Annotated in this window: 50 protein-coding genes; 18 read left to right on the top strand and 32 right to left on the bottom strand. The window is 70.4% G+C overall.

What is annotated here, in order from left to right; translation table 11 throughout:
• Positions 1 to 20: 20 nt before the first annotated feature.
• Positions 21 to 1,205, bottom strand: coding sequence for a hypothetical protein (locus ABD327_RS03030; protein WP_344448536.1), 1,185 nt, complete (start codon positions 1,203 to 1,205; stop codon positions 21 to 23).
• 318 nt (positions 1,206 to 1,523) lie between these two features.
• Between ABD327_RS03030 and ABD327_RS03025 the strand changes: the two genes are divergently transcribed.
• Both ABD327_RS03025 and ABD327_RS03020 read left to right on the top strand, forming a co-directional pair.
• On the top strand, positions 1,524 to 2,237 hold the full coding sequence (locus ABD327_RS03025; RefSeq protein ID WP_344448535.1) for a hypothetical protein: 714 nt from the start codon (positions 1,524 to 1,526) through the stop codon (positions 2,235 to 2,237).
• 80 nt (positions 2,238 to 2,317) lie between these two features.
• Positions 2,318 to 3,241 (top strand): Gfo/Idh/MocA family protein, encoded by a 924-nt coding sequence (locus ABD327_RS03020; protein WP_344448534.1) that lies wholly within the window; start codon positions 2,318 to 2,320, stop codon positions 3,239 to 3,241.
• On the opposite strand, the gene ABD327_RS03015 is transcribed toward ABD327_RS03020, so the two are convergent.
• Complete coding sequence (locus ABD327_RS03015; RefSeq protein ID WP_344448533.1) at positions 3,238 to 4,323, bottom strand: CapA family protein; 1,086 nt, start codon at positions 4,321 to 4,323, stop codon at positions 3,238 to 3,240. The genes ABD327_RS03020 and ABD327_RS03015 overlap by 4 nt on opposite strands.
• A 53-nt stretch (positions 4,324 to 4,376) precedes the next feature.
• Positions 4,377 to 5,411, bottom strand: a complete 1,035-nt coding sequence (locus tag ABD327_RS03010; RefSeq protein ID WP_344448532.1) for a CapA family protein — start codon at positions 5,409 to 5,411, stop codon at positions 4,377 to 4,379.
• 61 nt (positions 5,412 to 5,472) lie between these two features.
• On the opposite strand from ABD327_RS03010, the gene ABD327_RS03005 reads away from it, so the two are divergent.
• The gene (locus ABD327_RS03005) at positions 5,473 to 6,639 is read left to right on the top strand and encodes an aminotransferase class V-fold PLP-dependent enzyme (protein WP_344448531.1); all 1,167 of its coding nucleotides are present in this window, start codon (positions 5,473 to 5,475) and stop codon (positions 6,637 to 6,639) included.
• A gap of 205 nt (positions 6,640 to 6,844) precedes the next feature.
• On the opposite strand, the gene ABD327_RS03000 is transcribed toward ABD327_RS03005, so the two are convergent.
• The 3 genes from ABD327_RS03000 to ABD327_RS02990 all read right to left on the bottom strand — a co-directional run bounded on the left by ABD327_RS03000 (position 6,845) and on the right by ABD327_RS02990 (position 9,040).
• Positions 6,845 to 7,705, bottom strand: coding sequence for an alpha/beta hydrolase family protein (locus ABD327_RS03000; RefSeq protein ID WP_344448530.1), 861 nt, complete (start codon positions 7,703 to 7,705; stop codon positions 6,845 to 6,847).
• Between the two features lie 85 nt (positions 7,706 to 7,790).
• Positions 7,791 to 8,393: an LURP-one-related family protein gene (locus tag ABD327_RS02995; RefSeq protein ID WP_344448529.1), complete on the bottom strand. Its 603-nt coding sequence runs from the start codon at positions 8,391 to 8,393 to the stop codon at positions 7,791 to 7,793.
• A gap of 26 nt (positions 8,394 to 8,419) precedes the next feature.
• Positions 8,420 to 9,040, bottom strand: coding sequence for a TetR/AcrR family transcriptional regulator (locus tag ABD327_RS02990; RefSeq protein ID WP_344448528.1), 621 nt, complete (start codon positions 9,038 to 9,040; stop codon positions 8,420 to 8,422).
• A 166-nt stretch (positions 9,041 to 9,206) separates the two neighbouring features.
• Here ABD327_RS02990 and ABD327_RS02985 point away from each other — a divergent pair, with 166 nt between their 5' ends.
• Together ABD327_RS02985 and ABD327_RS02980 are read left to right on the top strand one after the other, a co-directional pair.
• Positions 9,207 to 9,635, top strand: a complete 429-nt coding sequence (locus ABD327_RS02985; RefSeq protein ID WP_344448526.1) for a Fur family transcriptional regulator — start codon at positions 9,207 to 9,209, stop codon at positions 9,633 to 9,635.
• Entirely contained in the window at positions 9,632 to 11,083 is a 1,452-nt protein-coding gene (locus tag ABD327_RS02980) for a catalase (RefSeq protein ID WP_344448525.1), read from the top strand. Before ABD327_RS02985 ends, ABD327_RS02980 begins: the two co-directional genes overlap by 4 nt.
• Before the next feature lie 71 nt (positions 11,084 to 11,154).
• Here ABD327_RS02980 and ABD327_RS02975 read toward each other — a convergent pair whose 3' ends face one another.
• The 5 genes from ABD327_RS02975 to ABD327_RS02955 form a co-directional block, all read right to left on the bottom strand.
• Positions 11,155 to 12,225, bottom strand: coding sequence for an alpha/beta hydrolase (locus ABD327_RS02975; protein WP_344448524.1), 1,071 nt, complete (start codon positions 12,223 to 12,225; stop codon positions 11,155 to 11,157).
• 299 nt (positions 12,226 to 12,524) lie between these two features.
• Positions 12,525 to 13,634 carry a CU044_5270 family protein gene (locus tag ABD327_RS02970; RefSeq protein WP_344448523.1) on the bottom strand — a complete coding sequence of 370 codons (1,110 nt, stop codon included), beginning with the start codon at positions 13,632 to 13,634 and terminating at the stop codon, positions 12,525 to 12,527.
• Positions 13,631 to 14,230, bottom strand: coding sequence for an RNA polymerase sigma factor (locus ABD327_RS02965; protein WP_344448522.1), 600 nt, complete (start codon positions 14,228 to 14,230; stop codon positions 13,631 to 13,633). Before ABD327_RS02965 ends, ABD327_RS02970 begins: the two co-directional genes overlap by 4 nt.
• A 40-nt stretch (positions 14,231 to 14,270) precedes the next feature.
• Positions 14,271 to 15,308, bottom strand: a complete 1,038-nt coding sequence (locus ABD327_RS02960) for an LCP family protein (RefSeq protein WP_344448521.1) — start codon at positions 15,306 to 15,308, stop codon at positions 14,271 to 14,273.
• A gap of 2 nt (positions 15,309 to 15,310) precedes the next feature.
• Entirely contained in the window at positions 15,311 to 15,886 is a 576-nt protein-coding gene (locus tag ABD327_RS02955) for an RNA polymerase sigma factor (RefSeq protein WP_344448520.1), read from the bottom strand.
• 69 nt (positions 15,887 to 15,955) lie between these two features.
• Between ABD327_RS02955 and ABD327_RS02950 the strand changes: the two genes are divergently transcribed.
• Together ABD327_RS02950 and ABD327_RS02945 are read left to right on the top strand one after the other, a co-directional pair.
• Positions 15,956 to 18,541: a TIGR00725 family protein gene (locus tag ABD327_RS02950; protein WP_344448519.1), complete on the top strand. Its 2,586-nt coding sequence runs from the start codon at positions 15,956 to 15,958 to the stop codon at positions 18,539 to 18,541.
• A 109-nt stretch (positions 18,542 to 18,650) separates the two neighbouring features.
• Positions 18,651 to 19,568, top strand: a complete 918-nt coding sequence (locus ABD327_RS02945) for a Rieske (2Fe-2S) protein (RefSeq protein WP_344448518.1) — start codon at positions 18,651 to 18,653, stop codon at positions 19,566 to 19,568.
• Positions 19,569 to 19,595: 27 nt separating this feature from the next.
• Here the strand turns inward: ABD327_RS02945 and ABD327_RS02940 are convergent, their stop codons facing one another.
• The 3 genes from ABD327_RS02940 to ABD327_RS02930 are packed head-to-tail and all read right to left on the bottom strand — an operon-like array spanning position 19,596 to position 21,448.
• A complete protein-coding gene (locus ABD327_RS02940; RefSeq protein WP_344448517.1) occupies positions 19,596 to 19,820 on the bottom strand; it encodes a hypothetical protein in 225 nt (74 codons plus the stop codon).
• Positions 19,821 to 19,855: 35 nt separating this feature from the next.
• Positions 19,856 to 20,611, bottom strand: coding sequence for a sulfite exporter TauE/SafE family protein (locus tag ABD327_RS02935; RefSeq protein WP_344448516.1), 756 nt, complete (start codon positions 20,609 to 20,611; stop codon positions 19,856 to 19,858).
• Positions 20,612 to 20,656: 45 nt separating this feature from the next.
• Entirely contained in the window at positions 20,657 to 21,448 is a 792-nt protein-coding gene (locus ABD327_RS02930; RefSeq protein ID WP_344448515.1) for an ABC transporter ATP-binding protein, read from the bottom strand.
• Between the two features lie 122 nt (positions 21,449 to 21,570).
• Here ABD327_RS02930 and ABD327_RS02925 point away from each other — a divergent pair, with 122 nt between their 5' ends.
• A complete protein-coding gene (locus ABD327_RS02925; protein ID WP_344448514.1) occupies positions 21,571 to 22,299 on the top strand; it encodes a hypothetical protein in 729 nt (242 codons plus the stop codon).
• 6 nt (positions 22,300 to 22,305) lie between these two features.
• On the opposite strand, the gene ABD327_RS02920 is transcribed toward ABD327_RS02925, so the two are convergent.
• The 5 genes from ABD327_RS02920 to ABD327_RS02900 form a co-directional block, all read right to left on the bottom strand.
• The gene (locus tag ABD327_RS02920; RefSeq protein WP_344448513.1) at positions 22,306 to 23,892 is read right to left on the bottom strand and encodes a protein kinase domain-containing protein; all 1,587 of its coding nucleotides are present in this window, start codon (positions 23,890 to 23,892) and stop codon (positions 22,306 to 22,308) included.
• Between the two features lie 67 nt (positions 23,893 to 23,959).
• Positions 23,960 to 24,664, bottom strand: a complete 705-nt coding sequence (locus ABD327_RS02915; protein WP_344448512.1) for an RDD family protein — start codon at positions 24,662 to 24,664, stop codon at positions 23,960 to 23,962.
• Positions 24,665 to 24,719: 55 nt separating this feature from the next.
• Positions 24,720 to 25,100 carry a DUF2752 domain-containing protein gene (locus ABD327_RS02910; protein ID WP_344448511.1) on the bottom strand — a complete coding sequence of 127 codons (381 nt, stop codon included), beginning with the start codon at positions 25,098 to 25,100 and terminating at the stop codon, positions 24,720 to 24,722.
• Positions 25,101 to 25,203: 103 nt separating this feature from the next.
• Positions 25,204 to 26,007: a PP2C family protein-serine/threonine phosphatase gene (locus ABD327_RS02905; protein ID WP_344448510.1), complete on the bottom strand. Its 804-nt coding sequence runs from the start codon at positions 26,005 to 26,007 to the stop codon at positions 25,204 to 25,206.
• Positions 26,008 to 26,266: 259 nt separating this feature from the next.
• Positions 26,267 to 26,452 (bottom strand): hypothetical protein, encoded by a 186-nt coding sequence (locus tag ABD327_RS02900; protein ID WP_344448509.1) that lies wholly within the window; start codon positions 26,450 to 26,452, stop codon positions 26,267 to 26,269.
• A 550-nt stretch (positions 26,453 to 27,002) separates the two neighbouring features.
• On the opposite strand from ABD327_RS02900, the gene serB reads away from it, so the two are divergent.
• Complete coding sequence (gene serB, locus ABD327_RS02895) at positions 27,003 to 28,196, top strand: phosphoserine phosphatase SerB (protein ID WP_344448508.1); 1,194 nt, start codon at positions 27,003 to 27,005, stop codon at positions 28,194 to 28,196.
• An 82-nt stretch (positions 28,197 to 28,278) separates the two neighbouring features.
• Here the strand turns inward: serB and ABD327_RS02890 are convergent, their stop codons facing one another.
• The 4 genes from ABD327_RS02890 to ABD327_RS02875 form a co-directional block, all read right to left on the bottom strand.
• Positions 28,279 to 28,749, bottom strand: a complete 471-nt coding sequence (locus tag ABD327_RS02890) for a SixA phosphatase family protein (RefSeq protein ID WP_344448507.1) — start codon at positions 28,747 to 28,749, stop codon at positions 28,279 to 28,281.
• Positions 28,750 to 28,914: 165 nt separating this feature from the next.
• Positions 28,915 to 31,188 carry a sodium-translocating pyrophosphatase gene (locus tag ABD327_RS02885; protein WP_344448506.1) on the bottom strand — a complete coding sequence of 758 codons (2,274 nt, stop codon included), beginning with the start codon at positions 31,186 to 31,188 and terminating at the stop codon, positions 28,915 to 28,917.
• 168 nt (positions 31,189 to 31,356) lie between these two features.
• Positions 31,357 to 31,725 carry an ATP-binding protein gene (locus ABD327_RS02880; RefSeq protein ID WP_344448505.1) on the bottom strand — a complete coding sequence of 123 codons (369 nt, stop codon included), beginning with the start codon at positions 31,723 to 31,725 and terminating at the stop codon, positions 31,357 to 31,359.
• Positions 31,726 to 31,731: 6 nt separating this feature from the next.
• Positions 31,732 to 32,085, bottom strand: coding sequence for an STAS domain-containing protein (locus ABD327_RS02875; RefSeq protein ID WP_106396935.1), 354 nt, complete (start codon positions 32,083 to 32,085; stop codon positions 31,732 to 31,734).
• Between the two features lie 169 nt (positions 32,086 to 32,254).
• Here ABD327_RS02875 and ABD327_RS02870 point away from each other — a divergent pair, with 169 nt between their 5' ends.
• A complete protein-coding gene (locus ABD327_RS02870; protein ID WP_344448504.1) occupies positions 32,255 to 34,528 on the top strand; it encodes a DEAD/DEAH box helicase in 2,274 nt (757 codons plus the stop codon).
• A gap of 384 nt (positions 34,529 to 34,912) precedes the next feature.
• Here ABD327_RS02870 and ABD327_RS02865 read toward each other — a convergent pair whose 3' ends face one another.
• Positions 34,913 to 36,484 carry a hypothetical protein gene (locus ABD327_RS02865; protein ID WP_344448503.1) on the bottom strand — a complete coding sequence of 524 codons (1,572 nt, stop codon included), beginning with the start codon at positions 36,482 to 36,484 and terminating at the stop codon, positions 34,913 to 34,915.
• A 275-nt stretch (positions 36,485 to 36,759) separates the two neighbouring features.
• Here ABD327_RS02865 and ssd point away from each other — a divergent pair, with 275 nt between their 5' ends.
• The 4 genes from ssd to ABD327_RS02845 all read left to right on the top strand — a co-directional run bounded on the left by ssd (position 36,760) and on the right by ABD327_RS02845 (position 41,413).
• The gene (ssd, locus tag ABD327_RS02860) at positions 36,760 to 37,752 is read left to right on the top strand and encodes a septum site-determining protein Ssd (RefSeq protein WP_344448502.1); all 993 of its coding nucleotides are present in this window, start codon (positions 36,760 to 36,762) and stop codon (positions 37,750 to 37,752) included.
• 668 nt (positions 37,753 to 38,420) lie between these two features.
• Complete coding sequence (locus ABD327_RS02855; protein ID WP_344448500.1) at positions 38,421 to 39,560, top strand: TadA family conjugal transfer-associated ATPase; 1,140 nt, start codon at positions 38,421 to 38,423, stop codon at positions 39,558 to 39,560.
• Positions 39,561 to 39,779: 219 nt separating this feature from the next.
• Positions 39,780 to 40,292 (top strand): type II secretion system F family protein, encoded by a 513-nt coding sequence (locus ABD327_RS02850; RefSeq protein WP_344448499.1) that lies wholly within the window; start codon positions 39,780 to 39,782, stop codon positions 40,290 to 40,292.
• Positions 40,293 to 40,654: 362 nt separating this feature from the next.
• The gene (locus ABD327_RS02845) at positions 40,655 to 41,413 is read left to right on the top strand and encodes a type II secretion system F family protein (protein WP_344448498.1); all 759 of its coding nucleotides are present in this window, start codon (positions 40,655 to 40,657) and stop codon (positions 41,411 to 41,413) included.
• A 452-nt stretch (positions 41,414 to 41,865) separates the two neighbouring features.
• On the opposite strand, the gene ABD327_RS02840 is transcribed toward ABD327_RS02845, so the two are convergent.
• The 5 genes from ABD327_RS02840 to ABD327_RS02820 form a co-directional block, all read right to left on the bottom strand.
• The gene (locus ABD327_RS02840) at positions 41,866 to 42,507 is read right to left on the bottom strand and encodes a LysE family translocator (RefSeq protein WP_344448497.1); all 642 of its coding nucleotides are present in this window, start codon (positions 42,505 to 42,507) and stop codon (positions 41,866 to 41,868) included.
• 508 nt (positions 42,508 to 43,015) lie between these two features.
• Positions 43,016 to 43,504 carry an Rv3654c family TadE-like protein gene (locus ABD327_RS02835; RefSeq protein WP_344448496.1) on the bottom strand — a complete coding sequence of 163 codons (489 nt, stop codon included), beginning with the start codon at positions 43,502 to 43,504 and terminating at the stop codon, positions 43,016 to 43,018.
• 173 nt (positions 43,505 to 43,677) lie between these two features.
• Positions 43,678 to 44,106 carry a TadE family type IV pilus minor pilin gene (locus tag ABD327_RS02830; protein WP_344448495.1) on the bottom strand — a complete coding sequence of 143 codons (429 nt, stop codon included), beginning with the start codon at positions 44,104 to 44,106 and terminating at the stop codon, positions 43,678 to 43,680.
• The gene (locus ABD327_RS02825; protein WP_344448493.1) at positions 44,103 to 44,276 is read right to left on the bottom strand and encodes a DUF4244 domain-containing protein; all 174 of its coding nucleotides are present in this window, start codon (positions 44,274 to 44,276) and stop codon (positions 44,103 to 44,105) included. Before ABD327_RS02825 ends, ABD327_RS02830 begins: the two co-directional genes overlap by 4 nt.
• A gap of 901 nt (positions 44,277 to 45,177) precedes the next feature.
• Complete coding sequence (locus ABD327_RS02820; protein ID WP_344448491.1) at positions 45,178 to 45,933, bottom strand: Fic family protein; 756 nt, start codon at positions 45,931 to 45,933, stop codon at positions 45,178 to 45,180.
• Between the two features lie 159 nt (positions 45,934 to 46,092).
• On the opposite strand from ABD327_RS02820, the gene acs reads away from it, so the two are divergent.
• The 4 genes from acs (at position 46,093) to ABD327_RS02800 (ending at position 50,003) form a co-directional block, all read left to right on the top strand.
• Positions 46,093 to 48,015: an acetate--CoA ligase gene (gene acs, locus ABD327_RS02815; protein WP_344448490.1), complete on the top strand. Its 1,923-nt coding sequence runs from the start codon at positions 46,093 to 46,095 to the stop codon at positions 48,013 to 48,015.
• Between the two features lie 299 nt (positions 48,016 to 48,314).
• Positions 48,315 to 48,713, top strand: a complete 399-nt coding sequence (locus tag ABD327_RS02810; protein ID WP_344448489.1) for a phage holin family protein — start codon at positions 48,315 to 48,317, stop codon at positions 48,711 to 48,713.
• Positions 48,703 to 49,575 (top strand): alpha/beta fold hydrolase, encoded by an 873-nt coding sequence (locus ABD327_RS02805; RefSeq protein ID WP_344448488.1) that lies wholly within the window; start codon positions 48,703 to 48,705, stop codon positions 49,573 to 49,575. The genes ABD327_RS02810 and ABD327_RS02805 overlap by 11 nt, the downstream gene beginning before the upstream one ends.
• A gap of 2 nt (positions 49,576 to 49,577) precedes the next feature.
• Complete coding sequence (locus tag ABD327_RS02800; RefSeq protein ID WP_344448487.1) at positions 49,578 to 50,003, top strand: DUF309 domain-containing protein; 426 nt, start codon at positions 49,578 to 49,580, stop codon at positions 50,001 to 50,003.
• A 3-nt stretch (positions 50,004 to 50,006) separates the two neighbouring features.
• Here ABD327_RS02800 and ABD327_RS02795 read toward each other — a convergent pair whose 3' ends face one another.
• The 3 genes from ABD327_RS02795 to nth form a co-directional block, all read right to left on the bottom strand.
• On the bottom strand, positions 50,007 to 51,203 hold the full coding sequence (locus ABD327_RS02795; protein ID WP_344448486.1) for a MarP family serine protease: 1,197 nt from the start codon (positions 51,201 to 51,203) through the stop codon (positions 50,007 to 50,009).
• Between the two features lie 85 nt (positions 51,204 to 51,288).
• On the bottom strand, positions 51,289 to 51,927 hold the full coding sequence (locus ABD327_RS02790) for an NUDIX hydrolase (protein WP_425547032.1): 639 nt from the start codon (positions 51,925 to 51,927) through the stop codon (positions 51,289 to 51,291).
• Positions 51,928 to 51,959: 32 nt separating this feature from the next.
• Positions 51,960 to 52,700, bottom strand: coding sequence for an endonuclease III (gene nth, locus ABD327_RS02785; protein ID WP_344448485.1), 741 nt, complete (start codon positions 52,698 to 52,700; stop codon positions 51,960 to 51,962).
• Between the last annotated feature and the right edge of the window lie 242 nt (positions 52,701 to 52,942).

The raw sequence follows: 52,942 nt of genomic DNA, 5'->3' as shown, positions 1-52,942 counted from the left end.
ACGGATTCACGGATGAAAGGTCAGACCGCGTACCCCTGGAGCAGGTCCGACACGTTCGCCGGCAGCTGCGGCAGGCCGGGCAGCCCGCCGAACAGACCCGGCTCCGTCCCCTTTTTCTTCTTCTTGTCCTTGTCCTTCTCCTCGAAGAGCGAGCTCTTCAGGCCGCTGTTCGTGCCGCTGCCCTTGAGCACTTCGAAGACGTCGTCGGCGTCGCTGTTGAGGACCTTGTTGCCGAGCAGCCTGGGCTCGGGCTCGGCCGCCATCGCCTGGCGTCCGCTCTTCGGAGCGGCCTTGCGGGGCTGAGCCTTGGGCGCGGTCTTGGACCCGGTCCTGGGCGCGGTCTTCGGACCGGCCTGGGGGCCGACCTGGGGGCCCGCCTGAGGACCGGCCTTCGGGCCGCCTGGCCCGCCGGGCATGGACGGGGTCGCCGCCTCCCCGATCTTCTCGCCGAGCTCGTCGGCCACCTCCAGGGTGACCGGGCTCTTGCGGGACAGATACTTGTCGAGCTTCTTGTCGGTCTCGAGCAGCCCGCCGATCAGGTCGCCCAGCAGGTTCCCGACCGCGTCGGTGCCCAGGCCGGGGTCGGCGGGCGCGGCCTGCTCCGCCGTGCCGTTCGGCACCCGGCGCTGGGCGGCCATCGCCTTCTTGGGGGTGACGCAGCGGGTCTTCGCCAGGTCGGTGGTCTTGCCCTTCTTGTCCACGAACTGGGTGCCGATGACGGTGTAGCCCTCGGCGGTGCGCACCTGCTTGTTGAGGACGGCGTAGGCGCCGTCCCGCAGCGGGACCTGCTGGTTGAGGGTGGGGTACTCGGGCAGCTTGGTGCCCTGGAGCCTGCCCTCCTCGATGATGGTGCCGCCCTTGGACTTGCCCTTGGCCGGGGTGACGCACTTGCTGGCGATGCCCTCGGCCTTGAGGCCGTACTTCTCGCTGGAGGTCGGGCCGAGCAGCGCGGTGGCCTCGTGCGAGCCGTCGCGGCGGTTCTCGATCCGCGAGGCGCCCGCGCTCTTCACCGTGTCCAGGGCCAGATAGGGAAAGGGCCCCAGGGCGGGGCGGGCCAGATCCGAGGACGTGCCCTTCGTGCCGTCCCGCTCCATCAGCGCCGCCAGCGGGCCGTCGTCGGCCGCCGCCGCGGGCGCCCCGGCGAGCAGGGCGACCACCGGAGCGACCGCCATGGCGCAGATCAGATTCCTGGTGGTGCTCTTCATTTCTCATCCCCCCGGACGGCTCTTTTCTCCGCCCCTTCGGCAGCACCGTCGTCGAGGGACGTTAGTACAGGTCATCCGGCCCGTTAAGGAGACTCGCGAATTCATTATGAGCAACTGAATCGAGCAAGAGAAATACACAGCCACCAATTTTCCGGACATTGTTCTCAACAATTATTCGACATCAACCCCCAAACCCGCCCAGGTTTTCGGGGGTCAGGGGGTGGCGCGGAGGGGTCCGAGCAGTCCAATCTCTTACCTACGCTTTACCGGGGCCATGTTTGGCTGTGCCCCCTGAACGACTCCCGGAGGACCTGAGCAGTGGCGACCAAGAGCAAGGGCGGCGGCGCCTCGAAGGCGAGCGCCAAAGATCGCGTGGCCGCCATGCGCGCGGCGGAGAAGCGGCGGGAGCGCGTCCGCTGGATGATCACCTTCGCGGTGGTGATCGTGATCATCGGCGCGCTGGGCGGCGGAGCGTACTGGGCGATCCAGAAGAACGAGCAGGAACAGGTCGAGAAGGACGCCAAGGCCAACCAGGTCAGGCTCGAGGCCGGTCCGCCCTGGACGCTGCCCGCCGACCCGGTCAAGGTCGCCAAGAAGCTCGGCCTCGAGGTGAAGCAGGGCATGGAGGGCGACGCCAAGCACGAGCACGCCCACCTCAGCCTCTTCGTCAACGGCGAGCAGCAGCCGATCCCCGCCAACCTGGGCATCGACCCGGCCAGCAACATCGCCGAGCTCCACACCCACGACGCCCGCGGCGTCCTGCACGTGGAGTCCTACAGCGCGGACAAGGTCTTCACCCTCGACCAGGTCTTCAAGATCTGGGAGGTTCCGCTGAGCAAGACGCAGATCGGCCAGTTCAAGACCGACGCCGAGCGCGTCCTGAAGTTCTACGTGGACGGCAAGGAGGTGCAGGACGACCCGAGCAAGATCGAGCTCAGCCACCACCGCGAGATCGGCATCGTCTTCGGCACCGAGGAGCAGAACGCCAAGGTGAAGGTCCCGGCCTCCTTCCAGTTCGCGGACGGCGAGTGATCTGACGCCTCCCGAAGGCCCGGAACCCCAGGGGTTCCGGGCCTTCGTCGCGCGATCCCGGCGGCCGGTAGGTTCTGGGGATGCGCATCGGACTCATCGGGCTCGGCGACATAGCGGAGAAGGCCTACCTTCCGCTGGTGGCCGGGCATGCCAGGACCGAGCTGGTGGGGGTGTCCAGCCGGTCGGCCACCGCCGTCGACTCCGTCCTGTCGCGATACCGGATCCCCTTCGGCACCACCGACCACCGGGAGCTGCTGGAGCGCGACCTGGACCTGGTCATGGTCCACGCGGCGACCGAGGCGCACTTCGAGCTCGTCGGGGAGTGCCTGCGGCGCGGGATCCCGACCTACGTCGACAAGCCGCTGTCGGCGGACCTCTCCGAGGCCGAGGCCCTCGCCGGGCTGGCCGACGAGCGGGGGGTGCTGCTCGCGGTCGGTTTCAACCGCCGTTTCGCCCCCGCCCTCCGGACCGCCCGGTACTGGATCTCCGGCTCCCCGCGGTGGTTCTCCCTGGAGAAGCACCGCCCCTCGCTCCAGGACGCCCCGGCCCGGCACACCGTCTACGACGACGCCATCCACCTGCTGGACCTGGCCGTGTGGCTCCTCGGCGAGGAGTCCGACCGGCTCGAACAGGAGAACCTGCTGCTGCGCACCGACGCGCACGGCCGCATGCTGACCTGCGCCGCCCTGCTCGGCAAGGCGGGCGTGAGCGGCTCGCTGGCCATGCACCGCAGGTCCGGCGCCGACCTGGAGCGGCTGGAACTGCACGGCGACGGGCGTTCGGCGGCCGTCACCGACCTGGAGCGGCTGGAGCTGCGCCGCGACGGACGGATCCAGCTTCCGCCCGCCCCGTCCTGGGAGTCCGTCGCCCACCGCAAGGGGTTCGCCGCCCTGCTGGAGCACGTGCTGGACAGCCTCGCTTCACCCGAGTCCTGCGAGGTCGCCGCCTCCCGCGTCCTGCCCGCCCACCGGCTGGCCGAACGCCTGTTGACCGGCGCCGGCTAGGACGAGCCCTTCCGCGCCTCCAGACCGGTGCACTCGCGCAGGCCCTGCCAGCGCTTCAGCTCGGCCTTGGCCGCCGCGCCCTTGAGCGGGACGGGCAGCCCGCCGGAGAGCCGGGCGGGCTTCCACACCGCCTTGGTGATCTTCCCTTCCGCCGCCTTGAGCAGCAGGACGCCGGAGTTCGCCGTCTGCCCGCTGGCGGAGTAGAAGACGAAGTTGCTCATGCCGTAGTGGATGTAGCTGTCGTCCATGTAACCGCCGCCGAGCGGGATGTGGGCGTGCCCGCCGACCACGGCGTCCGCGCCCGCGTCGACCAGCTGCCGCGCCAGCTCCTTCTGCCGGGGCAGCGGGCAGGGGTTGAGCTCCTCGCCCCAGTGCAGGTGGACGATCACCAGGTCGGAGTTCTTCCGCGCCTGCTTCACCGCCTGGACCATGCGCGGGACGTCCTTGGCCGAAGCCAGCCCGCCCTTGGTGTCGGTGGCCGTCCAGGCCGGGATGAGGTGGTCGTCCAGCACCTGGGTGGCGCCCAGGATCGCGATCCTGTTGCCCTTCACCGTCGTCCGGTAGGGGGCGTAGGCGGCCTTGGCGTTGCGGCCGATGCCCACGGTCGGGAAACCGGTCTTCTTGATCGCCTTCAGGGAGTCGGCGAGACCCGTCTCCATGTAGTCCATGCCGTGGTTGTTGGCCATGCTCACCACGTCCACCCCCGCCGCCTTCAACGCGGTGAAGGCCGTCGCGGGGGCGCGGAAGGTGAACTCCTTGCCGGGGGCGGGGGTGCCTCCGGTCGTGATGGCCGTCTCCAGGTTGACCATGGACAGGTCCGCCTTGCGCAGGATCGAGGCGACCGGGCCGAACGCCGTCTTGGGGCTGCCCAGCCTGGCCCGCAGCTGGCCCTCGAAGTGCACGTCGCCGCCGAAGGCCAGGATGATCGGCTCCTTGGCGGGCTGCTCCTCGACGGGCTCGGCGGACTTCGTGACCGGAGGCGCGGTGGCGCCCTCCGCCTCCGCGTTGTCCTCGCCGCTGCTGCAGGCGGACGCCGCCAGCACACCGGCCAGCGCCGCGGCCAGCATCACCTTCGCGCGCATACCGTCCTCCTCGCCCCTGGGTCTGCGGAACAGGATGGCAGAACCCCGCCTCGTCACTGGGAGAGACCCGCGCAGCCGTTCAGCGCGGCCCACCCGACGTAGGCGCTCTGCGCCTCGGCTCCGGCCAGCGGCCTGGGCAGGCCGGGGGCCTCCAGGGTGGCGGGATCCCAGTTGGCCTTCTGCACGTCGTGGCCCTTGAACGTCAGGGTGAGGACGCCGCTCTGGCTGGTCGGGGTGCCCGGGGTGAAGCTGTAGAAGACGAAGTTGCCCAGGCCGTAGTGCACGTACTTGTTCTTCTTGGCGGCGTGGAAGCCACCCGCCTGGAGGACGTGCGCGTGGCTTCCGACGACGGCGTCCGCGCCCGCCTCGACGAGCTGGTCGGCGAGCGTCTTCTGGTCCTCCGACGGGCAGCTCTGCTTCTCCACGCCCCAGTGCAGGTCGACGATGACGGTGTCGTACCGGTCCCTGGCCTTCTTGACCGCCTCGACGAGCCGCGCCGGCTCCTTCGCCGAGGCGAGGCCGGCCTGGGAGTCCGTGGCCGTCCAGGCCGAGGCCAGGTTGTCGTCCAGCACCTGGGTCGCGCCGAAGACCGCGACCTTGGTCCCCTTGACGTCCGCGACGTGCGGCGTGAACGCCTCGGCCGCGTTCGCGCCGATGCCCACGACGGGGAACCCCTTCTCCTTCGCCGCGGCCAGGGAGTCCTGGAGCCCTTCGGCCCCGTAGTCCATGCCGTGGTTGTTGGCCATCGAGGCCACGTCCACCCCGGCGGCCTTCAGCGCGTCCAGCGCGGTGGAGGGCGCGCGGAAGGTGAACTGCTTGGCGGCCGGGGTGCCGCCCTCGGTGATCGCCGTCTCCAGGTTGACCACCGCGAGGTCGGCCGCGCTGAGCTGCGCGGACACGGGGCCCAGCGCGCTTCCCGGGTCGGACAGGCGGTCCCGCAGCCCGCCCTCGAAGTTGACGTCGCCGCCGAAGGCCACCGTGATGGGGGGCAGGTCCTTCGCGTCGGCATCCTCGTCTCCCCCGCACCCCGCGAGCCCGCAGCCGACGAGGGCGAGGGCGGTTCCGGCGGCGATCAGTCTGCGCATCATGCCCCCTAGGATGCCGGGCTCCTTATGCTGGTTCGTACCGAGCTCCAGCGAAGGGATCAGCGTGGACGTCGAACGGATCAGGAAAGAGACCCCCGGCACCAGGCACGCCGTCCACCTGAACGCCGCGGGAGCCGCCCTGCTCGCGCGTCCCGTCCTCGACACGGTGGTCTCGCACCTGGAGCTGGAGGCCGAGATCGGCGGCTACGAGGCCGCAGATCGGGCGCACGACCGGCTGGAGGAGGGGTACGCCGTCGTGGCCCGGCTGGTCGGCGCCGCCCCCGACGAGATCGCCTTCACCGACAGCGCCACCCGCTCCTGGGACCAGGCCTTCTACTCGATCCCCTTCCGGCCCGGTGACAGGATTCTCACCACGACCAGCGAGTACTCCAGCAACGCGCTGGCCTACGTGCAGGCCGCCCGCAGGCATCGGGTCTCCGTCGAGGTCGTCCCCGACGACGAGCACGGCACCATCGACCTGGAGGCGCTGGCGCGGTCCCTCGGCCGGGGCGGGGTGCGGCTGGTGTCCCTCAACCACGTGCCCACCCACGACGGGCTGATCAACCCGGTCGCCGAGGTCGGCGCGCTGGCCCGCGCGCATGACGCGCTGTTCCTCCTGGACGCCTGCCAGTCCGCCGGCCAGCTCCCCCTCGACGTGGACGCGCTGAACGTGGACCTCCTGTCGGCCACCGGCCGCAAGTTCCTGCGCGGCCCCCGGGGCACCGGCTTCCTCTACGTCCGCCGCTCCGTCATGGACCGGCTTGACCCGCCGGTCGTCGACCTGCACTCCGCCGACCTGACCGGCCCCGACGCCTTCGCCTTCCGGCCGGACGCCCGCCGCTTCGAGACCTGGGAACGTTCCGTCGCCAACCAGCTCGGCCTGGCCAGGGCCGTCGAGTACGCCCTGGACCTGGGCCTGGACGCGATCGCCGGACGGGTCCTGGCGCTGGCCGCCCGGCTGCGGGCCCAGCTGGCCGAGCTGCCCGGCGTCACCGTCCACGACCGGGGGGTCCGCAAGAGCGGGATCGTCACCTTCACCCACGCCGAGCACGGCGCCGAGGCCCTGGTGCCGAAGCTGACCGCAGCGGGGATCGTCACCCGCCTCTCCGAGCAGACCTACCGGTACGACGAGGGCGCGGCCCCGCGCGCCCGCGTCCGGGCCTCGGTGCACTACTACAACACCGAGCAGGAGGTGGACCGGGCGGTGCACGCCCTGGCCGCGCTCCTGTGACCAGACGACCGCAGCGCAGCGAGGATCGGCTGGTCACCTCGCGGGGGTCTGGGGGTCGCCCCCCAGAATGAACAGACGACCGCAGCGCAGCGAGGATCGGCTGGTCACCTCACGGGGGCCTGGGGGTCGCTCCCCAGAACGACCAGACGACCACAGCGCAGCGAGGATCGGCTGGTCAGGGGCGAGCTCGCCCGGGTCGGGGGCCTCAGCCGAGGTTGATCGCCAGCGGCCTGGTCGTCTTGGGGGTGTGCGTGCTGAGGTGGCGGCGGAACCAGTCGGTCAGGGCGGCGTCGACGCTGACCGCGGCGGTGAGCGGCGGCTTGGGCTCGATGCCGGGCTCGGCGGCCAGCGCGTGGCCCATGCGGAAGGTCGCCGCCTCGGCGGAGGTGATCCCGGCCTCGCTGAGCAGCCCGCGCAGCTCCTCGACCTGCCCGGCGGGGATGAGGAGGTCGTTGGCGCCGGCGACCAGCAGCAGCCGCGGGTCGGCCCGGGCGATCTCGGCGGCCCGCGCGGTGAGGTCGAGCCGTTCGGCGACCGCCCGGGTCTCGGGCGTCCAGGAGTAGGCGCCGAAGCGGCGCTCCCTGGCCTCGATCACCAGGGAGGGCCGGGACACCGGGGCGATGAGCGCCGCGGCCGACACCGGGACCTCCTGCTCGGCCAGGGCCAGCAGCACGGCCAGCGCGCCCTCGCCGTGCCCGGCCAGCCCGATCGCCCCGTCGCCCTGCCCGAGCAGCTCGCGCAGGCCCTCCACGGCCTCGGGCAGTTCGGCGACGGCGCGTTCCACGGTGCTCCCGAGCAGCTGGAGGTAGTCGCGGTCGGCGGGGTCGGGCAGCCGCAGCCCCAGGTAGACCCGCCAGACGGGCACGCCCGTCATGGGCAGCGCCGCGGCCATCGCGGCCTCGGTGCGGGGCGGGTCGAAGGCGTGCCAGCAGACGATGAGGCCGTCCCGCGCGGGCGCGTCCACCGAGGTGGGGGGCAGCGCGACGAAGGGGACTCCGCCGATGGTTCCGCTGCGCGGCCACGCCGGTTCTTCCGCCGACCCCTGTGCCAGTTCGTCACCGGTCATATCCCCATGGTGACATTCACCACGCCGGGACGCCTTACCAACGAAGTAATGTCCGCGAATGTGGCTCTTTTTACAGTGAGGTGCGCTATCGGCTCTGCAAGGCGTCCAGCGCGACCGCTTGGGCGAGGACCAGCCTGCGGTCGATCCTCGGGTCGTGGATCTCCACCACGTACTTGTCCCGCAGGCCGAACTTCTTGATCACGGAGAAGACCGGGTGGGCGCCCCCCGCGGTGAAGTCGAAGTGGTACGGCCAGGCGAACGGCAGGTCGCCCAGGAAGGGGATGAAGCCCCAGACCCGGCGCAGGATGGCCACCGTCTGGTTGCGCTCGGTGCCCGTCGTCACCCCCAGGCCCGGCTGCTCCAGGTGCCAGGTCGAACTGGTCAGGGAGCGCTTGAAGTCCTTGCGGAAGCTGCCGATCGGCCGGCCCTCGTGGTCGGTGATGTCGTAGGTGGCCCCGAGGTCGATGCGCTGGCGGGCCTTGAAGGAGGCCAGCGCGTACTGCTTGGTCTGGTCGGTGTAGAGCGTCACCTGCTCCTTGAACGCCATCCGCTTCTGCTGGGCGAAGGCGACGAGGTGCTGCTCGCTCCCGTCCGGGCCCGGCGTGTGCACCTCGTACTTGTTCACCATGAGGGTGAAGCGCTGGCGGACGAGGAATCGGTTCTGCGCCTGGAGCCAGTTGAAGTCCATTTCAGGAACTTATAGACCCCTCTTGGCTATCTGTCCAGATAGGTGGAGAGATAGTTCTGAATCAGCTCCTTGGCCTCGTCGATCACCTGGTCGTCGCCGTCGGGTTCGCGGCGGAAGGCCATCTTGATCAGCGCGTCCGCCGACTCCACCGCGATGGAGAAGGCCCGCTCCAGGCGCGGGGTGTCGGCCACCCCGGTGGACTGGACGATCAGCTCCCGCAGCCGCTGCGCCACCACGGCGTTGTTGTCCGCGGAGTCGTCCAGCAGGTGCAGGTCGGCCACGTCGCCGAAGCGCAGGATCCGGAAGCCGGGCACCGTCCGGTGCATCTCGACGAAGATGTCGATCGCCCGTCCGACGGTCGCCGACCAGCGGTCCATCGAGCCGGCCGCCAGCAGCTCGCCGATGCGCTCGCCGAACTGCTCCAGGTTGCGCAGCGCCAGTGCCTGGGCGACCGCCCGCTTGTCGGGGAAGAACTGGTAGACCGAGCCGATCGCGACGCCCGCGCGCTGGGCGATCCGGGTGGTGGACAGCCCCTCGTAGCCCGACTCGTCAAGGATCTCGGCGCAGGCGTCCAGCATCCGCTGGACCCGTTCGGCGGAGCGTCGCTGGGCCGGCCTTCTCCGTAGCGGAGTCCCTGTTTCGGTCACCCGCACATCATCCCCCGGTCACCCTCCGGGTGCGCAATCCGGCAGGGGACCCGAGACCGATTCGTACCTTGACGGCGTTACCGGGATCATCGATACCAGAGGGACAACTAGAGTTGATCATCTCGTTTTCTTGACTCAATCGTGTTTATGGGGTTCAATGATGGACATGACCGAGAAGGCATCTTCCGCCGAGCAGCTGCGCGGGGCCGGACTCCGCGTGACGTCCGCCCGGGTCGCGATCCTGGAGTGCCTGCGCTTCGAACGGCACCTCACGGCCGAGGAAGTGGCCGAGAAGGTGCGGGAGCGTGTCGGTCACGTCTCCACTCAAGCCATCTACGAGGCGCTCAACGCGCTCACCGGCACGGGGATCCTTCGCCGGATCGAGCCCGCCGGGAGCCCGGCCCGGTACGAGTCCCGGGTCGGGGACAACCACCACCACCTCGTATGCCGTCAGTGCGGCGCGGTGGCCGACGTCGACTGCGCGGTGGGGCACGCGCCCTGCCTGGAACCGGCGGCCAACGCCGGATTCAAGGTCGATGAGGCCGACGTCATCTATTGGGGCCTGTGCCCCTCTTGTCAGGGAGGACACCCATGACCGATAGGCCGATCACCACCGACGACAACGGAGCCCCCGCGCCGAGCGACGAGTTCTCGCAGTCCGTCGGGGCCAACGGCCCGCTTCTGCTTCAGGACCACTACCTGATCCAGAAGATGGCGCACTTCAACCGGGAACGTGTGCCCGAGCGCGTCGTCCACGCCAAGGGCGGCGGCGCGTACGGCACCCTGCAGATCACCGAGGACATCAGCCAGTTCACCAAGGCCGACCTCTTCCAGAAGGGCGAGGAGACCCCGCTCCTCCTGCGCTTCTCCACGGTCGCCGGCGAGCTGGGCAGCGCCGACACCGCGCGCGACCCGCGCGGCTTCGCGCTCAAGTTCTACACCGATCAGGGCAACTACGACATCGTCGGCAACAACACCCCGATCTTCTTCATCCGGGATCCGCAGAAGTTCTCCGACTTCATCCACACCCAGAAGCGCCGTCCGGACAACCATCTGCACGACCACAACGCGCAGTGGGACTTCTGGACGCTGTCCCCCGAGTCGGCCCACCAGGTCAGCTTCCTGATGACCGACCGCGGCACGCCCGCCTCCTGGCGGAACATGCACGGCTTCGGGTCCCACACCTTCCTCTGGTACAACGCGTCCGGTGAGAAGTTCTGGGTGAAGTACCACTTCAAGACCGACCAGGGCGTCCGGAACTTCACCGACGGCGAGGCCGCCGCGATCCAGTCCCAGGACCCCGACTTCCACATCCGCGACCTCTACGACGCCATCAAGCGGGGCGACCACCCGTCGTGGACCGTCAACGTGCAGATCATGCCGTTCGAGGACGCCGCGGACTACCGGTTCAACCCGTTCGACCTGACCAAGGTGTGGCCGCACGCCGACTACCCCGAGATCACGATCGGCCGGTTCACCCTGAACCGGAACCCGGAGAACTACTTCGCCGAGATCGAGCAGGCCGCCTTCGAGCCGTCGGCGTTCGTGCCCGGCATCGGCCCGTCCCCGGACAAGATGCTCCAGGGCCGGCTGTTCTCCTACGCCGACACCCACCGCTACCGGATCGGCCCGAACTACCTGCAGCTTCCGGTCAACCAGCCGAAGTCGCTGGTGAACTCCTACAACTTCGACGGCCCGATGGCCTTCCATCAGCCGTCCGGCCCGCACTACGCGCCGAACTCGTTCGGCGGCCCGGCCGCCGACCCGGCGCTGTACGAGGGCGAGAGCTACGCCCTCACCGGCGAGATCGTCCGCAGCGCCTACCGCCTGCACAGCGAGGACGACGACTACGGCCAGCCGCGGGCCCTGTGGGAGAACGTCCTGTCCGAGACCGACCGGGCCAACATGGTCTCCAACGTCGTGGGCCACGCCTCCAAGCCCGAGGTCACCTCGGACATGAAGAAGCGGATCGTCGAGTACTGGACCAACGTCCACAAGGACCTGGGCGACTCCGTCGCCAAGGGCCTGGGCGTCACCGACTGACCCCGATCCGCCTCTGACGAAGAAGGGCGGGCATCCCCTTGAGGGGGTGCCCGCCCTTCTCGCGTTCTCGGCTAGCCGTTCAGCGCCTTCATGATCAGGGGCCAGGCCAGCTTGTACTCGCGGTTCCACCAGGGCCAGCTGTGCAGGCCGTTCCCGTACAGGTGCACGGTGGCGGGGATGTTCATCGCCTTGAGGCGGGCGGCGAGGTCCTCGTTGGTCATGCCGATGAGCTTCTCGCTGATCGAACCCGCCGCGTAGGCCTTGACGACCTCGACGGCGTCGCCGTTCTTCTCCTCGATGACCTCGGGCAGGGTCAGGTCCAGCTCACCGACCAGGCCCGTCGTGCCGGAGGAGAGGTAGACGCCGGTGCCCCGGAGGGTGCTGGCGTTGACGTACGGGTCGTGCTCCAGCCAGTTCCAGCGGTCCCAGAGCGGGTCGCCCAGCTTCCCGTAGGGGTTCGGGTTCTCGGTGGAGCCGTCGATCACGTCCGACAGCAGCATGATCGTGGGGATGCCCGGCTTCGTGATGTGCGCTATGCCGCTGTAGGAGGCCACGTACTTGTAGAAGCCCGGGTTGCGGGTGGCGTACATCAGCGCGCCCGACCCGCCGGAGGAGAGTCCCATGATCGCCCGGGAGGTGCCGCCCCGGAAGTTGCGCTCGACGAGCTGGGACAGCTCCTTCGTGTGGAAGGTCTCCCACTTGGGGTCGCCGCCCTTGCCGCCGTTGTACCAGTCGACGAAGCCGCCGCCCTTGCCCGAGTCGGGCATGACGACGATGACGTCGTCGCCCGCGGCGGTCTCCTCGATGTCGGTCTTGTCGCTCCAGATGGTGTAGGTGTCGGGCCCGCCGGAGAGCACGTAGAGCACCGGCCAGGTCCGGGCCGCGTCCTTGCTCCACCCCTCGGGCACCAGGATCCGCGCCTTGGGATCGATGCCGGCGATCCCCGGCGTGTCGATCGTGACGTCGACGGTGCGCCCGTCCACCCAGCGCTCATCCGTGATCTTCGCCCCGCTGTCGGCCTTCGTGTACCCGGCCGTGAGCTGTTCGGGCTCCGCGACCGCAGGTGCCGTCGACAGCCCCAGAACCAGGGCCGCCCCCGCCAGCACACCGGTCGCCGACCGTCCGAACCTTGGAAGCTTCACCTTGCTGCACGCACCGTTCTCACCAGCCGATTCCTATGGTTACCAGGAAGTAAGGCGCAACATATCGGACACCTTGGACAGTTTGAAGCACACCGAGTTGCAAATCGGTACCCTTCCGACCTCGTTTCACTCACTACTCAACGAGTCGGGCCTCTTCTACGCTTCTTGATCTTTGTCACATGCCGACACATAATCCCTCGACAAGGACAGCGCCGCCGACGCTCGGCGCAACACACCAGGTGGTCCCGGACGCACGGAAGCCCCGCCGAGGACGTCGGCGGGGGCTTCCGGCGGAAGGATCAGGGCCTCTGGCCGCGCTCGTCCACCAAGGCGATGCGGAGGTCCACGGACTGGCGGAGGACGTGTCCGGGCTTCATGTACCGGGCCATTTCGGGGTCGGGAGTCCGGAGGAAGGGGCCGGGCCCGGCTCCGGCGGGTTCGAAGGAGTCATCGAAGTCGACGACCTCGCGCTCGCCGAAGAACGCAAAGGTGACGGGATCGAAGATCAACTCGTAGCGGACGCCGCCCCAGGCCTGGCCGACGGCGATGCCCACGCGGTCGGCCAGGTCGGTGACGTTCCCGGTCACGGTCGTGCCGGGAATCCGAGCCGCCGCAGAGAACAGGGCCGCACGGCTCTTCGGCGGCAAATAGTAGCCTCGGACGATCTCACCGACCTCACGGAAAGCCGCGACGTCCGACGGGTTCGCCTCCTTCCGGCCGCCGGCATAGAGCCGCTCGTACATGCCTTCGGTGTCTGTGGGCAGGTCGTCGCGGTAGTGATCGTCGCCCGCTTTGCAGTCCGGTTCGACCTTCGGGTCCTTCCTCCCCGCCTCACTGACGTTCCGGTAGCTCTCGCAGATCCAGCCGGGCCCACTGACCTTCAGTGGCGTGTGCTCTCCCGGCCAGGGCCCCTCGAAGGTCTCCCCGCTGCTCCAGCGGAACCCCGGACTCCGGCCGCCCACCGGGTACCAGGCCTCATCACGGCTGAACGACCTGTTCCTGTGAAGGACGCCCTCGCCGGGCCCCCACGGGGGCTTGCTCCGGTACACGCGGCCGAACAGATCATGCTCCTCCCTGCTCTGGAAGTAGAGGTACTGGCCGGGCGCAGGGTCGAACTCGGGTTCATCGCCCGCCCTTTCCGAGGCCCGGGCGAGGACCTCCGAAGCCGCGATGAGCCGAAGCGGGCCGCTCTGCCCGGGGACGGGCGGTCGCGAAGGGGGCCGGTCCGCCGGGACGATCAGAAGGGCCGCGGCGGCGCCTCCGGCCACCGTCGCGGCGGCACCGGCGAGAAGACCGCCGAAGAGGAGACGGCGTGTGGGTTTCCGGGGCGGGGTACTGATCTCGGACATCAGATGGTTCCTCCGGGTCTGCAGATCAGGCAGGTCCCGTCGAGGGGGCAGAGAGCTCATGACAGTTCCTCCCTGAATGTGCCGTTTACCCCTTTATGTCCGAGCGTCAAGGGTGGTTCCTTCAGCTTCGCGCGGATCCGGCTGAGGCGGGAGCGAACGGTGCCCACGGGGATCCCGAGGGCGGCCGCCGCCTCGGCATAGGTCAGTTCCTCCCAGACGCACAGGGAGAGAAGCTCCTGGTCACGGCGGGAAAGATGCCCGATCCGGTCAAGGACCTCGCGCATGCGGCACTGGTCGTCCAGCCGGGCCGCCACCAGGTCGGCGTCCTCCTCCGCGGGAACCGGCTCCGGAATGCGGGCCAGCGCCGCACCGTACCGCCGAAGCGAGCGCTGGTGGTTACGCAGGACGTTCGTGGCCACCCCGTACAGCCACGGGAGCAGCGAGCCTTCGTCCATCCGGACGTGCCCGCGCCGCCGCCACGTCTCCAGAAAGACGACCGAGGCGAGGTCCTCCGCCGCCGCCCAGTCGGCCGTACGGCGGAAGCAGTAGTTGTAGATGGCGCGGCCATGGCGGGCGAACAGCTCTCCGAAAGCCTGCTCGTCCCCCGCCAGGGCCGCGCCCCACAACTCGGGATCGGTCCTGCTGTGGAGGGTCACATTCCCCTTTTGTCCGTACCCGGAGAAGGGTTCCAGACTCTCAGCGGAGGGTCTGCCAGAGCTTCTCTGCCTCGGGCTGCTTCAGGACGAGGCGGTCGGGCTCCTCCGGGTCGGGCTTCCACGGCACGGTGAGGAAGTCGATCTCATGGTCGCCGGACTGCGCGAACACGAAGACGATCTGCAGCATCCTGCTCACGGTCAGGCCCTGGCCCTCCTTCAGAGCAGGGGCGACGGCCTTGGCCAGGTCCATGGCCTTCGCCGGGTCGCCGAGCAGCGGTTCGGACTTCTCGACGACGGCCTCCATCACCTCCTGCTGTCGCTTGATCCGTCCCAGGTCGGAGCCGTCACCGAGACCGCGACGCGCACGGACGTAGCCGAGCGCCTGTTCCCCCTTCAGGGTCTGGAGCCCCTTGTGGAGCGACAGTTTCGCCTCCGGATCCCTGATCTCGGTCTCGATCTCGACCTCTACGCCGCCCAGCGCGTCGACCACCCTCTTGAAGGCGATGAAGTCGAAGACGATCGTGTGGTCGAGGGTGATGCCGCCCAGGTTCTCGACGGTCTTCCGGGCGCACTCCGCACCACCGATGGTGAAGGCCACGTTGATCACCGCCCGGCTCCCGGGCACCGTCCTGCCGTCCGCGTTCTTACAGTCCGGGACGTCCACAAGGGTGTCGCGTGGAATGCTCACCATCTTCACTCCGCGCCCGTCGGCGGGAACGTGCGCCACGATGATCGTGTCGGACCGCGCGAAGCGGTCGGCCTCCTTCTGGTTCCGGCCGCCTCGGCTGTCCGAGCCGAGTACCAGGATGTTCACGTCCTTGGTCGGCTTCGGTTCCGTGACGGAACCCGGGTCTTCCAGAACGTCCAGATAATCCATCTCGGTGCTGAGCAGCAGGCGCGGGACGAGCAGTGCGGAGGCCGTGACGGCGGCGGCGACGCCCAGGACGAGCCAGCCCTTCGGACGGGTCCAGCGGCGGGAACGGGGGCCGTTGATTCGGTTCCGCTGGCGGTCGAGGGAGGCGGGGGGTTCGTGTTCCAGATCGTGGCCGAGGTCGCGCAGCATCTGCAGGTCGTCCATCGTCACTCTCCTTCCAGCGGGTTGACCTCGCCCAGGGCGGCGCGGACCTTGCGTCTGGCGCGGTTGAGGCGCGATCGGACGGTTCCGGTCGGGATGGCCAGGGCGCGGGCGACCTCCTCGTAGGTGAAGTCGCCCCAGGCCACGAGCAGCAGCACGTCCCGGTCCCCGGCCGACAGCGTGGCCAGCGCCAGGGCCAGCTCGCCGCGTGATGCCCGGGCCGTCACCTCCGCGTCCACACGGTCCGTCGGGGACTCCGCGTACACGGCGGGCGGGGCGCTGCGTTCCCAGGCTCGGTAGCGGGCGGCCTCGCGGCGGCGGTGGCGGGAGATGAGCTTGGTGAGGATGCCGAACAGCCATGGGCGTGCGTCCGTGTAGGCCGGGTCGTACCTGGCGCGTTTGGCGAAGGCGACCGCGAACGTGTCGCCTACGAGGTCCTCGGCGCTTTCCGGGCCGAGGCGGCGTGAGGTATAGCGGTAGAGCAGGCCCGAGTAGCGGTCGAAGAGCTCCGCGAACGCCTCGGGTCTTCGCAGGGATTCCGCGATCAGAGCCGAGTCGTCCGCCCGCACAGACGTCACCATGCCATCGCCGGCCTTCCGTAGGGGGCAGGTTCACAGGTATCTCGCCGCGAGACACGAAAGGGGTTCACGATGCAGATAGCCGTCTGCGGTCCGGCCGATCCGAGGGACGAGGACGTGACGCACGCGCTGGAGGTGGGCCGGCTGCTCGCCGAGCAGGGGGTGACCCTCCTCTGCGGGGGTTACGGCGGGGTCATGGAGGCCGCCGCCCGCGCCGCCTGGGAGGCGGGCGGGGTGACGGTCGGAGTGCTGTCGGGGGGAGACGACGAGGGCGCCAACCCCTACCTGACCGTGCGGATATCCACAGGCATGGGGGAGGCCCGCAACGCCGTCCTGGTACGTTCGGCGCAGGCGGTGATCATCATCGGCGGGTCCTGGGGGACGCTCTCGGAGCTGGCGCTGGCCCGCCGGATCGGCGTCCCGGTGGTCACGCTGGGCGGCTGGCGGGTGCTGGACGGCTGGGGCGAGCCCGTCGAGGGCGTTCCGGCGGCGGAGGACGCGGCGGAGGCGGTGCGCCTCGCTCTGTTGAAGAGAAGGGGTAAGTGGTTACATACCTTTATGACCCGAATCGCGCTCAGGACGTGTCCGCTGTGTGAGGCCCTGTGCGGCCTGGAGCTCACCATGGACGGCGACGACAAGGTCGTCAAAGTGCGTGGCGACAAGAACGATCCGTTCAGCAAGGGCTTCATCTGCCCCAAGGGCGCGAGTTTCGGGCGCCTCGACAACGACCCCGACAAGCTGACGGCGCCGCTCGTCGACGGGGCCGAGGCGGCCTGGGAGGACGCCTTCGAGACCGCGGGGCGCGAGCTCCGCCGGATCATCGAGACCCACGGCAAGGACTCCGTCGCCGTCTACCTGGGCAACCCCAGCGCGCACAGCGTCGCGGGCTCCCTCTACGGCGGGCTGCTCATCAAGGGCATCGGCACGAAGAACTTCTACAGCGCCAGCACCTCCGACCAGATGCCCAAGCACGTCAGCGCGGGCTACATGCTGGGCGACCCGCTGGCCATCGCGGTCCCCGACCTGGACCGCACCTCCTACCTGCTGATGCTGGGCGCCAACCCGCTGGAGTCCAACGGCAGCCTCTGCTCGGCCCCCGACTTCCCCGGCCGGCTGAAGGCGCTGCGCCGCCGGGGCGGGCGCCTCGTCGTGGTGGACCCGCGCCGCACGCGGACGGCCGAGCTGGCCGACCGGCACGTCCCGCTCCGTCCGGGCGCCGACACCTGGTTCCTGTTCTCCCTCGTCCACACCCTGTTCGCCGAGGGCCTCACCCGGCTCCGCCACGAGGTGGACGGCCTGGAGCAGCTGCGCGAGCTCGCCGAGGAGTTCTCCCCCGAGGCCACCGAGCCCGTCACCGGTGTCCCGGCGGAGACCGTCAGGGAGATCGCCCGCGAGCTGGCCGCCGCCGACCCCGCCGTCGTCTACGGCCGGATCGGCACCTGCACCCAGGAGTTCGGCACCCTCGCGAGCTGGCTGATCGACGCCCTGAACGTGCTCACCGGCAACCTGGACCGGCCCGGCGGCGCGATGTTCCCCAAAGCCGCGCACTCCTTCGGCAGGCGCTCCCGCCCCTACCGGACGGGCCGCTGGCACAGCCGGGTCCGCGGCCTTCCCGAGGTCAACGGCGAGTTCCCGGTCGCCACCCTCGCCGAGGAGATCGAGACCGAGGGCGAAGGCCAGATCAAGGCGCTGATCACCGTCGGCGGCAACCCCGTCCTGTCCGCGCCGAACGGCGACCGGATCGGCAGGGCGCTGGAGAACCTGGAGTTCATGGTCAGCGTCGACCCTTACGTCAACGAGACGACCCGCCACGCCGACGTGGTCCTGCCGCCGCCCCCGCACACCCGCACCCCGCACTACGACGTCGCGCTGCTGTCGTTCACCGTCCGGAACTACGTGCGCTACTCCCCTCCCGTCGCGGACCGGGGCGACCGGCCGTCGGAGTCGCAGATCCTGGCCCGGCTGGCGGGCGAGCTGACCGGGGCGAGCCCGCAGGACGTGGACGAGTTCGTCATCCAGACCACCCTGAAGAAGGCGGGCAGGGAGGACCTGCGGGCCGAGCTGGGCCCGCCGAGCGCCGAGACCAGGCTGGACATGATGCTCCGGCTCGGCCCCTACGGCCTCACCCTGGAGGAGACGGTCGGCGGCCTCGACCTCGGCCCGCTCCAGCCCAGGCTGGAGGAGGTCATGGTCCTCGACCGCGTCGACCTGTGCCCCGAGCTGTTCGCCAAGGACCTGGAGCGGCTCCGCGCCTCCCGTCCCGCCGACGGGTTCGTGCTGATCGGCCGCCGCCACCTGCGCTCCAACAACAGCTGGATGCACAACATCTCCGAGCTGGTGGGGGGTTCCAACGCCTGCACGCTGCGGCTGAACCCCGAGGACGCCGGGCAGCTGGGGATCGGGGCGGGCGATATCGTCCGGGTCTCCTCGCGGGCCGGCGAGGTCGAGGTCGAGGCGGAGCCGAACGACGAGATCATGCGGGGCGTGGTGAGCCTGCCGCACGGCTGGGGCCATGCCCGGCCGGGCACCAGGACGCGGGTGGCCTCCGCCAACGCCGGGGTGAGCGTCAACTCCCTGACGGACGAGCAGGAGATCGACGTCCTGTCCGGTAACGCCGTGTTCAACGGGGTTCCTGTGCGGCTGGAGAGGATCAGCTGATCCATCTGTCCCCCTCGTCACCGTTATCCCTCCGCCCGGAAGGGGAACGTCTTCGAAAAGGTGGATGACCGTCGAAGATGCCCGTACAAGGCAGATGGGAAGTCAGCCAGTGAATCGTGAACGAGCAGGCGGGATCGCCAGGAACGGGTCCAGGACCATCACCAGGGCCCACCCCGTGGCGCTCGCCGAGCGCCTGGAACTGGATTCGGCCCTGGACCGCCCGATCCGGATCCTCTCCAAGGCGCTCCGCAAGGCCCTGCCTCCGGGCCCGCTGCGCAACACCCTGCACGGGGTGCAGTTCGGGCACCCCGTGCACGCCCCCCTCACCGACCTCCCCATCGGGGCCTACTGCTCGACCGCCCTGCTGGACCTCTTCCCCGGCACCCAGCGGGCCTCCCGCATCCTGCTCACCCTCGGGCTGGCCTCGTCGGTGCCGACGGTGCTCACCGGCCTGACCGACTGGTCGAGCCTGCACCGGGAGCAGCAGCGGGTCGGCCTGGTCCACGCCATGGTGATGGGCGCCACCAACCTGCTGTACGGGGCGTCCCTGCTGGCCCGGGTCCGCGGCGACCACGGGGTGGGCAGAATGCTGAGCTTCGCCGGGCTCACCAGCATGATGGCGGGCAGCTATCTGGGCGGGCATCTGGCCTTCCGCCAGGCCGCGGGGGCCAACCACGCCCCGTCGATCACCCATCTCGTCCCGCTGGGCTGGCACGACCTGTGCCGGTTGGAGGAACTGCCGGACGGCTGGCCCGTGCACCGCTCCCTCGGCTACATCGACCTCTTCGTGCTGCGCCTGGGGGACGAGGTCCGGGTGCTGGCCGACGCCTGCGCCCATCTGGCGGGCCCGCTGCACCAGGGCCGGGTGGTGCGGGTGCACGACGAGATCTGCGTGGTGTGCCCCTGGCACGGCAGCACCTTCCGGGTGGACGACGGCGCGGTCGTCGACGGCCCCGCCACGAGCCGCCAGCCGGCCTTCGACACCAGGATCAGCGAGACGGGCACCGTGCAGGTCCGCCCGATCTGAGCGGACGGGCGGCCCGGGCCCGTCGGGTCAGTCCTCGCCGTCCATCGGGTGCTCGACCAGGGCGACGACCCGGCTGGCCATGAACCGCGCGGTGCGCACCGGGGTGCCGGTGCGGGTGACCTCGCTGACCTCGATCACCCCGCGCCGGTTGGTGATCTCCACCCGCCGTCCGGCCTTGGTGGCGACGACGTCGTACGTCCGGAGCACGTCCCCTCCGGACTCCACCACGATCTCGACCCGGTCGCCCTTCACCGGCCACCCCCATGAATAGAACTCATATTCGAGTTCTACCCCGTGAGCAGTTTCACAATCGCCACCAAACCAACACAGACAATGACACTTCGCAGCGCCCAGGGCGGAAGCTTCCGGCCCACCGAGGCCCCGGTGTAGCCGCCGAGGGTCGCGCCGAGGGCGATCAGGCCCACCACCGCCCAGTCGACCTCGGCGATGAAGACGAACAGCACGGCGGCCGTCGCGTTGACGATCCCGGTCAGCGCGTTCTTGATCCCGTTGACGGTCTGCATGTCGTCGGGGAGGAAGATCCCCAGCAGCGAGATCAGCAGGATGCCCTGCGCCGCCCCGAAGTAACCGCCGTAGACCCCGGCCAGGCAGACCAGGATCCACAGCAGCGGCCCGCCGTGCCCGACGTCGCCCTTCCGCCGCTTCTGCACCCACCGGTTGACCCTGGGCTGCACCACCACCAGCACCAGCGCGACCGCGATCAGCACCGGAACGATCATCTGGAACGCCGACTCGGGCAGCCGTAGCAGCAGCAGCCCGCCGGCGAGCGCGCCGAGCAGCGAGCCGGCGCCCAGCCGCAGCAGCCGCCCGCCCTGCCCGGCGAGCTCCTTGCGGTACCCCCAGCAGGAGGCGATGGAGCCCGGCACCAGCCCGATGTTGTTGGAGACGTTGGCCAGGACCGGCGGATAGCCCAGCGCCACCAGCGTCGGGAAGGTGATCAGCGAGCCCGATCCCACGACGGCGTTGATCCCGCCCGCCGCGGCGCCCGCCGCGAAGATCGCGATCGCTTCCCACGGTGTCATGCTGACCGATCGTAGAGAGCGACCCAGATCATCCTTACTTCAGGGTCATCTCCCGACAGAACGGGCGTACCACCGGTCGTTGAAGCGCTCCACCTGCAACGGGATGCCGAAGCAGGCGCCCAGGTTCTCGCCGGTCAGCACCTCTTCGATCCGGCCGGCGGCCACCACCCCGCCCTTGCGCAGCAGCAGCGCGTGGGTGAACCCCGGCGGCACCTCCTCCAAGTGGTGCGTGACCACCGCCATCGCCGGAGCCGCCGGGTCCGCGGCCAGCCGGGCCAGCCTGGTCACCAGCTCCTCGCGCGCGCCCAGGTCGAGCCCGGCGGCGGGCTCGTCCAGCAGGAGCAGCTCCGGATCCGGCATCAGCGCCCTGGCGATCTGGACACGCTTGCGTTCCCCTTCGGAAAGGGTGTTAAAGCGCCTGCGCACCAACTCGGTGCAGCCCAGAGCCTCCAGCAGGGCGACCGCGCGACCGACGTCCGTCGAGTCGTACTCCTCCTGCCAGCGCCCCAGGATGGCGTAGGAGGCGGTCAGCACCAGGTCCATGACCGTCTCCCCCGACGGGACCTTCTCGGCCACCGCCGCGCTGGCGAACCCGATCCGGGGCCGCAGTTCGAAGACGTCGGTCTGGCCCAGGGTCTCCCCCAGCACCGCCACCCGGCCCTCGGTCGGATAGAGGGTCGTCGCCGCCACCTGGAGCAGGGTCGTCTTACCCGCTCCGTTGGGCCCGATGACCACCCAGCGCTCGCCCTCGCTGACCGTCCAGTCGACACCGTCGAGCAACACGGCTCCCTCGCGCCGGATCACGACGCCCTCGAGCCTCAGTACCTCACCGCTCATTAAGATCCTCCAGCGTCAACCCTATTGCAGGCGGAGACCACGACCCCGGCTCCGCGGGAATCGTGGAAAGGTCCCGGCGCACCGCCGAGGAGATGCTCCGAAAGCCGGTTATCGTGTTTCTCATGCACGGCTCTCGTCCCTCTCCCACTCTGGTCGCCTGGGCCAACGCCTGGCTCACCGGCCATGTCGGCCTCGACGAGGCCGTGGACGCGGTCGAGCGCGGCGGCCCGCACCTGGCGGGGCAGGTGACCCTGCGCTCCTGGCTGGCCGACCTGCGCCCGCGCGGCCTCACCGGGCTGCGCCTGGCGCTGCCCGCCCCGGGGGATCCGCTGGGCCTGACCGGGCCCGCCGAGTTCAACCAGGCGGCGGTCGAGGCCGGCGAGGGCGTCATCGTCCTGCTGGACGGCTCGGCGGTGGGCCTGGTCCCGGTCGAGGACCGGCGCGGCTCGTCCTACCAGGGCACCCGCTGGGAGCTGTTCCCCGCCCGGTCCGCGCTCCCGGACGTCCCGTCGCTGGCCGACGCCGAACGCCGGCTCGCCCTGGCGATGCGCGAGGTCACCGAGATCATGAGCGGCCTGGACGACATCAACGGCGACCGCTCGGGCGTCCTCAAGGCGCTGCGCGACGACGCCGACAGCGGGCTCGCCCCCGGCTACCCGGCCCGCGCCCACCGGGTCGACGCGCTGGCCACCCGGCTGACCCTGATCCTCGACCTCGCCGACGCCACCGCCGGGCACAACCTCACGGCGGGCCAGATGCTCCGCAGGGCCGACGCGCTGACCCTGCTGGACCAGGCGGTCCGCCGCGCCCGGGTCGCCGCCCACGGCGCGGTCTTCGAACCCGCGAGATGACACCGCTCAGCCCTGGACGACCCTGGTGCCGCACACCTTGTCGGCGAACGTCTGCTTCTGCGGGTCCCACAGCGGGTTGAGGTAGCCGACGAGCAGCGACCACCAGTTGATGATCTGGGCGAAGACCCGGGCGACTCCGCGGACCAGCCCGACCCGCTCTCCCGTCCGGGCGTCCACCACCCGGAGCACGCACATGCCCTTGCCCGGGCTGAAGCCGAGCAGGCCCTCCATCATCCCGTAGCCGAAGTACACGATCGCCCAGACGAGGAACATGGCGCCGGCCTGGGCGTCGGTGAGCTCCGCGTCCGCCGGGTCCTCCCAGGTCACCACGACCAGGAACATGATCACGAGGAAGAAGCCGAGGCACCAGTCGATCATGAACGCGCCGACCCTGCGCCAGTAGGGGGCGGGGCGTCCCGCCCCCCGGGCCTGGCCGTAGGCCTGCTGGGGCGGCGAATACCCCGGAACGAACGGCGGCGGAGGGGCCTGGCGCTGGTAGGACGGCTGGGTGGGCGCCCAGCCGTGGCCGTGGTTCGCGCCGTACGGGGAGTTCTGGGCGGACGGCCGCGACTGCTGGGAGAACGGCAGTTCCGAAGGCGGAGGCGTGGCGGGCCCGTAAGCGGCGTGCCCCGGGACGTGGCCCGCGAACGGCGGCGGCGTCCGCTGGGGCGGAGGCGTGGCCGGCCCCTGGGTGAAATGGCCCGCGGCGGGGCTTCCGAACGGCGGCGGCGTCCGCTGCGGGGAGGAGGGGGAACTCGCGCCGAACGTCTGGGACGGCGCCTGCCGGAGCTCGTCCCGCACGAACTCCAGCCGGCTCAGGGCCGCCTCGGCCGTCCGGGGCCGGTCGGCGGGATCCTTGGCCAGCAGGTCGACGATCAGGCGGTTCAGCGACTCCGGGAGGTCGGGACGGAACGCACGCGGAGGGTCCGGCACCTTCTGAAGGTGGGCGTAGACGAACTCCGGCAGCGTGGTGCACTCGAACGGCGGCCGTCCGGCGACCATCTCGTAGAGCAGGATCCCGAAGGAGTAGAGGTCGCACCGGCCGTCCACCTCGGTCCTGCCGGTGAACTGCTCGGGCGCCATGTAGGCGGGCGTCCCCACCACGGAGCCCGTCATCGTGGCGTCGGTGAACCGCGCGATCCCGAAGTCCAGGATCTTCAGGCCGCCCTTGTTCAGGATCATCACGTTGCCGGGTTTGACGTCCCGGTGCACGACGCCCTGGGCGTGCGCCGCCCCCAGCGCGCCGAGCAGCTCGGCCGCGATCTCCAGCGCCCGCTCCAGCGGGAGGGGCCCCTCCTCCAGGAGGATCTTGAGGTCCCGGCCCTCGAGGTGCTCCATGACCAGGTAGAGCGTCTGCTCGTACTGGCCGATGTCGTGGACGACCATGATCCCCGGATGGGAGAGGCCGGCCCCGATCTGCGCCTCGCCGCGGAAGCGCCGGACCGCGTCCTCGGTGGGGCTGACCGCGAGGGTCTTGATCGCCACCCGGCGGCCGAGCGCCGTGTCACGGCCCTCCCAGACCGCGCCCATGCCTCCCTGGCCGATCTTCCTGAGCAGCTCGAACCGATCGGCGAGTACCAGGCCCTCGTGCAAGGGAGACCTCCGGGATAAACGACAAGCGGGGCGTCCCTGGAGGGACGCCCCGCCCGAAACGAGAACGTCAGACCGACCGGACGGCGACGGTGTTCATGACCTTGTCGGCGAAGGTCTGCTTCTTGGCGTCGAACAGCGGCCACAGGTAGCCGAGGTAGCAGGGGAGCCCGTCCAGGATGTGCGCGAGGTAGCGCACGAACGTCATACCGAAGCCGATCGGCTGTCCGGTCTGCTCGCTGATCACCCGGATGTTGGTGAGCTTCTTGCCCGGCGTCTGGCCGGTCGTGCCCTGCTGGTAGAGGAAGAAGAGCATGACCGCGAAGGCGACCGCGTAGCCCAGCAGCGAGAGGAGGATGCCCGCGCCGCTGCCGCCGCTCGTGGTGGTGGTTCCCGTGACGGGGTCGTACTCGAGGGTGGACGCGCTCATGGCCGCGCCGATACCGGCCAGGACACCGGCCGGGATGCCGGCGATCAGGCCGTCGACCAGGGTCGCGGCGAACCGCGAGCCCCAGCCGGCGTAGGCGCCGTACGCGCCGCCCGCGAAGCCGTAGGGCTGCTGCTGCGGCACGCCGTACTGCGGCTGCGCGGCCGCGGGGAAGGCGGGCTGCGCGGGGTAGGCCGGGGGCGGGGAGGCCTGGTAGGCCTGAGGCTGCGGCGGAGGCGTCTGCGGACCGCCGTAGGGGTTCGCGGGGGGCTGCTGCCCATAACCGGGCTGCTGCTGCCCGTAGCCGGGCTGCTGCTGGCCGTACGGGTCGTAGGGGGGGTTTCCCACGTTGACTCTCTCCTTGTGAATGTGCCGTTGCGTCAGCCGGGTTCGGCGTGCGCTGTCAGAAGATTCCGAACCTGACGAATTGCCAGATACCGGAACCCACTATGGCGGTGCCGAGAATCCAGGCACGCACCTGCGGTTTCCACGTCCGCCATCGGGCTCCGAGCCCCAGCGGCGCCACGGCGAAGACCATGGCTCCGACGAACACCAGGGGATTGGCCGCCAGCGCCCGGAGCAGATGCCCGGACCCCAGCTCGATGAAGACGGTGGTGCCGCCGCAGAAAGGGCAAGGGATGTCGGTCAACGCTCGGAGAGGGCACAGGACGCCGGGGTCGTGGACCCCGTGCGCGAAGGCGACGGACACCGCGAGTGCCGCCATCGCCGCGATCCTGCCCGCGGCCGTCCCGACGGGACGGCTCAGCGCCGCGACCCCCGTCATGAAAGCCTCCACCCGATCTCTCGTCCCTTTGTTGACCCCTTATACCGGCCTGACCACTGCGACTGTCAAGCCGGGGAATCGTTGCGGGACCAGACCGTGATGGTCAGGTTCCGGCGACCGCTCCCACCAGGGTGGGACGCTGGATCGGGCCGCCTGGTTCTGCCTCGAGCACATCTGCCACGACGCAGGTGATGTTGTCGGGTCCCCCGTGGGCGCGCGCGGCCTCGATGAGCCTGGCCACGGCCCGTTCGCGCTCCTTCTCGGCGGAGAGGATGTCGAAGATCTCCTGCGGGCCGACCGGGCCCGACAATCCGTCGGAGCACAGGAGGTAGCGGTCGCCGAGCCGGGCGTCCCTGGGCGCGAGGTCGGGGTCGCGGTCGGGGCCGCCGTCCAGCACCTTGAAGAGCATGTGGGACAGGTGCGAGTTCTCCCCGGCGTCGCCGCCGTCGGCCAGGAGCTGGGCGAGGGTGTGGTCGCTGGTGATCTGGAAGAGCACGCCGTCCCGCAGGAGGTAGGCCCGGGAGTCGCCGATGTGGGCGATCGCGAACCTGCTGGTGCCGTTCCACAACATCGCCGTCAGGGTCGTGCCCATCCGGTTGAGTTCGGGATGGGCGGAGATCGCCTGGCCCAGCGCCTTGTTGACCTCTGAGACGGCCCGCGCCAGGGTGCTCTGCAGTTCCACGTCCGCCACCGGGGCGTCGAACCGGCGCAGCGCGTTGACGACGGTGGAGCTGGCGACCTCGCCGCCGGCGTAACCGCCCATCCCGTCCGCTACGGCCAGCAGGAAAGGACCGGCGTAACCGGAGTCCTCGTTGTTCTCCCGGTTGCAACCGATGTCGGAACCCGCTGCGTACCTGATTGCGACGTTCATACCAGTTTCGATGACGATCTCCTTGCGGTGGTTCATTACACCACCGCGCCTAGCGACCCTGCGAGCGGCCTGTGGTCAGCGTAGTGGGTCACCGTCCTCCAGTCCGGTCCGCAGGGCGGCTTTGTGCCCCTTCCAAAGCTACTGCGCCACCGAACAATTCGGGATCGGTCTCCAGAGCCAGACCATTCGCCTTCGCTACTTCCGGGGAATGAGTTCCCCGGAACCACCGGAGCCAAGGGGTGATCTCCGCGACACCGCCCTCGCGGACGCGACCCGCGGCGCGGGCCGTGCGCGCTCATCGTTCGTCCCTCATGAGCAGCCTCTTCTCGTACCGCCGGTCCTTCTCCTCGCCCACCGCCCAGAACGAGGCGGTGCCGGACATGCGGAACACGGCGATCGGCCTCCAGCCCTGGCCGGTCCGGCGGCCCGAGGCGGTGCGGTGGAGGATCTTCGCGTCCTCTGAGGATCGGGAGAACCTCACGCCGATCGCGTAGCGGCCGCCTCGGCCGTCGGGGGCCTGGGAGACCAGTCGCCTTTGCCCGAAGCCCTGTTCACGTGTCCAGGAATTGCCGTCTCAACGCAGTTGGTAGGGCGATTCCGCCATGACCAGAAGCTCACGCGGACACACCAGGGCCCGGTGACCGACCATTCCGCTCACGGCGATCACCCCGCCGTCGAGGACGGCGAGCGACGAGTGACCCGTCCATCGCCCGTCCTTCTTCCTCGTGACGGCCCTGTTCTCAGGATGGGCCTCTCCGAAGGGGACGGGATGCCGGCGGACACCGTCGAAACGCCAGGCGCCCGCCAGCCGGGACGGTGAGATGACGCGTTGCCTCTCCGAAGGCTTGCGGGCCGAGCCGCATTCCTTTGAATCCGGTCGGACCAGAGCCGGGAGCCTACGCTCCGGCGAGGGAAAGGAAAGGTCAACGGGGCGGTCCCGGAAGCTCTGCACGGAGGGGCGTGCGGTGATCGTCCGAATGCTGGACTCGATGCCCGGCGGGCGGCTACGGAACGGTACCGTTGGCATCGGTATGGAACGGACGCTGCTCATCACACTGACCGGCAAGGATCGCCCCGGGGTGACCTCCCGGCTCTTCGGCACGCTCGCCGGCTTCCCGGTCGAGGTCTCCGACGTCGAACAGGTGGTGATCCGCGGCCGTCTGATCCTCGGCGTGCTCGTCACCCACACCTCCGAGGTGGACCCCCTCTGGGACGCGGTCAAGAAGGTGGCCGACGACCTGGAGATGGAGGTGGAGCTGTCCTCCCCCGGCGGCTCCAAAAAAACCAGGCGCAAACGCTCCCAGCTGCACGTGACGGTGCTGGGCAGCCCCCTGACCCCCGCCGCGATGGCCGGGGTGGCCGGCCGGATCGCCAGCCACGGCGCCAACATCGACCGCATCGAACGGCTCGCCAGCTACCCGGTGACCGCGATCGAGCTGCTGGTCTCCGGCGCCGACCCCGCCTCGCTGCGCGCCGCGCTGGCCGCCGAGGCCGCCGAACGCCAGGTGGACGTCGCCGTCCAGCGGGCCGGGCTGCACCGCAAGGCCAAGCGCCTGATCGTCATGGACGTCGACTCCACCCTTATCCAGGGCGAGGTCATCGAACTGCTGGCCGAGCACGCCGGGCAGCTCGACAAGGTCGCCGAGATCACCGAGGCCGCCATGCGCGGCGAGCTGGACTTCGCCGGCTCCCTGCGCGAGCGCGTCGCCCTGCTGGCCGGGCTGGACGCCTCGGCCATCGACGCCGTCCGCGACAGGATCGAACTCGCCTCCGGCGCCCGCACCCTGGTGCGCACCCTCAAACGGCTGGACTACAGGTTCGCCATCGTCAGCGGCGGCTTCACCCAGGTCACCGACGCCCTCGCCGCCGACCTGGGCATCGACTACACCGCCGCCAACACCCTGGAGATCGTCGACGGCAGGCTCACCGGCCGGGTGGTGGGCCCGATCATCGACCGGGCGGGCAAGGCCGACGCGCTGCGCCGGTTCGCCGCCCAGGCGGGCGTCCCGATCTCCCAGACGGTCGCCGTCGGCGACGGCGCCAACGACCTGGACATGCTCCAGGCGGCGGGGCTCGGAGTGGCCTACAACGCCAAGCCGGTGGTGCGCCGCGCCGCCCACACCGCCGTCAACGTGCCCTACCTGGACACGATCCTCTTCCTGCTGGGCATCTCCAGGGACGAGATCGAGGCCGCGGACGCGGCGGACGCCGAGAACGCCTCCTGAAGGTTCCTCCGAGTCCTCTCGGCGGGGTCTCCTTCCCGGGTCCCCCCGGGATCCGCCCGTACGCCCCTCGCCGCGAACCGGATCAGATGGTCCTGGGAGTCCGGTAGTCCAGGAGCGTGCCGCCATGCGCCTGCCAGTCCGCCAGTTCGATCACGCCGAGCGCGCAGGTGGGGAAGTCCTCGACCTGCTCGTTCCCCACGACGATCACCAGTTCGTGCACCGTCGGATTGTGGCCCACCAGCAGGATCGTCCCGGCGTCCTCGGCCTCAGCGCCGGCGAGGCGGACCAGGTCCAGGAGGTCGCGGCCGTCCCCGGTGTAGATGGACCGCTCGAACCGCACGGGAGCGGACAGGCCCAGCCCCTCCAGGGTCTGCCTGGTCCGCAGCGCGGTGGAGCAGAGCACCAGGTCCGGCTCCATCCCCTGGGCCCGCAGGAAGTCGCCCATCGCGGCGGAGTCCCGCCGGCCCCGGTCCGCCAGCGGGCGCTCGTGGTCGGCCAGGCCCAGCCCGACCTCCGCCTTGGCGTGGCGCAGCACCAGCAGCCTCTTGCTCACGGGGCGACCGACCATGCCAGAAACCACAAGATCGCCATGACCAGGAGCATGCCACCAAAGACGGCGACGAACCCTTTAGCACCATTCATGGCCCAAGCGTAAGCGTCCCACGCGCCTCTCCAGCACCACTCCGTGAATGAACTTCCTCTCCCCCGGAACGGGCCCTCATCGGCGGGTGGCGCGCGGCAGCGGAGCCCCGGTCGCGGCGCCGCGGTGCCTGGAGGCGACGACCGCGGCCACGAGCACGGCCACCACCACGATGGTCACGCCCGCCCGCAGGACGGCGTCGCCCGCCGCGGCGACGACGGCGGGTGCGATCAGCAGCGAGACCAGGTTCATCACCTTGATCAACGGGTTGATCGCGGGGCCCGCCGTGTCCTTGAAGGGGTCTCCGACGGTGTCGCCGATGACGGTGGCGGCGTGGGCCTCCGACCCCTTGCCGCCCAGGCTGCCGTCCTCGACGACCTTCTTGGCGTTGTCCCAGGCTCCCCCGGAGTTCGCCAGGAAGACCGCCATCAGGGCTCCCGCGGCGATCGCCCCGGCCAGGAAGGCGCCCAACGGGGCGTAGCCGAAGGCGAACCCCACCGCGATCGGCGTCAGGATCGCCAGCAGGCCCGGAGTGATCAGCTCTCGCTGGGCGTCCCTGGTACAGAGGTCGACCACCCGGTCGTAGTCGGGCCGCTCGGAGAAGTCCATGATCCCGGGCTTGGTGCGGAACTGCTCTCTGACCTCGACGACGACGCGGCCCGCCGACCGTCCCACCGCCATGATCGCCAGACCGGAGAAGAGGAAGACGACGGAGGCTCCGACGAGCAGGCCGATGAGGACGTTCGGCTGGTCGACCGAGAGGTTGAAGTCCAGGAAGGCGGCGCCGATGGCCCGCTGCGCGTCCCCGCTCGCCTCCTCCAGTGCCGCCTCCACGGTCGTCCGGAAGGAGCCGAACAGGGCCGTCGCCGCCAGGACGGCCGTCGCTATGGCGATGCCCTTGGTGATCGCCTTGGTGGTGTTGCCGACGGCGTCGAGGCGTTCGAGGACGGCCGCGGCCTCGCCGTTGACGTCGCCGGACATCTCGGCGATGCCCTGCGCGTTGTCGGAGACGGGACCGAACGTGTCCATCGAGACGATCACCCCGACGGTGGTGAGCAGTCCCGTGCCCGCCAGCGCGACCGCGAACAGCGCGACCGTGGTGTTCCCGGAGCCGAGGAGGAAGGCGCCGTAGATGGCCCCCGCGATGAGGAGAGTGGAGTAGACGGCCGACTCCAGGCCCAGGGCCACCCCGGAAAGGATGACCGTCGCGGGGCCCGTACGGGCGCTCTGAGTGACCTCCTGGACGGGTTTGCGGTTCGTCTCGGTGAAGTAGCCGGTGAGCAGCTGGATCGCGCCCGCCAGGACGATGCCGGTCAGCACCGCGCCGATCGCCACGAGCCGCGGGTCGGCGTCCACCCGGACGCCCCCGTCCAGCTCCGCGAAGGTGGACGGCAGGTACAGGAAGGCCGCCACCGCCACCGCCACCGCGGAGATCGCCGCGGCCAGGAAGAAGCCCCGGTTGATCGCCGTCATCCCCGAGCGGTCCCGCGCCCTCGGCGTCACGGCGAAGATGCCGATCACCGCGGTGACCACACCGATCATCGGCACGAGCAGCGAGAAGACCATCCCCTGCGCGCCGAACGCGGCGCCGCCGAGGATCAGCGCGGCCACGAGCATCACCGCGTAGGACTCGAACAGGTCGGCCGCCATGCCCGCGCAGTCTCCGACGTTGTCCCCCACGTTGTCGGCGATCGTCGCGGCGTTGCGCGGGTCGTCCTCCGGGATGCCCTGCTCGACCTTGCCCACCAGGTCCGCGCCGACGTCCGCGGCCTTGGTGAAGATGCCGCCGCCGACCCGCATGAACATCGCCAGCAGCGCCGCGCCGAACCCGAACCCCTCCAGGACGACGGGCGCGTCGCCCCGGTAGACCAGCACGACGAGGGCCGCGCCGAAGAGGCCGAGCCCGACGGTGAACATCCCGGCGACCCCGCCCGTCCGGAAGGCGATGCGCATCGCGGTCCGCTCCCCGGCGTCGCGTGCCGCGGCGGCCACCCGGACGTTTCCCCGGACCGCCAGCCACATGCCCGCGAATCCGGTGATCCCGGAGAAGAGCGCGCCGAGCACGAAGAAGACCGACCTGCCGATCCGCACCCCCGCGCCCTCCGCGGGCAGCAGCAGGAGGAGCAGGGGTATCAGCACCACGAAGACGCCGACCGTGCGGAACTGGCGTTTGAGGTAGGCGCTCGCCCCCTCCTGCACGGCCAGCGCGATCTGCTGCATCCGGGGGGTGCCCTGACCCGCCGCCAGCACCTCGCGGACCAGCCCGCCCGCGACCGCCAGGGCCAGCAGGGCGATCACCGCGACCATGGAGACGAGGAAGAGATCTCCCCCGCCCAGTGCGACCTCGCCCATGCGTCCTCCCCGGGTCGTGTGGTGCGCTCCGGGAAAGGTATGCACGGCTTTTGTGCCGGGAAAAGTACTAAATTCTCACAAGAACGGTAATTTTCTTACTCTGGACGAATCGGCGCACACACGCAAAAGACCTCACGTCTGAGAACGTGAGGTCTTTTCGGGGATGAGTCAGCGCGCCGGCCAGCTCATGCTGATCGTCGTTCCGGTCTCCGAGGAGACGATCTCGAGCTCGTCGGCGAGGCCCTTGATCACCGCCATGCTCAGACCGTCTTCCTCCGGCTCATCCGGGACCCGATCGCTGACCGAGACCGAGAAACGGCCCTTGCCGTCGGTCAGGTTCAGCACCACGGGTTCCTCGGGACAGTGCTTCTGGTGGGCCTCCACGGCGCGCGAGCATGCCTCGCCCACCGCCAGACGCACCTCGTCCAGCAGCGGGTCGTCCACACCGCTGCGCAGCGCGACCGCCTTGGTGATCATGCGCGCGGTGCGCACATGGATCGGCAGCGCGCTGAACGCGACCTCGACTGTAGAAGACACGGGAGACTACTTCGCGCTCTTGCGGTTCTCCCGCGCCTCCTCGAGCGAGGTGTGAATCCCGAAGACCTTGGTCAGCCCGGTGATCCGGAAGATCTTGAGAATGCGCTCCTGGGTGCAGACCAGTTCCAGCGAACCGTCGTGCGCCCGGACCCGCTTCAGCCCACCCACCAGGACGCCGAGGCCGGTCGAGTCCAGGAACTCGACCTTCTCCATGTCCACGAGGAGGTGGAACTTGCCCTTGTTGACCAAGTCGATGAGCTTCTCGCGGAGCTTCGGCGCCGTGTAGACGTCGATCTCCCCCTCCACGTTGATGACCGTGAGGCCGTCGTCGGTGGTGTAGTCGTTCACCTTCAGGTCCACAGAACCTCCTGCGCATTCCTGCCGCAATGTAATCGGACGTCGCAGCGCTCGTCCGTCGAAATTCAACCATGCCCCGGAGACGTGTCAGCACGGAATCCTCTGTTCACATGGTCCGGCAGGGGCCGAAACCTCGATCAGGGGGCCGGGGCGTTCCGTGGTCCTTCCCACGATGCAAGACTGGAAACCTGTGTCCGCACACGAACTTCTCCGGCATCTGCTGCGCGATCCGAGGCGCCGCGGACGGGTGACCCATGTCGAGACGGTTCCCGCGCGGGCCGCCTCTCCGGCCGGATGGCCCGACTGGGCACCGGATCCCGTGCGTTCCGCGCTGAGGTTCCCCGAGCTGTGGGAACACCAGGTCACAGCGGCTTCGCTGGCCCATGAGGGACGATCTGTGATCATCGCCACAGGGACCGCCTCGGGCAAGTCGCTCGCCTACCTGCTGCCCTCGCTGAGCGCGGCGCTGGACGACGAGACGACGCTCTACCTCGCGCCGACCAAGGCGCTGGCCCATGATCAGGAACGTTTCGTGTCGGGTCTGGGAATTCCCTCCGTGCGCGCCGCGACCTACGACGGGGACACTTCGCCGGATTCCCGAGATTGGATTCGGCGTTACGCGAACATCGTTCTCACCAATCCCGACATGTTGCACTACGGAGTGCTTCCCGGACACTCCCGATGGGCCTCCTTTCTCCGCCGGCTGCGCTATGTCGTGATCGACGAGGCGCACGGCTACCGGGGCGTCTTCGGCTCGCACGTCGCGCAGATCCTCCGGCGGCTGCGCCGGGTCTGCGCCCGTTACGGGGCCGATCCCACCTTCGTCCTGGCCTCCGCGACGGTGTCGGACCCCGCGGCCTCGGCCTCGGTGCTCACCGGACTGCCCGTCGAGGCGGTCGTCGAGGACGGCTCGCCCCGGGGCGCGACGACCTTCGCCTTCTGGGAGCCGCCGCTGCTGGAGGACGAGGTCCGCAGGCCCGCCCCCGCCGAGACCGCCGACCTGCTGGCCGACCTCGTGACCACCGGGGCGCAGACGCTCGCCTTCGTCCGCTCCCGGCGCGGCGTCGAGACGGTCTCGCTGGCCGCCCGGCGCGCCCTGTCGGAGGTCGCGCCGGAACTCGCCGACCAGATCGCCGCCTACCGCGGCGGCTACCTGCCGGAGGAGCGCCGCGCCCTCGAGGCGGGCCTGCGCTCCCGCTCGCTGCTGGGACTGGCCACGACCAACGCCCTGGAGCTGGGCATCGACGTCTCCGGCCTGGACGCCGTGCTGATCTGCGGCTGGCCGGGAACCCGCGCGTCCCTGTGGCAGCAGGCCGGGCGCGCCGGCCGCGGCGGCCAGGACGCGCTGGCCGTCCTCATCGCCAGGGACGACCCACTGGACACCTACCTCGTCCACCACCCGTCGGCGGTCTTCGGCACCCCCGTCGAGGCCACCGTCCTCGACCCGGCCAACCCCTACGTGCTGGAGCCCCACCTGTGCTCGGCCGCCGCCGAGCTTCCCCTCACGGACGAGGACTTCACGCTGTTCGGGCCGGAGTCTCCACAGCTTGTGGACGACCTCACCGCCCGGGGACTGCTCCGCCGCCGCCCCACCGGCTGGTACTGGACGCACCGGCGCCGGCCGTCCACCGACCTACGCGGCTCGGGACCGTCCGTCGTACAGGTCGTCGAAGCCGGCACCGGCCGACTCCTCGGCACCGTCGACGAGGCGTCGGCGCACGGCAGCGTCCACGAAGGCGCCGTCTACGTCCACCAGGGCGAGTCCTTCCTGGTGAACCTCCTGGACCTCGACGACGGCGTCGCCCTGGTAGACCCGGCCGTCCCCGACTACTCCACGTCCGCCCGCTCCACCACCGACGTCCACATCCTCGACGAGGAGAAGTCCCTCTCCTGGGGCGAGCACGCCACCCTGCACTTCGGCACCGTCGAGGTCCGCCGCCAGGTCGTCTCCTACCAGATGCGCCGCCTCGCCACCGGCGAGATCATCGGCGAGAAGCCCCTCGACCTGCCCGAACGCGTCCTGCGCACCAAGAGCGTCTGGTGGACCGTCTCCCCCGGGGCCCTGGCCTCCCTGCTGGCCGCCGAGCCCGGCTTCGACGCGCCCGGCGCCGCCCACGCCGCCGAACACGCCTCCATCGGCCTCCTGCCCCTCTTCGCCACCTGCGACCGCTGGGACATCGGCGGCGTCTCCACCCCCCTGCACCCCGACACCGGCCGCCTCACCGTCTTCGTCTACGACGGCCACCCCGGCGGCGCCGGCTTCGCCGAACGCGCCTACACCTCCGCCCGGCCATGGCTCCAGGCCACCCGCAAGGCCATCGCCTCCTGCGAGTGCGAGCACGGATGCCCGTCCTGCATCCAGTCCCCCAAGTGCGGAAACGGCAACGAACCCCTGGACAAACAGGACGCGCTGGCGCTCCTGTCCGTCCTCCTCACGCGCCCCTGACCTCGTCCCGCGGGGCAGGGTCAGCGGCGGAGCCGGATGGTTCACGGCGCGTGGAGGGGGTCCGAACCCGTGGGGCGGGGTCCATCGGCCCAACCGGGCAGTTCGCGGCGCGTGGAAGGCCCGCCCGAACCCGTGGAGCGGTTCACGGCGCATGGAAGGCCCACCCGCTCCCGCGGAGCGGTTCACGGCGCGTGAAGGGCGTCCGAACCCGTGGAGCGGGGTCCATCGGCCCAACCGGGCAGTTCACGGCGCGTGGAAGGCCCGCCCGCTCCCGCGGAGCGGTTCACGGCGCGTGAAGGGCCTCCGAACCCGTGGAGCGGGGTCCATCGGCCCAACCGGGCAGTTCACGGCGCGTGGAGAGGTGTCCGAACCCGTGGGGCGGGGTCAGCGGCGGAAGAGGCCGCGGCGACGGCGGGGGTGTTCGAGGACCTCCGTGCGGTCGCCGGCCTCCTCGGACGGGTCCTTCGGGTCCTGCGCCGACTCGGGGGCGTCGGCCTTCGCCAGCTCGATCAGGGCCGCCAGGGCCGCGTCGGTCTTCTCGTCCGCCTTCGGGGCGCCGTCGGGGTCCTGCTCCGACCGGTCGAAGATCGTCGTCTCGGGCTCGTCCGGGTCTGGCCCGTCGATGCCCGTCCTGTCCAGGTCGAACGCGGTGACGTCCGGGTCTGCGGCTTCGTTCTCGTCCGTCGTGCTCGTCGTGTCCGCGCCGAATGTGGACTTCGGCGTGTACTCGAGGTTGAGCTCGTCCGGGAAGTCCTGGTCGGGGTCCGCCGTGCGGACGATCGAGCTCAGCTCCGGGCTCTCGGGCTCGGCCTTGCCCTTCTTGAACCTGCCGCCGCGCTTGGGCTTCCTCGCGCCCTTCTCGTCCTCGTCCGAGGACCCCTCGCCGGCGCCGCGGGCGGCGGCGAGCGCCGCCTCGATGTGCAGCCGGTTGGCCTCGACACGGGCGTGGGCCGACCCGGTCACGACCCGGGGACCTCCCGGACCGGTGACCCGCGCCATGCGCAGGCGACGCGTCCAGGTTCCCAGGTGGGCCGCGCACAGCAGCAGGACGAGCGCTATCGCCATGCTCTTGCCCCACTGCAGGCTCTCGTCGGCCAGCGTCCCCGTCAGCCCGGTGGTGCTGTCCATGCTGACGACCGAGGGGTCGAGGACCTCGGGGTCGGTGGGCGTCGGATAGGTGATCACGCCAGGGCTCTCGGTGCTGAACCCGTCGGGGTTGGGCGCCACGGAGGGGAGGGCCGGACCCTGGGACTGTTCAGGCCACGTGTAGGTCGACGGGCCGGGCGCCGGAGCGGGGCCGCTGTTGTTGTCGTTCCCCGTCTGGGGCTGCCCGGTCCCCTTGAGCCGGACGGTCCGCGTCGTGGCCCCCGAAGCGGCGGCCCCCGACCGTTTGGCGACCACCTGGATCGTCGCCTGCCCGCTGGCGGAGGGGCCCGCGGCCAGCGTCACGCTGCACTGCGCCCCGCAGGAACCGGCGGAGATGCTCTTGCTGCCGATGTCACCCGAGAGCGTGTAGCCGGTCAGGTCCGGCTCCGTGCCCTTGTTCCACTTGACGGTCACCTTGTTGTTGGCCGTCACCGACGCCGTCACGCCGCTGGGCGCGGACGCGGGCACCGCCATCCGGAACGTGCTCGAGGCCTCGTCCCACGGAATCAGGGCGTCGAGCTTGACCTTGACGGTCCCGTTCGGCGTGGTCTTCCCGTTGATCGTGTACGTGAGCCACTTGTTCTTCCCGGTGGCCACCGGGCGACCGTCCACGTGCAGGGTTCCGCCGCCCGCCGCGGACTTCACCCTGATGGTGACCGACGAGGACGTGATGACGGAACCGCTGGCCGGCGTGATCTGGGGGGCCGCCGCGGCTTTCGCCTGCGCCGGAACCCCCGCGCCGAGCATCGTCACCAGCGGAGCCACGGCCACCAGTGCCTTGAGCCACACGCGCAAGATTCCCTCCGCCACACCCGGTACCTCAGTGCTTGAGGCAGCGTATATGACCCGCCGGTAGCGAAAGTCACAGAAGAACGACAATTGGGCTTTCCAGCACCTTAGCCCTATTGACGATAAATACAACGGCTCTCTCCCCTTGACTCGCTTCGATCCGCCTCTCTCTCCGCCCACCGGTTCTGGCAGTTCCGCACCGATCGTCCGCCTGCCACACCCCGCCGTCGCGGCGCTTCCCGAGGTTTTCCACAGGCCGCTAAGCGATCTTGGCCGGGTTGGGCGACCTTGGATCCGTGAACGCTCTGGTGCTCTCCGGCGATCCGGAACTCGTCGACGACGTGCGTCGTCTCGCGGCCGCCGCCTCGGTGGAAATGGCGGTCGCCTCCCACCCCGCGGAGGCGCGCGCCTGGTGGCACCGCGCGGCCGTGGTCCTGCTCGGCCCCGACGTGCTGGCAGGCGCCCACCCGCGCAGGGACGGCCTGATCGTCCTGTCCCGCGAGGCCTCCGTCACCGTGTACCGCCGGGCGCTCGAACTCGGCGCCGAACAGGTGGCCGTGCTCCCCGAAGACGAACCCCGACTCGCCGACCGCCTGCTCCGCGCCTGCAGCCCGCCCTCCTCCGGCCGCGTCGTCGCCGTCACCGGCGCCCGAGGCGGTGCGGGAGCCTCCGTCTTCGCCACCACCCTCGCCCTTATCGCGGCCCGCCGCGACCTCCGCGTCCTCCTGCTGGACCTCGACCCCCTGTCGGCGGGCCTGGACGTGGTGCTCGGCCTGGAACGGACCCGCGGCACCCGCTGGCCCGACCTGACCCGCCTGCGCGGCCGCCTCTCCCCCGAAGCCCTGCACGGATCGCTTCCGGCGACCCGCGGGGTGTCCGTCCTCTCCCACGCGCACGACCGCACGTCCCGGATCCCCGCCGAAGCCCTCGCCTCGGTCCTCTCCGCGGCACGCCGCGCCTACGACCTGGTCGTCGCGGACTCCCCCCGCGGCACCGCGCCCTCCTCCGACCAGACCCTCCTCCTGGTCCCCGCCGAAGTCCGCAGCGTCCTGTCCGCCCGCTCCCTCACCACCGCGGCCTCCCAGCCCCTCCTCATCACCCGCGGCCCCGCCCCCGTCCGCCTCCCTTCCTCCTCCATAGCCGAAACCCTCGCCCTCCCCCTGCACGGCCACTACGACCTGGACCGCCGCATCCCTCCAGCCCTGGAACAGGCCGCCCTCCCCACCAGAGGCCCCCTGGCCCGCCTCTGCACCCGCCTCCTGCCCTCCCTTCTCCCCAACCCGCCCTGACCCGGCGCCACACGCTCGCCGCTTCCCGTCCCGCTCTCGACCCAGGAGCCACCCATGCTTCGCTCCCGCATCTCTCGACCCGCTCGCGCACTCCCTGGCGAAATCCGCCGCCTCCTCGCCCCGCTCTCAACCCAGGAGCCACCCATGCTTCGCTCCCACGCCTCTCGACCCGCTCGCGCACTCCCTGACGAAATCCGCCGCATCCTCGCCCCGCTCTCAACCCAGGAGCCACCCATGCTTCGCTCCCGCATCTCTCGACCCGCTCGCGCACTCCCTGGCAAAGTCCGCCGCTTCTTCCCCCGCTCGTCGGCCTCCGCTGCTTCCGTCTCCACCCGAAAAGGCGGACGCCTCTCCTCGGTACAAGCTCACACCTGGTTCTTCGCTCTCTTCACCACCACTTCTCCCGGCCCGCGAAGCGCCGCTTCCGCCCGCCTTCCGAAGTCCCGGCACCGCGGTCTCCGCGGCTTCTCCCGGCTGCTCTCCCCTCTCAAGGGGGTTCGGGACGCCGTCAACGCCATATCCCCCGAAACCCCCGTCCGAGGCCCGAGGCGGAGCACCTGGCAGGAGGCCCACCTGAGACGGAAGCGGCCCACTCCGGAAACAGGCCACCCGGAGCAGGGCCGAAGCGCCGAGGACCGGAAGCCGGACACGGGTATCGGCGGTGGGCGATGAGCCTCGCGGACGCGGTGCGGGGGCGGCTGGCCGACACCAGGAGCGCGGCCACGCCGGGAGCCGTGGCCGCGGCGCTGCGGGCCGAGGAGAAGGTGCTAGGCGACACCGAGGTGCTCAGTCTGACCCGCCAGGTGAGGGCCGATCTCGTGGGGACGGGCCCCCTGGAGACGCTGCTGAACGACCCGGCGGTGACGGACGTCCTGGTCAACGGCCCCGACGAGGTGTGGGTCGAGGCGAAGGGGCACCTGATGCGCACCTCCGTCCGCTTCCCGGACGAGCGGGCGGTCCGCAGGCTCGCCCAGCGCCTCGCCGCGGCGGCGGGCCGCCGCCTGGACGACGCCGCCCCTTACGTGGACGCCCGCCTTCCCGGCGGCATCCGGCTCCACGCCGTCCTCGCCCCCGTGGCCCCCGGAGGCACGTGCCTTTCCCTCCGCTCTCCCCGAGGCAGGGCGTTCACCCTCGGCGAGCTCGTGGACGAGGGGAGCCTCTGCGCTCGGGGAGCCGACCTGCTGGCCGCCCTGGTCGCCTCCCGCGCCGCCTTCCTCGTCACGGGAGGAACCGGCACTGGAAAAACCACGCTTCTGAGCTGCCTGCTGGGCCTGGTCTCCCCCTCCGAACGGCTGCTCCTCGTCGAGGATTCGGCCGAGCTCCGCCCCGACCACCCCCACGTGGTCCGGCTGGAGGCCCGTCCCCCCAACATCGAGGGCGCCGGCGGCGTCACCCTGCACGACCTGGTCCGCCAGGCCCTCCGCATGCGCCCCGACCGCCTGGTCGTGGGCGAGGTGAGAGGCGCCGAAGTGGTCGACCTCCTGAGCGCTTTGAACACCGGCCACGAAGGCGGCTGCGGCACCCTCCACGCCAACGCCCCCACGGACGTCCCCGCCCGCCTGGAAGCCCTGGGCTGCGCCGCGGGCCTCACCCGCGAAGCCCTGCACAGCCAGCTGGCGGCCGCCCTCGACGTGATCGTCCACCTGGACCGCCACGGCCCCCACCGCCGGGTCCGCGAGATCTCCGTCCTCCTCCGCTCCCCTTCCGGCCTGGTGGAAGCCCACCCCGCCGTCCACCTCACCCCCACCGGCCTCACCCCCGCTCCCGCCGCCTCCACCCTCTTCGACCGCCTGTCGTGGACCCCATGACGTTCGAAGAGGGGTGACGGGATGACGCTGCTCCTCGGAGCGCTCTTCGCGGCCGGAGCGGTCTGGCTCTGGACCTGTCCTCCGTTCTCCGTGCGAAGGCTCGCCGCCGTGCGACGCGGAGCGCAGAGGCCTGGAGGGCGGCTGGAGTCCGCCTTGCGGGAGAACCCCCTGGCAAGGCGCCTGACCCGTCACCGAGAGGAGGAGACGTGGAGGCTCGGCGTGATCGAGCTCTGTGACGCGCTGGCCGCCGAGCTCACCGCAGGACGCACCCCGGAAGACGCCTTGGCGGACGCCGTCGAGTCACTCTCCCCCGCACTGGCGGTGCCCTTGAAAGCCACCATGTCCGCCCCGGACCTCCCCCAGGCCCTGCACCGGCTCTCCGAACATCCCGGCGCGCACGGTCTACGCCTCCTGGCCGCCTGCTGGCGCATTGGAGTGGAACGCGGCGCCGCCTTCGCCCCCGTCATGGACGGCCTCACCCAGGGGCTGCGCGACGACCACGACCACCACCAGCAGATCAAGGCCCAGCTGGCGGGCACCCACGCCACCGCCCGCCTCCTGGCCGTCCTCCCGTGCCTGGGCCTGGCCATGTCCTGGTCCCTGGGAGCCGATCCCCTCGGCTTCCTCTTCACCACGCTCCCCGGCCTGGCCTGCCTCCTCCTGGCCCTCCTCCTGGACGCCGCAGGCCTCCTGTGGACCAAACACATAGCCACCAGAGCCGAACACCCCTGACCCGCACGCCCTGCCCACCACCGAGCCGAGAGACGGATGACGCAACCCCGGCCCATGAACGAGCCCCCGCCCCCACAAGCTGTGAACGAACGCCTGCCTCCACCGGCTGTACACGGGCCTTCAGAAGAAGCAAACCGCACCAAGGAGGAGTCGGTACGTCTCAGCTCGACGCGCTCCAACTTGGTACGCCTCAGCCCGGTGCATCTCAGCTGGCCACGCCTCAGCTCGGTGCATTTCAGCTCGGTGCATTTCAGCTCGGTACGCCTCAACTGGGCACGCCCCAGGTTGGTACGCCCCAACTGGCCACGCCTCAGCTTGGCGCGCTTCAGCTTGGTGCGCCCCAGCTTGAAAGGCGCTGAACGATGACGGATGTTCTGGGGGTTCTCTTCGCCGCAGCTGCGGGGCTCTTCGCGTTGGCACCGTCCCCCGCGAAAAGGCTGAGCAGGCTCGACGTCCGGAGGCGGTTCGCTCTGGCCGGGGACGTCAAGGTGCCCACCGCCGAGGAGCCGCGGAACGAGGAGTCCCGGAGGAGGCGACTGCTCTTGGCGGCCGCCGCGGGGATCCTCAGCGGTTCGCTGACGGGAGGACTGCCGGGCCTGGCCGTCGGAGCCCTCACCGGCTGGGGATGCTGGTGGTGGACGGGCAGAGGGGAGTCCGCCGGGTCCAGGAAACGTCGGGCGCGGATGGTGGCGGACCTGCCGATGGCCGTCGAACTTCTCTCCGCGTGTCTGGCCGCCGGTGTCTCCTGGGCTGAATCCATCGAGGCGGTCTCCGGGGCACTGGGCGGCCCCCTCGGAGCGGACCTGGAGAAGGTCGCCGCTCAGATCCGCCTGGGCGCCGACCCTCCCGAAGCCTGGAGGGAACTCACCGAGACCCCGGAAACCGCGCCTTTGGCCCGCGCGGCGGCCCGCACCGCCCGGAGCGGCGCCGCCCTGGCCCCCGTCCTCAACCGCCTCGCCCGCGACCAGCGTCGCACCGCCAGAGCCGCCGCCGAAGCCCGAGCCCGCTCAGCCGCCATCCAGGCCGTGGCCCCCTTGGGCCTCTGCTTCCTCCCCGCCTTCTTCTTCCTCGGCATAGTCCCGTCCATCGCCGGCATAGCCCAGAGCATCACCCTCCCTTAAGGGGAACTCCCTCAACCAGAGCCAGCATCCGGTCAGTTGGCGACAGCTCTCTCGAACAGGAACCGGGCACAGTCAGGCCGACAGCCCCCTTCAACCGGAAATCGGGGCACGCTCAGCTGACGACAGCCCCTTCGAACGGGAGCCAGAGCACACTCAGCTGACGGCCGTCCCCTCGGCAGGAACCAAACACGGACACTTCACAGCAGCCCCCTCGAACAAAAGCCAAAACACGCTCAGCTGACGGCCGTCCCCTCGGCAGGAACCGAACGCGACCACTTCACAGCAGCTCCCTCGAACGAGAGCCAGAGCACGCTCAGCTGACGACAGTTCCCTCGAGCAGGAGCCGAACGTGACCACTCCACAGCAGCCTCCTCGAACGGGAGTAGGAGCACGCTCAGCTGACGGCGGTCCCCTCGGCGGGAGCCGGGGCACTCAGTGGGCGGGGGCTCCCTTCAAGCGGGGGCCGGGGTGCGGTCGGTGGCCATGCGGAAGGCGAAGAAGGCGAGGAGGCCGCCGGTCAGGCGGCGTTGGAGGCGGAGCCAGGCGGGGCGGGTGGCGAGGAAGGCGCTGATGGAGCCTGCGGTGAGGACGAAGAGTCCGTTGAAGGTGAGGGCGACGCAGATCTGGACGGAGCCCAGGAGGAGGCTCTGGGCCGCCACGTGGCCTTGGGAGGGGTCTACGAACTGGGGGAGGAAGGAGATGTAGAGAACGGCGATCTTCGGGTTGATCACCGAGGTGAGGAAGCCCATGCCGAAGAGGCGGCGGGCGGGGGCGGGGTCGAGCGGCCGGGGAGCGAAGACCGAGGTTCCGCCGGGCCGGAACGCCTGCCAGGCCAGGTATGCCAGATAGGCGGCTCCGGCGAGTTTGATCGCGAGGTAGAGGGCGGGGACTAGGGCGAAAACCGCGGTGATGCCGGCGGTCACCGCCGCCAGGTAGACCAGGAAACCGGCGCCCACTCCGGCCAGGGAGATCAGGCCCGCCCGCCTCCCCTGGGCGATGGAGCGGGACACCAGGTAGATCATGTTCGGTCCGGGGGTCAGCACCATGCCCAACTCGACCATCGCGATACCGGCGACCGCCGCAAATTCCACCATGCAGTGATCATGCACCTCCATTCTGCCCAAAAGCCAACCGAGCGACCCAAAGGTGGACACGTCTATACGGCAGAGCGCTTCCCGACCCCGGAGTTCGCCCCTTGGAGGAAGATCTCCAGCCCTTCGAGACCTGCCGGCGTACCCGAAAAATCCGCCGCCGCTCGCGTTGCCCGCACTCGTACAGCTCCGCACCCGTCCCGCCCGGCAAGAAGACCGTCGACATGGGATAGAGCAAAGCCACCCGGGTAAAGGCCCCGTCCCGTACCGTCCTGCACCTGTTCCGTACCCGTACCGCCTCGCACTTGTCCGTCCCGGCAAGAGGAGCCAGCAGCGTGGGATGGAGCAGAGTCACCCGGAGCAGAGTCGCCCGGAGCTGAGGCTCTGTCCCGTACCGTCCGCACTCCGGCTGTCCCGCACCCGTACTGTCCCGTGCTCGTCCATCCCGGAAAGAAGAACCGGCAGCGCAGGGTGGAGCAGACCCGCCTGGAGCGGAGGCCTCTGTGTGGGGTCAGGGGTGGGGAGGGGCGGGGCCCGCTCTGGCCGTGGCGGGAATGGCCAAGGGGGCCAGCCATCGAGGGGCGGAGAGGGGGATGGAGACGGTCACCTCCGCGATGGTGCCGGGGGTGGCGGGGTCGGGGGTGAGGGTGCAGGTGATGAGGGTGGCTCCTGTTCGCAGGGCGGTTCGGCGGGCTTGGGGGCAGGGGTCAGGGTGGCCCCAGGTGTGGCGAGTCGCGGCGGTCAGGGCGGCCATGTCCGCTGCCAGCTGGGCTTGGTGACGGGCGGCCCGGATGCCGCCGATCGTCATCGCGGTGGCCGAGCACAGGCAGAGGAGGCCGGTCAGGGCGGCCGCCCAGATCGTGGCCGAGCCACGATCTGCGGGAGGGGGTTCTCGTTGGGGGATTTCCGGTGTTGATCTCAGGAAAGTCGATCTCGTCGTAAGACTCCTCGCGGACCGAGCAAGACAGGAAGGGCTGTGGAAGAAGTCTGATCTCGTCACAGAGCTCCTTGCGGGCCGAATGAGCGGGAAGACCGCGGAGAGAAGCCGGTCTCGTCACAGAGCTCCTCGCAGGCCGGGCGAGGCGAGAAGACCGCGGAAAGAAGGCCGGTCTCGTCATGAGGCTTCTCGCAGGCCGGATGAGGCAGGAAGTCCGAGGAGAGAGGCCGGTCCCGTCATGAGGCTCCTCGCAGGCCGGACGAGACGGGGAAGGCCGCGGGGGAAGGGGCTTCGGGGAAGGCGGGGGCGGTGGGTTCGGTGGGGGTCTCGGCGGTGAGGTGGAAGGTGAGGGCGGGGAGTGGGAGGCGGGAAGGCGGGCGGAAGGGGGCCGTCAGGGTGAGGCGGGTGGAGTCGGGGGTTCGGGTGATGGTGAGGACGGTGCCGGGAGGGGTGGCGCGGAGGGCGCGGGTGCGGACCTGGGAGAGGGGTTCGCCTCGGGCAGCCGAGCGTGCGGCGGTGTGGAGGGCGTCGAGGCAGGTGAGTCTGGTGGCCGCCGCGGTGATGCCCCAGAGAGCGGTCGCCACGACGGCCACCAGGGCGGGCAGTGCCACGGCCACTTCGGCGGTGGCCGTGCCCTGGTCGTCGCGGTGTCCTGGGCGGTTCATCCGGCCAGTTGGAGGGCCCGGTCGATGATCCCCGTCACCAGGGTCCGGACCTGGTCGCTGGTGACGATCTTGAAGAGCAGGCCGGCGAAGGCGGCCGCGGCGACGGTCGCCACGGCGTACTCGGCGGTGGCCATGCCGGCGTCGTCTCGGTTTCGGGGGCGCGGGGCCATGGGGCCTCCTGTGCTCTGGCCGGGTCGGTCGCCCGGCGACGAACCTCAGCATGCGCGCCACTGATCAAGATCGCTTAGCAGGCTGTGGACAACTCCGCGTGGCCAGTCGATCGCCCATCCGGGGAGCACGATCGCCGCAGACATCCGGCACCCGACGCCCACCACCCGACGCCCCGCACCCCGCACCCCGCACCCCGCACCCGCCACCCGACGCCCCGCCACCCGCTACCCGACGCCCGACACCCCGCACCCACCACCCGACACCCACCACCCGACACCCCGCACCCGACACCCCGCACCCGGCACTTCGCACCCGCTACCCGACGCCCGACGCCCGACACCCGGCACCCGGCACCCGGCACCCGGCACCCGGCACCGAGGGCAGGCTCGGCTCGGCTCGGCTCGGCTCAGAAGAAGCGGAAGCACGATCACCGTGGCCACCCGGCCCGCCCCTGGAAAAAGCGAAATCACGGCCCTCGCGGCCGCCCGGCCCGGGAAGCAGGGCCCGGCCCGGCTCCGAAGGGACGGAAGCACGACTGCCGCGACCACCGGCCCTGGAGGCAGATCTCAACCCGCCCCCGGAGGGGCGGAAGGGGCGGTTCGGCCCGGCCTCCCCAAACGGACTTAATTCACATACCAGGCAAGTTCAAAAGCCCGCCGACCTCTGCGGACTTCCCTGCTTCGGGGCTTGTCAGCAACGGGTGGAAGGCGTAGACAGGAAGTACGGACGAACGTCCGGGCACGCCACTCCGGTACCCACGCGCGACCAGCCGCGGGAGGCACGTCGAGTCGGGCTTGACCCGCTCAGACGATCACGAATTGCACGCTTGATAACCGGAGATGGCGAGGCGGTGGCGGCGTTTCCCGCAAGGGGAACGCCGCCCTTCTTCGTGCGGACCCCTCAGCCGCGCTGCATCGACTCGCAGAGCGCCTGCGCGTCCCGAGCCCCGGCGGTGACCGCCTCCGCGCAGTGCCGGATCCATTCGGCGACGCCTTCCGCGGTGCCCGTCAGGTAGGCCTCGAACGCCTTCCGGTACTCCTCGGCCCGCTCGAAGTGGCCCACCTCGGGGGAGACCAGGGACTTGGGGTCCAGCCCCCGGTCGATCAGGGTCAGCCGTTCGGCGGCCCGCGCCACCAGGCCGTCCGCGGTGCCGAAGGGCTTCAGCGCCAGCAGTTCGCCGTGCACGACGGCCGCGGCCACGAGTGCGGGGGCCTTCGACGGTGCCGTCAGCAGCGCGCTCAACGCGTCGAGCCGTGCTGCGACCTCTTCCGGAGAGGGCGTACCCGATTCCCGGGGCCGCCCCAGAAGGTCGGCCGGGACGAGGTCGCGCGCGCCCAGGACGTGCAGGCGTGCGAGCACCTGGCGGGGCGCCGCACGCCAGGTCGTCACGAGCGGCCCCATCTCGCCGGAGATCCGCAGGGCCCCCTGGACGAGGGGGTGCTGGGCATGCCCCGAACGTACTTCTTCGAGGTGTGCCTCCGCCCCTTCCAGGGCCGCGGAGGCGCGTGCTCCGCGCAGCAGCGATTCGGTGGACACCTCGGTGCTCTTGCGCCGCAGCATGCGGTGTCCGCGGAGTCTGTCCACGGCTTTGCGCGCCGTGTCACAGGCCTCTTCCACACCGGGCAGCAACGAGACTTGAAGCAGAGCGTCATCCACGGCCACGAGGGTACACAGGGGTCGGACGTGTCCCGCATCACCTACCATTTGTAAGGAAACTTAAAAGTAGTCCCGCCCTTGCTACGCATGCCCGACCACGGGTTAAGTGAGATATCCCCCCAGGGTGCGAGTCGAGAGCCAGTGACAAGGAGCCAACCCGTGAGCCAGGACGCGCTGTCGAACTTGCTACAGGAGAACCGACGCTTCGCTCCCCCGGCCGACCTCGCAGCCAACGCGAACACCACCGAAGACGCCTACGCCCGCGCCGCGGAGGACCGCCTCGCCTTCTGGGCCGAGCAGGCCGAGCGGTTGACCTGGGCCAAGCCCTGGACCGAGGTCCTCGACTGGACCGACCCGCCCTTCGCCAAGTGGTTCACGGGCGGCGAGATCAACATCGCCTACAACTGCGTCGACCGGCACGTGGAGGCCGGGCGCGGCGACAAGGTCGCCTTCTACTGGGAGGGCGAGCCCGGAGACACCCGCACCATCACGTACGCCGACCTCCAGAAGGAGGTCTGCCGGGCCGCGAACGCGCTCGGCGAGCTCGGTGTCGTCAAGGGCGACAGGGTCGCCATCTACATGCCGATGATCCCCGAGACGGCCGTCGCGATGCTGGCGTGCGCCCGGATCGGCGCCACCCACTCCGTGGTGTTCGGCGGCTTCTCGGTGGACGCCCTGCGCACCCGGATCGAGGACGCCGACGCCAAGCTGGTCATCACCGCGGACGGCGGCTACCGCCGCGGCGCTCCCAGCGCGTTGAAGCCGACCGTCGACCAGGCCGTCACGAAGAGCGTGAAGAACGTCCTCGTCGTCCGCCGCACCGGCCAGGACGTCGAGTGGACGGACCGCGACGTCTGGTGGCACGACCTCGTGGACCGCCAGCCGGAGGAGCACAGGGCCGAGCCGCACGACTCCGAGCACCCGCTGTTCATCCTCTACACGTCCGGCACCACCGGGAAGCCGAAGGGCATCCTGCACACCACCGGCGGCTACCTCACGCAGACGTCGTTCACCCACCACGCCGTCTTCGACCACAAGCCGGAGACGGACGTCTACTGGTGCACCGCGGACGTCGGCTGGGTGACGGGCCACTCCTACATCGTTTACGGGCCGCTCTCCAACGGCGCGACGTCCGTCATGTACGAGGGCACCCCCGACACCCCGCACCGCGGCCGCTGGTGGGAGCTCGTCGAGAAGTACGGCGTCACGATCCTCTACACCGCGCCCACGGCGATCCGCACGTTCATGAAGTGGGGCGACGACATCCCCGCGCGGTTCGATCTCTCCAGTCTGCGCGTCCTGGGCTCCGTCGGCGAGCCGATCAACCCGGAGGCCTACGTCTGGTACCGCGAGCGCATCGGCGGCGGCCGTACGCCGGTCGTCGACACCTGGTGGCAGACGGAGACCGGCTCGATCATGATCAGCCCGCTGCCCGGCGTCACCCACGGCAAGCCCGGCGCGGCGATGCGGCCCCTGCCCGGCATCTCCGCGGACGTCGTGGACGACGAGGCCAAGAGCGTCCCCGACGGTTCGGGCGGGTTCCTCGTGCTCAAGGAGCCGTGGCCGTCGATGCTCCGCACGATCTGGGGCGACGACGAGCGTTTCGTGCAGACGTACTGGTCGCGCTGGCCGGGCCTGTACTTCGCCGGCGACGGCGCCAAGAAGGACGACGACGGCGACCTGTGGCTCCTCGGACGGGTCGACGACGTCATGCTCGTCTCCGGCCACAACATCTCCACCACCGAGGTCGAGTCGGCGCTCGTCAGCCACCCGAAGGTGGCGGAGGCGGCCGTCGTCGGCGCGTCCGACCCGGTCACCGGGCAGGCGATCGCCGCGTTCGTCATCCCGCGCGACGGCGGCGAGATCGACGTGGAGGAGCTGCGCGCGCACGTCGCACAACACCTCGGCCCGATCGCCAAGCCGCGCCAGATCCTCCTCGTCCCCGAGCTCCCGAAGACCCGCTCCGGCAAGATCGTCCGCCGGATCCTCCAGGACATCGCGGAGGGCCGGCAGATCGGTGACGCCACCACCCTGGCCGACCCGGCCGTGATGGAGCACATCAAGCAGGCCCTCGGCCTCTGAGTCGGGACTTTCCGGAGCCGCCGTGACGTGTCACGGCGGCTCCGCCGCTCCCCGCGGGTAGGCTCCGCCGGACCGGCTCGCCCTAGATGCATCGGGTGGAGAGTGTCTCGGTAGGTTCTTGGGATGGCGCACACTCGCGTGTGTGTCACCGTTTCGCTGCTCATCGGCGATTTGGGCTACCCGAAAACCGAACATTCCGAGAGAGTGACCATGACGGCATCGGCGATGGCCGTTCATGGTGTTCGGCTTCCGGGTAAGGAACCACGCGCCCTGAGCACCGGTACCGAGAGGGAGTTCTCATGACTCGACCGAACGTCGAGGACCAGAGCCTCGGCGAGCTCGTCGCGGCCGCGACCGGCAACGTCCAGAAGCTGGTCAGGGCCGAGCTGGAGCTCGCCAAGCTCGAACTGAAGGCGGACGCCAAGAAGGCGGCGATCGGCGGCGGTCTGTTCGCGATCGCCGGCCTGATCGCCGGTGTGATCGTCATCCTGATGTCGATCTCGTTCGCGTACATGCTGGTCGGGCTGGGCATGTGGCACTGGGCCGCGTTCGCCGTGGTGTCCGGGCTCTACCTGCTGCTGGCCGCCGTCCTGATCCTCGTGGGCTGGCTGCGGATCCGCAAGATCGACGGGGCGAAGCGCACCCGGCAGACCCTTCAGGACGGCGTGAAGATGCTCAAGCGTTCCCGTGACCACTGAGCTCGCGGGTCCCTGGACTCACCGCGACGTCAGCGCCCGAGGCACCCGCTTCCACATCGCCGAGCTGGGCGAGGGCCCGCTGGTCCTGCTCCTCCACGGCTTCCCCGAGACCTGGTGGAGCTGGCACCACCAGCTGGTCGCCCTCTCCGAGTCCGGTTACCGGGCGGTGGCCGTCGACCTGCGCGGCTACGGGGGCAGCGACAAGCCTCCTCGCGGTTATGACCTCGTCACTCTCGCGGGGGACGTGACCGGGTTGATCCGCGCGCTCGGCGAGGCCAACGCGATCGTCGTCGGCCACGACTGGGGCGGCCTGGTCGCCTGGACGACCGCCGTGTACCACCCGAAGGTCGTGCAGCGCCTGGTCGCCGTCTCCGCCCCGCATCCGCTGCGCCTGCGGCAGTCCCCCTGGACGAACTGGATGGCGCACACCGCCCTCTACCAGCTTCCGATGTGGCCGGAACGCGACCTCGTCAAGAACGACGCGGACCGGGCCGCCCGTCTTCTGCACCACTGGTCGGGTCCGGGCTGGCCGGACGCGGAGACCGAACGCAACGTACGGGACGCCATACAGATCCCGGGTGCGGCGCACTGCGCGCTCGAGTACCACCGCTGGCTGGTGCGTTCCACGCCCCGTCCGGACGGCATCCGTTACGGGCACCGTATGGCCGCTCCCGTCCTGGCCCCCACGCTGCACCTTCACGGCATGATCGATCCTGCGATCCCGCAGTACGCGGCCCAGGGGTCGGGTCGTTACGTCGAGGCCCCGTACTCCTGGAAGGTGATCGAGGCGGCCGGTCACTTCCCGCACCAGGAGCGCCCACAGGCGTTCAACGACGCGCTCCTGTCGTGGTTGAGTGAATAGCCGTGTCCGAACGCGACCGCGACCAGTCCGGACGTCCGCGTAACGCCCGTCCCCGGGACGCGTACGGCCGTCCTCTCCCCTATGACGCCGAGGGCGTCCCGACGATGCCGGACGAGCTGGAACTCGGGCCGGAAGAGACCATCGCCGAAGCGAAGCGCCTGCTGGACGAAGATCGTCCCTTCCACGCGCACGAAGTCCTCGAAGCCCGCTGGAAGACGTGCCCCGAAGAGGAGCGCCCGCTGTGGCGCGGGCTCGCGCAACTCGCCGTGGGCGTCACCCACCTGCGCCGCGGCAACGAGAGGGGCGCCCAAGCGCTCTTCGACCGGGCCTGTGCGGTTCTGGACGCCTACACGGGCCCCCGGTGGGGTCTGGACGTACCGGCGATCATCACAGACGTGACGGAGAGCCGGGAGCTCCGGCTGCGCTGACCGTCAGCCGGCGCACCTGTCGGTGTGCGCGGCCTGGGTGGCGTTCTGGCCGGCCTGGACGTCCGGCGCGATCTCGTCGGCGGTCAGCGCGTACCCCGTGTCGGAGTCGTGCTCGCGGGCCGCGAAGATCACTCCGAACACCCGTCCGTCCTCGGCGAGCAGCGGGCCGCCGGAGTTGCCCTGCTCGACGCGTCCGCGCAGCGCGTAGATCTCGCGGGTGACCTGGGAGCCGCCGTAGATGTCGGGCCCGTTGGCCCGCTGGCGGGCGCTGATCTTGGCGGCCCGGACCGTGTACGGCCGGTTCTTCGGGAAGCCCGCCACGACCGCGGCGTCCCCCCGCTTGGCCTCGGAGTCGAACTGCAGGGCCTGTGCCTTCAGGCCCGGAACGTAGACGACGGCGATGTCGCGCTTGGCGTTGTAGAGCACGACCCGTCCGCGAAGCTCGCGGGAGGCGACCTGGACGGACAGCGAGCCGCGGGTTCCCGCCACCACGTGGGCGTTGGTCATGATCCGTTCGGGAGCGAAGACGAAACCCGTGCCCTCGATGCGCTTGCCGCAGTCCGGGGCGGTGCCGATGATCTTGGCGATGCTGTAGCGGGCGCTGCGCAGGGCCGGCGAGGTCTCCACGGACTTGTCGGGCGGTCCCACGTCGACCAGCGGTTCCCCTCCCAGCCCGTTGAAGACCTTGGGGAACTCGGTGCCGTCCACGAACTTGTCGAACGACTCGGCCCACTGGTCCGCCGCGTAAGGCATGACGCCGTCCACGGCCTCGAGCACGGCCGAGTTGTGGACCTGCTTGGCCACCACCCGGATGGGCGACTGGTCGAGGAGGACGATCCCGATGAACCAGGCGACGAGCAGCAGCGACATCACGCTGACCACCGCGCCGCCCGCGGCGTCCACGACCCTGGCGTGGTCGCCGGTGACGCGGTTGCGCAGCATGGCGCCCGCGGACGAGGCGAGGAGCTGGCCGAAGGTCGCGGCGAGGAACGCGATGACGATCGCCAGCAGCGCCTGCTGGGCCGCTCCCTCCACCACCCACTTCACCAGCGGCGGGGCGATGACGACGCCGAGGATGCCGCCTCCGACGAAGCCCACGAAGCTCAACAGGCCCACGATGAAGCCCTGCCGGTACCCCGAGACCGCGAAGAGCACGATCAGCAGGAGCAGGATCAGATCGAGTACGTGGTCGCCCAACACCGCTTCAAAGTACAGGGAGATCGCGGGTTTTCCAGTCCCCTGGAGGGAGGAGATGCCATTCAGGCGTGTCACCGTACAGGGTGATTCATCCCCTGGCGGCCAGGTTCAGGACGTCCGGAGGCAGGTCCTCCGTCCGGTCGGCGTCCCACGGCACCGCCCAGCCGCCCGCCTCCAGGAGGTTGTCCAGCAGGCCCGCGGTGAACCCCCAGACGAGCATGTCGCGCACCCGGAAAGCGGGGCCGATGAAACCGCCCGGAGCGCGCAGGGAGACCCGGTTCCCGGGGTCGACCAGCTCCCCGATCGGGACGCGCGCCACCGCGGCCACCTCGCCCGGATGCCCCGGGGAGACGTCGGACGGGTCGTGCCACCAGGCCGCGACGGGCGTCACCCGGAAGTTGCTCCGCGACAGGTACAGCTCCGGGAGGGCTCCCAGCACCGTCACCCCGTCGGGGTCGACGCCCGTCTCCTCCTCCGCCTCCCGCAGGGCCGCCGCGATCGGGCCGTCGTCCTCGGGGTCGATCGCGCCGCCCGGGAAGGCCGGCTGGCCCGCGTGCTTCTTCAGGGTCGCGGCCCGTTCGATCAGCAGGACGTCGGGCCCCTGGGGCCCCTCGCCGAAGAGCACCAGCACCGCCGCGGGACGTGCGTGCGGCGCGGGCCGCAGGAAGGCGGGGACGTCCAGCTTCGGCGCGCGTTCGCGGAACAGGTCGAGCCATGAGGGGATCACGCTCGGGGCAACGTTCCCCGGCACGGAATTATTCACGCGAAGGACCTGTCTCTGATCAGCTTGGCGGCGACCTTGGGCTCGGTGGGGCCTTCACCATACGACGGGCAGTCCGGCGCCAGCGGGCACGCCCCGCAGGCGGGCCGCCGGGCGTGGCAGCGCCGCCGCCCGTGCCAGACCAGCCGGTGCGAGAGCATCGTCCAGTCCCGCTTCTCGAACAGCTTCGCGATCTCCTGCTCGACCTTCTCCGGGTCCTCCTCCGTGGTCCAGCCGAAGCGCCGCACCACCCGCCCGAAGTGGGTGTCCACCGTCAGGCCCGGCACCCCGAAGGCGTTGCCGAGCACCACGTTCGCCGTCTTGCGGCCGACCCCGGGCAGCGTCACGAGGTCCTCGAGCCGTCCCGGCACCTCCCCGCCGAAGCGGTCCCGCAGCCCCGTGGCAAGACCGATGATCGACTTGGTCTTCGCCCGGAAGAACCCGGTCGGCTTGATGATGGCCTCCACGTCCTCCGGGTTCGCCGCCGCCAGCTCCTCGGGCGTGGGGTACTCCGCGAAGAGCGCCGGGGTCGTCAGGTTGACCCGGGAGTCCGTCGTCTGCGCCGAGAGCACGGTGGCGACCAGCAGCTGGAAGGGGTTCTCGAAGTTCAGCTCGCAATGCGCGTCGGGATACGTCTCCGCCAGCACCCTGTCCATCCGCCGGGCCCGCCGCACCAGCCCCAGCCTGGTCTCCTTCTGGAACCGTCGAGCCCTCTGCCCCGAGGGCACCTGCGTCGCCATAGCGCCAGGGTAGGACCTCCGGCCCGGTGCCCGCCCGGACACCGGCGCATCCGCCGCGGTGAGATCGGCGCGCCTGGCGGCACCGGTCCGCCCCTGGAACGCCGGATGACCGAGGCCGTCTCCCGCCCGCACCGCCGCAAAGAATGTGATCCATACCACATTTGACACAATGCGCCGCTTGCCGGACATAAAGGCGGCGTCCGCAACAGGTGAACGCCCCCGGTCACGACCCGGGACAGGCC

The organism is Actinocorallia aurantiaca (assembly GCF_039533685.1).
Classification (GTDB): Bacteria; Actinomycetota; Actinomycetes; order Streptosporangiales; family Streptosporangiaceae; genus Actinocorallia; species Actinocorallia aurantiaca.
The sequence above is the reverse complement of the archived record's forward strand: the minus strand, read 5'-3'. Positions and strand labels throughout refer to the sequence as shown.

Coding starts and splice junctions, on each gene's coding strand:
- ABD327_RS03030 (WP_344448536.1), bottom strand. CDS start 1,205: ATGAAGAGCACCACCAGGAATCTGATCTGCGCCATGGCGGTCGCTCCG.
- ABD327_RS03020 (WP_344448534.1), top strand. CDS start 2,318: ATGCGCATCGGACTCATCGGGCTCGGCGACATAGCGGAGAAGGCCTAC.
- ABD327_RS03015 (WP_344448533.1), bottom strand. CDS start 4,323: ATGCGCGCGAAGGTGATGCTGGCCGCGGCGCTGGCCGGTGTGCTGGCG.
- ABD327_RS03010 (WP_344448532.1), bottom strand. CDS start 5,411: ATGATGCGCAGACTGATCGCCGCCGGAACCGCCCTCGCCCTCGTCGGC.
- ABD327_RS03000 (WP_344448530.1), bottom strand. CDS start 7,705: ATGACCGGTGACGAACTGGCACAGGGGTCGGCGGAAGAACCGGCGTGG.
- ABD327_RS02995 (WP_344448529.1), bottom strand. CDS start 8,393: ATGGACTTCAACTGGCTCCAGGCGCAGAACCGATTCCTCGTCCGCCAG.
- ABD327_RS02985 (WP_344448526.1), top strand. CDS start 9,207: ATGACCGAGAAGGCATCTTCCGCCGAGCAGCTGCGCGGGGCCGGACTC.
- ABD327_RS02980 (WP_344448525.1), top strand. CDS start 9,632: ATGACCGATAGGCCGATCACCACCGACGACAACGGAGCCCCCGCGCCG.
- ABD327_RS02970 (WP_344448523.1), bottom strand. CDS start 13,634: ATGAGCTCTCTGCCCCCTCGACGGGACCTGCCTGATCTGCAGACCCGG.
- ABD327_RS02960 (WP_344448521.1), bottom strand. CDS start 15,308: ATGGACGACCTGCAGATGCTGCGCGACCTCGGCCACGATCTGGAACAC.
- ABD327_RS02955 (WP_344448520.1), bottom strand. CDS start 15,886: ATGGTGACGTCTGTGCGGGCGGACGACTCGGCTCTGATCGCGGAATCC.
- ABD327_RS02950 (WP_344448519.1), top strand. CDS start 15,956: ATGCAGATAGCCGTCTGCGGTCCGGCCGATCCGAGGGACGAGGACGTG.
- ABD327_RS02935 (WP_344448516.1), bottom strand. CDS start 20,611: ATGACACCGTGGGAAGCGATCGCGATCTTCGCGGCGGGCGCCGCGGCG.
- ABD327_RS02930 (WP_344448515.1), bottom strand. CDS start 21,448: ATGAGCGGTGAGGTACTGAGGCTCGAGGGCGTCGTGATCCGGCGCGAG.
- ABD327_RS02925 (WP_344448514.1), top strand. CDS start 21,571: ATGCACGGCTCTCGTCCCTCTCCCACTCTGGTCGCCTGGGCCAACGCC.
- ABD327_RS02910 (WP_344448511.1), bottom strand. CDS start 25,100: ATGACGGGGGTCGCGGCGCTGAGCCGTCCCGTCGGGACGGCCGCGGGC.
- ABD327_RS02905 (WP_344448510.1), bottom strand. CDS start 26,007: ATGAACCACCGCAAGGAGATCGTCATCGAAACTGGTATGAACGTCGCA.
- serB (WP_344448508.1), top strand. CDS start 27,003: ATGGAACGGACGCTGCTCATCACACTGACCGGCAAGGATCGCCCCGGG.
- ABD327_RS02885 (WP_344448506.1), bottom strand. CDS start 31,188: ATGGGCGAGGTCGCACTGGGCGGGGGAGATCTCTTCCTCGTCTCCATG.
- ABD327_RS02870 (WP_344448504.1), top strand. CDS start 32,255: ATGCAAGACTGGAAACCTGTGTCCGCACACGAACTTCTCCGGCATCTG.
- ABD327_RS02855 (WP_344448500.1), top strand. CDS start 38,421: ATGAGCCTCGCGGACGCGGTGCGGGGGCGGCTGGCCGACACCAGGAGC.
- ABD327_RS02845 (WP_344448498.1), top strand. CDS start 40,655: ATGACGGATGTTCTGGGGGTTCTCTTCGCCGCAGCTGCGGGGCTCTTC.
- ABD327_RS02840 (WP_344448497.1), bottom strand. CDS start 42,507: ATGGTGGAATTTGCGGCGGTCGCCGGTATCGCGATGGTCGAGTTGGGC.
- ABD327_RS02830 (WP_344448495.1), bottom strand. CDS start 44,106: ATGAACCGCCCAGGACACCGCGACGACCAGGGCACGGCCACCGCCGAA.
- ABD327_RS02825 (WP_344448493.1), bottom strand. CDS start 44,276: ATGGCCCCGCGCCCCCGAAACCGAGACGACGCCGGCATGGCCACCGCC.
- ABD327_RS02810 (WP_344448489.1), top strand. CDS start 48,315: ATGACTCGACCGAACGTCGAGGACCAGAGCCTCGGCGAGCTCGTCGCG.
- nth (WP_344448485.1), bottom strand. CDS start 52,700: ATGGCGACGCAGGTGCCCTCGGGGCAGAGGGCTCGACGGTTCCAGAAG.